Here is a 57671-nt window from a genome sequence, read left to right on the forward strand (position 1 = left end):
CACATATAAGTCATTCCGTTTGTCTTAATGAGGTGCGTATTATAGACGCTTTAATCAGTAAGTCAAGAGGTTATTTTATTTTATTTTATTTTAAATGAATCTAAAATTAGAAATAACTTACTTAAAGCTGGTTAGAATTATTTGAATGACAAGTCATTCTCAATCCGCCTTCCCTTCGACTGGGTGGCATTATACGCGGTTTGATGTGGGGGTCAAGGGGGTTTGGACGTTTAAATTAATATATATCCTAACCCCTTGATTGCTTACGATTTAACTTTGAGACTTTAGCTTTATTCTATAGTCTTATAAATCTAAGCTTGTAGTAATGCCAAAACATTATTAAGGATGTTTATGAAATTAGGCTTATTAATAGTTGGCTGGATCTCTCTTTTAGCAACTACTGCTGCGCTTGCTAATATTAGTTCTGATTATACCTCTCTTAAAGAGGAAGACTGCCAAACTTTGAATATGGTCGAAAATCTATATCAGGCAAATTGCCCTTCAAAACAGAACTATCTGTTGCATACATTCAGTCGTGATTTGAGATCTGGGGTAGATTTAATATATCACAATCGCAAGGTATCTTATCAGCCTATACTGCCTTTTCATGTGGGCGCGACTGTTGAGTGGAGATATGAGAAAGTTGGTAATGCAAAGAAGTGCCATGCTCTTATCTATCGTGTTTATATGGCTCAAATGGATCCCTTGGATAGTGATTCGTTTTATTTACCGAGGGAACAGGACAAGCAGCAATTGATTGTTATTCGTTTGAACAAGGAGAAGTTGTGTTTGCTGGGTGTTATTGAACCAAGTAAAAATATGAATACAGAAGCTCGAAAGCTTGCGGACAATAAATCTGCTAGATGTATTAAGTAGTTCAAACCTTTTCGTTACTGTCATGATGCATATTGATAGTACCCTTCTCTCTCTAGGTCCATAGCTATCTGTATATTTATCCTTCTTGATATTTATACAGATAGCACCTATATATAGAAGCTGACGTAACCCCTTGCTTGCTAGTGTTAATAGACGGTTTTTGCTATAATAGCTGCTTTTATGACATTACTGCATAGCATGTCTGCCTACCTTTATTAGAACGGTACTTATTTATCATCATACTAAGTTGATTACGGGTCATTAGATGACTTAATAATTTTCCTACTATATATATGATGCTATATAAGTTTAAGCGCAGTGCTTGTAGTTAATGCTCACTTCTTACAACATATCCAACATATCCAACATATCAAAGCGGTTAGATATAATTGACGCAGTCTTACGGTTATATGATTGATGGTTGCAATCATCACTGCCAACGGACGCAAAAAGGTGAATAGATTATGGTAGCGATTACTTTACCCGATGGTAGCGTAAAAAACTTTGAAGGCAATACAACGGTCATGGAAGTGGCGCAAAGTATTGGGGCAGGATTGGCGAAAGCGACGGTCGCTGGGCGCGTAGATGGTCAGTTAGTCGATGCGCACGACCCTATCGCCCATGATGCCAAAGTTGAAATCGTAACGCCAAAAGATGCTGATGGTGTCGATATCATTCGCCACTCGGCTGCCCACTTACTAGGTCATGCCGTTAAGCAGCTATATCCTGACGTAAAAATGGTGATTGGTCCTGTCATTGAAGATGGCTTTTATTACGACATCTATAGTGAGACGCCATTTACGCCTGAGCACATGGAAAAAATTGAAAAACGCATGATGGAGCTGATTAAGCAAGATTATGACGTTATCAAAAAAATAACGCCACGCGATGAAGTTATCAAGATATTTGAAGAGCGCGGCGAAGACTATAAGCTTAAGCTGATTAATGATATGCCGGGCGAAGAAGCTTTTGGTCTATATCATCATCAAGAATATGTCGATATGTGCCGTGGTCCACACGTACCAAACACTCGCTTCTTAAAAGTATTTAAACTGACTAAAATGTCAGGTGCTTATTGGCGCGGCGATGCCAAAAACGAACAGCTACAACGTATCTATGGTACGGCGTGGGCAGATAAAAAAGATTTAAAAGCATATATTCAACGTATTGAAGAGGCCGAAAAACGCGATCACCGTAAGATTGGTAAAGCGTTAAATCTGTTCCATATGCAAGAGCAAGCGCCGGGTATGGTGTTTTGGCATGCTAACGGTTGGACGATTTATCAGGTACTTGAGCAATATATGCGTAAAGTACAACATGATAATGGCTATGAAGAAATCAAAACGCCACAAATCGTCGATCGTAGCCTGTGGGAACGCTCAGGCCATTGGGGTAACTATGCCACCAACATGTTTACCACCTCGAGTGAAAACCGTGATTACGCGGTAAAACCAATGAACTGCCCGTGTCACGTGCAAGTCTTTAACCAAGGTTTAAAGTCTTACCGTGAATTACCGCTACGTATGGCAGAGTTTGGCTCGTGTCATCGTAATGAACCATCAGGTTCGCTACATGGTTTGATGCGCGTGCGTGGTTTTACCCAAGATGATGCGCATATCTTCTGTACCCAAGCGCAGATTCAGCAAGAAGTGGCGGACTTTATTAAGCTGACGCTTGCCGTTTATGAAGATTTTGGTTTTGATAATATTATTATGAAACTCTCGACCCGCCCTGAAAAACGGGTTGGTAGCGATGAATCTTGGGACTTTGCCGAAAAAGCCTTGGCAGATGCGTTAGATAGCTCAGGACTAGATTGGGCTTATTTGCCGGGCGAAGGCGCATTCTATGGTCCGAAGATTGAATTTAGTCTAAAAGACTCGCTAGGTCGCGTCTGGCAGTGCGGTACGATTCAGGTTGATCCCAATATGCCTGAGCGCCTCGATGCTGAATTTGTTAATGAGCAAAATGAGCGTGAAGTGCCTATAATGTTGCACCGTGCTATCTTGGGTTCATTTGAGCGCTTTATCGGTATCTTAATTGAAAACTACGCCGGTTGGATGCCAGTATGGTTGGCACCGCAGCAGGTTGCAGTGATGAATATCACTGATAAACAAGCTGATGCTTGCGAAAATGTGGTGCGTGAGCTGAAAAATGCAGGTCTGCGAGCCACTAGTGACTTGCGTAACGAAAAGATTGGATTTAAGATACGAGAGAAAACATTAGAACGCGTTCCCTATATGCTAGTATTGGGAGATAAAGAAGTCGAATCGGGCAGCGTCAACGTCCGAACTCGTGAAGGTGAAAACCTCGGCGTCATGAGTGTTGCAGAATTTATTACATTAGTACAGACCGCTGTTGGCAAAAAAGGCCGACAGACCCCAAAAACAGATGAGGAGTAATACCTATTAAACAGTCAAACCGTTTGAACATCAACGAAGATATCACAGCCAAAGAAGTCCGTCTCGTTAAAGAAGACGGCGAACAGATGGGCGTGGTAGATATCGATACCGCGATGAAAGCGGCACGTGAGGACAGTCTAGATTTGGTCGAATTGGTTCCAGATGCCAAGCCGCCAGTATGCAAAATCATGGATTATAAGCATTTCCTCTATGATCAAAAGCAAAAAGCGAAAGAAGCTAAAAAGAACCAAAAGCAAACTCAGCTGAAAGAGATGAAGCTGCGTCCTAGTACTGAAGAAGCCGATTATCAGGTCAAACTGAAAAAAATCGTCAGCTTCTTAGAAGACCAAGACAAAGTTAAAATCAGTATTCGTTTCCGTGGTCGTGAAATGGCGCACCAAGAGATTGGTCGTAAGCAACTAGATCGCATCATCGAAGACACTGCTGAGATTGCAAACGTCGAGCAATATCCAAAGATGGAAGGTCGTCAAATGGGTATGCTGTTAGGTCCTACCAAGAAAAAATAGTCTGTTCAACAGCTTGCGATTCGTCGTGGCTATCAGCAGCCTATATAGACATTTAAATAGCTATTTAAATTCAAGCCATCAATATGCTACGGGATATTGATGGTTTTTTAATATATAAACCAGCAAATCATTATTTTTTAATCTATGAAACTTGCGAAACCTAGTTTACAAAACCTATCTTCTCAACCTTTTCATTACCAGTTAATCTAAAGGTCTGTTCTATTACGCTTAAAAGCAATCCAAATAACAATAATCAATAACATAACAATTAAGAGCATAGCCATTAAGAGGACAGCCATAGTCGATACTAAGACTATTAATGTCTTTGATAACTACATTAGCTCTTTAAATATTATAGGAAATTCCATGCAAGAACTAACCCCACCCGAAAACGCCTCAACGCCAAGCATTACTTTAAGTGCACCTGAGCCGGTGAAAGAAATACAAAGAAGCGAAGCTGATCAAATGGTAAAGCTGGATGAAAGCCATATTCCAGAACTTGATGCCAAGGTCGATGCCTTTGTTGATCACGTGATTAACAACTCGGTACACAGCTCTGAGTTTCAACAAAACGTGCAATCTATTCATAATTTGGGCAATAAAGAAATCCGTGAATCGGCGCAAGTGTCGAACCGTATGCTTGATCTGCCAGCGAAAAGTCTCAATGAGAGCTTGTTTGACAATTCGCCTATTGCCAAGTCATTGACTGAGCTGCGCGGGATTGTCGAAGATTTAGACCCGAGCAAAAAAGAGCTAACTAGCTCACGTAAACTGTTTGGTCTTATTCCATTTGGCAATAAAGTACAAGATTATTTCCGGCAATACGAATCGGCGCAATCGCATATTAACGCGGTGGTGACCAGCCTTTATAATGGCAAAGACGAGCTGCTCAAAGACAATGCCATGATTGAGCAAGAAAAAGTCAATATGTGGGAATTGATGCAATCGATTCGCCAATATATCTATGTTGGTAAAAAAATCGATGAGCAGCTTGAGCAAAAGGTTTATGCTGTTGAAGCCACTGACCCTGAAAAAGCGCGTATTATTAAAGAAGAGATGCTGTTTTATGTGCGTCAAAAAAATACTGACTTTTTAACCCAATTAGCCGTAAACGTGCAAGGTTATTTAGCCCTTGATACTATTCGTAAAAATAACTTAGAGCTAATTAAAGGCGTAGACCGCGCGACCACGACGACTATCTCGGCACTACGTACAGCAGTGGTTGTCGCTCAAGCAATGACCAATCAAAAACTGGTACTTGACCAAATTACGGCGTTAAATAAAACCACCAGCAGCTTGATTGAATCGACATCGGCAATGCTCAAACGTCAGTCACTTCAGATTCACGAGCAGGCAACCAGTAGCACGATTGAGCTTGATAAACTGCAAAATGCCTTCAATAACGTCTATGATACAATGGATATGATTAGTAATTATAAAATTGAAGCGTTAGAAAATATGAAGCAGACGGTCAATACTTTGACAGCTGAAGTTGATAAAGCGCAGAAATATCTCGATAAATCTAATCAAACGACAGTACTAGAGGTGTCGAAAGAGTTAAATACTAAAAAGATAACCAATCAATCAAATACGGTTGATATCGATATTTAGTATTTGGTTTATCTCCCATGTTGAATACTGTTAGCTATTAACGCTAGCAGCGACTTGCTATCTGATGCACATAAGACAATTGACCTAAGATATTACGGCGTTGTTCGTGTTAAGATAGTACTTATTAATAATTTTAAAAATAGATACGGTAATTTATGAGTTGGAATGATCCAAACGCCTCGAATGAGGCACAAAAATACGTCAACCCTATTCCTAGTCGCGAACTGATACTCAGTACGATTAATGAATATGGCGAAGTCACGCATCAACAATTGGCAAAAGCCTTTAATATTGATGACCCTGACCAATTTGACGCTTTGGGCAATCGCCTAAAAGCAATGGCGCGCGATGGTCAAGTAAATCGAGACGGGCGTCCTTATCGATATCGCACCGTGACCGAGCATGATATCGTCACGGGCACAGTGTCAGCTCATCCTAAGGGTTTTGGCTTTGTTGTATTGAGCGATATGCCTGACCTGTTCTTGCATGAAAAGCAGATGCGCTGGGTATTTAATGGCGATACAGTACAAGCGGTTGGTACGTCTACGGATAACCGTGGTCGCACTGAAGGTCGTATTGTCGATGTCGTTGAACGTCGCCAAAACAACTTCATTGGTACATTGGCGCATGATGAAGATGGTTATTGCGTTGAGCTTGGTAGTCCAAACAACCATCAGCCCATTACCGTCACTGAAGAAAACGTACAGGCGTTCAATGCCAAGCAAGGTGCGCCAGTCAAAGTCGATATTATCGATTGGCCGAACCAGCATGAATTTGCCACTGGTAAAATCACTGAAGTATTATCTGATGACAATGACCGTGAATTAATTATTGAGACTACCCTACTTAACTACGATATTCCGTCAGACTTTAGCGAAGCTGCGCTACAACAGGCTAATGCGTATCAAGAGCCGACCGAAAAAGATTTGAAAGGTCGTACAGACCTGCGTGATTTACCCCTGATTACCATTGATGGTGAAGATGCGCGCGACTTTGATGATGCCGTATTTGCCGAAAAACGCTCAGGTGGTAACTATCGTGTGTTAGTGGCGATTGCCGATGTGAGTTATTACGTGACGCCAAATTCACCACTTGATAAAGAGGCTTTCGAGCGCGGAACGTCAGTCTACTTCCCGCATCGCGTCATTCCAATGTTGCCAGAAGTATTATCTAATGGTTTGTGTTCATTGAACCCTGAGCGTGACCGTCTCTGTATGGTTGCCGATATCAAAATATCTCGTGCCGGTAACGTTACTGGCTATGAGTTCTATCCTGGGGTTATGCATTCGCAAGCGCGTCTCACTTACAATCAAGTGAATGCTTACCTTGCTAATCCAAAAGATAACAGCGTACCTACATCATTAACCGGTAATAAAGACGTCAAAAAATCGGTCGATACCTTACATCAATTGTATGAGCTGCTGCTGAAAAAGCGTGAAGAGCGTCATGCAATGGAGTTTGAGACGGTTGAAACTTATATTAAGTTTAATGAAAAAGGTGGTATCGAAGCCATTTTACCACGCACGCGCGGCGATGCGCAAAAGCTTATCGAAGAGTGCATGTTGCTTGCCAATACCTGTGCGGCAAACTTTGCCCTGAGAAATGAGCTGCCTGTTTTATATCGTAACCATGATAAGCCTGATGGCGAAAAGTCGATGCGTATTCATGAATATGCAAAAAACTTTGGTCTAAGCTTCCCAGAAGAAAACCCAACGCAAGCGGATTATCAGCGGATTATCGAAGCGACTAAAGAGCGTCCTGACGCGATTAGTATCCATAGCATGCTACTGCGCTCGATGATGCAAGCGAACTATGCACCTGACAATATCGGTCACTTTGGTTTGGCTTATGACGAATATAGCCACTTTACCTCGCCGATTCGCCGCTATCCTGATTTAATGCTGCATCGTGCAATCAAAGCGAAAGTGACTAATAGTCAGCAGCCTGTGATGGACTTCTCGCTTGACGCTGCTGGCACGCAAACCTCAGATACTGAGCGCCGCGCTGAAAAAGCATCGCGCTATGTAGAATCTTGGCTCAAGTGTCATTATATGAAAGACCATGTCGGCGAAGAGTTCGATGGCGTCGTGACTACCGTGACGAGCTTCGGTCTATTTGTCACCTTGACTGACTTGTATATTGATGGTCTAGTGCACATTTCAAACGTTGGTGATGATTTCTTTGTCTATGATGAGCAGCAACAACAGCTTATTGGTAAAGACAGAGGCACTGTATTTGGTCTCGGTGATTTAATCAAAGTGAAAGTAGCGGGCGTCAATATGGATCTGCTACAAATCGACTTTGATCTAAAAGCTAAGCTACAAGCGAGCCAAATGAATCAAACCAAAAGAGATCAGCCAAAGAAAACTCCGGCTAGCAACACTTCGGCTAATACAACCTCTGCTAAAAGAAGCAGCAGTCGTGGTAAAGGTGCTAGTAAGAAAAGCTAAAGTAGTCTAAAACTTAAGATTAAAAAAAGACTAACGTTATCGTTAGTCTTTTTTTATGTGTTGATTAATTGGTAGTTCATTGAATGGCTGGATTAAGATGCGGGATATTTGAGGCCTAAAAACTCTAAGCACTAATAACTCTAAACATTAATTATTCTAAGCACTAAAACAATTATTGTGTGTCCATCATTTGCTCGCTACGTTGTTGGTTTACCTGCTCTGCTTGCTCTATCTGAGTGGTCGCCTTATCGATGATGGCTTTTGGCTGTTGCCCTAACGGCTTGCTTGCGATATCTGACGTATTGGTAGTGGGATTAACATTGCTGACATTAGCGTCATTGCTCTCAGCTGCATTAGTAGCAGTTTTTTCTACTTTATTACTAGCGGCTATTACTTCTCTATTTTTTTCACGTTGGCTGCCGCTAATCATATTAAACCCTAATAAAATAACCATACCTGCCAAAGCAAAAATAATCAGATGTTTCATTTGCATAAAAATGTCTCGTCTATTGCGATAAAATGTAGATAGATGTTTCGTTGCATTTTTTATGCCGACTTTTATCTTTAGTATTCATCTTTCTATAGGGAATATTCACCATTATCCTTGAGGGCTATTCTTGCGGGCTATTGTTACTTAATAAATCAGTTTCATCTGAATTTTCGACAATCTCTTGCTCAACTTTTTCCATCAGCTTTTCGTCAGGACGAGTATCAAGCACTTCGTCGGCATTTCGACCTTGCAGAATATGCTTTGCACGTGCCTTCGCTTGTTTTTTATCCTTATCCTCAACTGTAGTTTCGACAGCTTGAACTTTATTAGATGCTTTAGAAGCACTAGAGTCGTCGGGAACGTTAGAAGTATTGGATGTTAAGGTTACCTCAGCATGAGCGTTATCAATACATTGAGTGCTTTGACTACTTTGGAACTGCTCAAACGCTTTTTCTAACTTATGATTAAAGCGTAACTGATAAATCGGCTCGGGTAAGCTAAAGCCTTCATCTTCCAGAGCATGCTTGGTTTCGCGAATGGCAATACTGCGGGCTTTGGAAAAATCAGCTTCTAATTGATTGACCCATACTTGAAACTGCAAAATGATATTTGAGTCGCCAACTTCTTTGATAATCGCTGTGACCTTTGGCTTATCTAGAGCAAAACCCAACTTACATATGGCATCGATACCTACTTTGATAGCAGCGAGCGGATCATCATTTGCATCTACGCCTAGCTCAAAAGTAAAACGGCGCTCAGGGTTTTTGGTGTAATTTAAAATCGTCGCTTTAAAGACTTCCGCATTGGGAATACGTAACTGGTTACCATCTAAAGTCATCAAAATAGTCGCGCGTGAGGTTAGGCGTACGACAATACCTTCTTGTTTGTTAATCAAAATATGATCGCGGGCGCGAAACGGTTGGCGAATACTGAGCATGAGCGAGGCAATATAGTTCTCAATCGTGTCCTTGACGGCAAAACCAACGGCGATACCAATAACGCCTGCGCCGCCAAGTAGCGTGCCCAAGATAGTCTCAGCACCAATCAAGCTTAACGCCAAAATCAAACCAAAAATGATAAAGATGACTTTGACGGTTTGTGCCAGCAGCTCAGCGACAAAAGGATTGGGCGTAAAACGTTGCCACATTTTTTGCCGATTAGATAACCAACTACCAAACCAAGTGACCAAGGCAAATAAAAGAATCCCTACCAATAGTAGCGGCAAAGCTTTGACTAAGTTTTTGCTTTGCGCCTTGAGGCTTTGATAAACGGTCGAGACATTATCTTGCACATCAAGGGTACGATTGATTCTATCTTCTACCGTCACTACGTCCGTTAAGCGATTGGTTAAATTAATGGCTTGCTGGGCTTTTTTTTCATTGGGCGTCTCACCCGTTAAGGTAACAACCCCTTGGTTGACGCTTACATTGACCGCTTGTAAGCCGTCAATTTCGGAAAAAATGCCACTGATGCGTTGACGAATGTCATTGTCTTTTAATGGGGTTGGGGTGGTTTCGATTTGAGCATTATTAGTGCTTTCATCGCTGATAACCGGTGGTAGCTCAACTGGCGGCGTCGGCGGCACAGAGTCGGAAGTATTCGGAATCGCAGGCGTGATAGCTATAGTACTATTTAGACTGTTATTTGGCTCATTGATAGCTGGTGCGTTAATAGCTGGTGCGCTAACGGTAGTCGGCTGATTGCTTTGCTCATTATCAATTATACTATTATCAGCAACCTCATCAGTGACTACAACATTCTCACTGATGCTACTTTTTTCAGCCGCATAACTGGGCAGGTTTAAAAGGATGCTTAATAGCAATAACAGCTGAGTGCAAGCCTTTGTCGTTATGCGTGACTTGCCTAGCCTGCTGAATCTGCGCAGCCTACGTAATTCGGGCTGGTCAAAATACGCTGCCATAAGCATCCCTTTATTATTCTAGCTTTATGCTACATTGCCAATAACATTATCTAGATATGACCATTAAAAACTATTTACTATCTAGATAAAGCTGCGCCTCACCCAAATCTAGAGTACCTTCATAGATAGCGCGACCAGTGATAATACCTTCGATACAATCACCATAAGGTTTTAGCAATTCGATATCTTTCATATCGGTGACGCCACCTGAGGCAATCACCGGTAAACCGCCTTCACGCGCTAAGTTGACCGTCTGCTCGACGTTGACGCCTTGCATCATGCCATCACGGTTAATATCGGTATAAACGATTGACGATACGCCGACATCAGCGAAACGCTTGGCAAGCTCAGTGGCCTTGGTATCAGTGACGTTTGCCCAACCGTGCGTTGCAACCATACCGTCTTTGGCATCGATACCGACGATGATATGTCCGGCAAATTCGCGACAAGCTTCGGCCACAAAATCAGGCTCTTCAACGGCTTTGGTACCGATGATGATATAAGTCAGACCAGCAGTAATATACTGCTCGATAGTTTTCATATTACGTACACCGCCGCCCAATTGAATCGGCAGCTTAGGGAAGGCTTTGGCAATGTCATGGACCACTTGCTTATGGACTGGAATGCCGTCAAATGCGCCATTTAAATCGACCAAATGCAAGCGACGCGCGCCTTCGTTGACCCAACGCGCCGCCATAGCGACTGGATCATCAGAAAATACCGTGTCGTCTTCCATACGACCTTGTTTTAAGCGCACACATTTACCATCTTTTAAATCAATAGCAGGGATAATGACAGGGACAGCACACATATAACATTCCTTATAAAAACGATATGAACAATAAAAAATTCAAAAATAAAACAAGTATCAATAGCTACTTAATCAATAGACACTTAAAGAGCGAATAAATAACAGTCATTTAGCATAGCAAATTAAAAGTGGCTGTTAGGAGAAATTCGCTAACTATTGGAATGATAATAAAAAAACAAGAAAACTGTCTAAAATTTGGCTAAATAATGGCGAAAAACAGACAATCATAACTATAAGTTTTGGCACTTGGATTCACTGGTAACATTAGGTAAATTCACTTACCAACTGGCAATTTTAGGTCAGTTTAGCGTATAATCCTAGGTAAATTTGTATTTGTGCGATAAAACCTAATCGTCTGCTACCTATTGACGATTTTAATCAGCACAAGGTAAATACAAGCTTAGTATTAAGAACCAGATTAATGCTTACGCTTATAGATTGCGCTTATCAAGCAATTGAATTTACCCTGTAATCATAGGTCATTAAACAGCGCTTAGATAGTTTACTAAAAGATGGCTTGTATAAAGCATGAACAAGTCTCTTATTTCTCATTTATATTCACTCGAATGCATAGCGCTGCTTAAATCACAAAGATTCTATGATGTACAGATATTCTGATTTATAGATATTAGGATTTCTAATACTACAAATTTTAAGATTTTAATAAATCGTATGTTAAAACTGTCTTTTATCTAACGTCAGCCTAGTTAAGGGTAATATTAGATTGGAAGGTTTTAGTGTACACCTTGGTAGCCAGTCGTCACTTTGGTCATTCGAATAAGACATTAACGTGTTGTTAAGGAGTCTAAGGTCAGCGTTAATACTCTTACTTGTAGTTATGATGATGTGTTATGTCTAGAGCGCTTTTTCACGCCCTTTTTTGGGCTTGATAAGGGACTTTATTGATAACGCTGTTAGTCATGCTGCCGATATACCAAACAGGACGTCTGGTATCGTTTTAGACTATGGACTAAGTTTTCGCTTATGATTACCATCAAAAAAGGTTTGGATTTACCCATCACTGGTGAACCCTCCCGCGAGATATCTGAGCACAGACCCGCCTATGTAGCACTTGTTGGCTATGATTATGTGGGCATGAAGCCCACGATGAATGTCAAAGAAGGCGACATCGTAGCAAAAGGTCAGCCCGTTTTTGAAGATAAAAAACGAGTCGGCGTTATCTACACTGCCCCTGCTGCTGGTAAGGTCATCGCCGTGAATCGCGGTGAGCGTCGTGTGTTCGAAAGTCTTGTGATTGCGGTCGACCCAAACGGTGAAGAAGTAGAATTTCAGCGCTACGACTCCCAGCAACTTGCTGACCTAGATTCTGAAGTCGTTGAAACCCAACTGCTTGCCTCTGGTGAATGGACCGCGTTCCGTACGCGTCCCTATAGCCGCTCTCCTGAAATAGGTGCTCGTCCGCACGCTATCTTTGTCAACGCCATGGATACCAATCCATTAGCATTTGACCCGATGTTGCTGATTAATGAGCAATTGCAGGCGTTTAATGACGGACTTGCCGTATTATCAACCCTCAGCCCCAAGACCTTTGTCTGCCATCATGGCGATGCCCAGTTGACGCCAGTTGCCAAAACGGCGGCTAATAATGTCACTGAGTATCATAGCTTTGCCGGTAAACATCCAGCTGGTCTTGTTGGTACGCACATTCACTTTTTGCATCCCATCATGCGCGGCGTGACCGTTTGGACGGTTGGCTATCAAGACGTGATTGCCATTGGTAAATTGTTTACCACGGGGCGCTTATATACGCGCCGCATGCTTAGCCTTGCCGGTCCTGCGGTCAAAAACCCGCACTTAATCGTCACCGAACGTGGTGCTGATATCACGGCTTTGACCAAGGGTAAGCTTGAGGCTGGTGAGAACCGTATTATCTCAGGTTCTGTGCTATCAGGTCGTAAAGTGTTTGGCAATACTGCTTATCTTGGTCGCTTTGATAATCAAGTCAGTGTGCTATCTGAAGGTCGTGAGCGTCCAGCGTTCCATTTCTTAAGCGTCGGTAGCAACCGCTTTTCAAAATTGCCTATCTATATTTCTAAGTTTTTTGGCAATAAGAAATATAACTTCACAACTACCAGTAATGGCTCACCGCGTGCGATGGTGCCAATTGGGGTTTATGAAGAGGTGATGCCGCAAGACTACCTGCCAACGCAACTATTACGTGCTTTGATTGTCGAAGACATCATTACGGCAGTAGATTTGGGCGTACTTGAATTGGACGAAGAAGATTTGGCATTATGCACCTTCGTATCTCCTGGCAAATATGAATTCGGCGATATTTTGCGTGATAACTTAACGCGCATTGAGCTGGAGGGCTAACCACGATGAAATTTTTACACAATATGTTCGATCGTATGGAGCCGTCTTTCACCAAGGGTGGCAAACACGAAAAATACTATGCCATCTTTGAGATGTTTGATACGTTTTTGCGTCAACCAAGCTCAACGACATACGCATCATCACACGTACGCGACGGTATTGACCTCAAGCGTATTATGATTACCGTTTGGTTATGTACCTTCCCTGCTATGTTTTGGGGTATGTACAACATCGGTCATCAAGCATTAACGGCGATTGCAACGCTTGGCTTACAGCCTGAAGGTTGGCGCACTGTTATTACCAGTATGGCAGGCTATAACCCAGACAGTATCTGGGCAAGCTTTGTCTACGGTGCCATGCAATTCTTACCCATTTATCTTGTGACTTTTGGGGTCGGTATTCTCTGTGAGATTATCTTTGCCGTCGTGCGCGGGCATGAAGTCAACGAAGGTTTCTTTGTCACCTCGGTACTGTTTGCACTCTGTTTACCACCAGATATTCCTTTATGGCAAGTTGCCCTAGGTATTATCTTTGGTGTGGTCGTGGCAAAAGAAGTATTTGGCGGTACGGGTAAAAACTTCCTTAACCCTGCCCTATCAGGTCGTGCCTTCTTATACTTTGCTTATCCTGCTTATATGTCAGGCGACTCAGTATGGACAGCCGTTGATGGTTTCTCAGGTGCAACGCCCCTTGGTCTTGCCGCGCTTGGCGTCGTTCCACAAGATTTTGTCGATGTTTACGGCAATGCCATCACCTGGAGTGATGCATTCTTAGGCAACATGCAAGGCAGTATCGGTGAAGTATCGACGCTGGCTATCTTAATGGGTGCAGTGGTTCTACTGTGGACGCGCATTGCCTCATGGCGCATCATGGCAGGTTGTGTGGTTGGTCTCATAGCCACTTCACTGGTCTTTAACATGGTTGGTTCTGAAGACAATATGATGATGAAACTGCCGTTTTATTGGCACTTAGTTATCGGTGGCTTCGCCTTTGGTGCGGTATTTATGGCAACCGATCCTGTGTCAGCTGCGCATACCAATAAAGGCCGCTGGGCTTATGGTATCTTGATTGGTTTTATGACCGTATTGATTCGTGTCGTCAACCCAGCCTTCCCAGAAGGCATCATGCTTGCCATTTTATTCGCTAACTTATTTGCGCCACTATTTGACTATTTTGTGACGCAAGCAAATATCAAGCGTCAAACAGCACGGAGGGTTCGCTATGTCCAAGCCCAAAAGTAATAATGCAAAAACCATCAGCGTGGCGTTGACGCTATGCTTGGTGTGTTCTGTATTGGTCTCAGCCGCTGCTGTTGGTTTAAAACCAGCGCAAGTTGAAAACGCGCGCTTAGACCGTAACAAAAATATCTTAGTAGCAGCCGGTATGTTTGATCCGGCGTCCGATACCAATGAAGATGTGGCTGAGCGTTTTAAAGATTTTGAGGTAAAAATTGTTGACCTTGATAAAGGCAACTACCTCGATGACGACGCGCTAAAAACCGCTGGTATCCCTGATCGTAACGCTTACGATGCCAGTCAAGCGACCAAGAACAAAGCCTTAAGTGAAGACTTGGGCAGTAACGATCCTGCCGGTATCGGTCGTGTTCCTAAATACGCCAAAGTCTATGTCAAAAGTGATGACGCTGGAAAGCCTGAAATGGTGGTGTTGCCGATTCAAGGTTATGGACTATGGGGTACGATTTATGGTTTCTTAACGCTTGAAAGTGACATGAATACCATCAAAGGTATTAGTTTCTATGAGCACAAAGAAACCCCAGGTCTAGGCGCGCGTATTGAAGAACCAGAGTGGCGCGCTATGTGGAGCGGCATTCACTCTTATGACGAAAACGGCGCTGTTGCTACTGGCGTGACCAAAGCCGGTAATCCAAAAGAGAACTGGGTTGATGGTATCAGTGGCGCAACCTTAACTGGTCGCGGCGTCAGTAATATGATTCAGTTTTGGTTGGGTGAGCAAGGCTATAAGCCATACCTAGACCAACTGCGTAAAGAAAGCGGCAAAACACTGGCAGATAGTGAAGTAAAAGCCAGTCAAAGCCCGTATAAAAAGCTGGGTCAGAACTTACATCAACAGCAGACGCATCCCGTAACCGAACTGGTCGCAGTAGTACCAGCAGCACACGGCAAGGAGGCATAACATGGCTGATACAAAAAGTATTTTAACCTCGCCTATTTTTGATAATAACCCCATTGCGCTACAAATCTTAGGTATCTGTTCGGCATTGGCAGTGACCACGAGTGTGGCAAATGCGTTGGTAATGAGTGTGGCGTTGACCTTGGTCACCGCATTTTCAAGCTTTTTTATCTCTATTATCCGTAAGCAAATTCCAGCCAGTATTCGTATTATTGTGCAGATGACGATTATTGCGTCATTGGTTATCGTGGTCGATCAGATCTTAAAAGCGGTCGCTTATGACGTTAGTAAAGGCTTGTCAGTATTCGTTGGTTTGATTATCACCAACTGTATCGTCATGGGTCGTGCTGAAGCCTTTGCGATGAGCAATCCACCAGTACCGAGCTTTTTAGATGGTATTGGTAACGGTCTTGGGTATTCGGCGGTACTGCTATTTGTCGCCAGTATTCGTGAAATTTTAGGTGCAGGCAGTTGGTTTGGCATCACCCTTTTACAAACTGCGACCGATGGTGGCTGGTACGTACCAAATGGTCTACTGCTACTACCACCTTCAGCGTTCTTTATTATCGCCCTGTTTATCGTGATTATCCGTACATGGAAACCAGAACAGGTTGAAGAAGCTGAATTTGTAATGAAGCCGCAATCTAAAGGCATGGCACAAGGAGGCGGTCACTAATGGGACATTATGTCAGTTTATTTATAACCTCAGTCTTTATCGAGAATATGGCGCTGGCCTACTTCTTGGGCATGTGTACCTTTTTGGCAGTATCGAAAAAGGTCTCAACCGCTATCGGTCTTGGGGTAGCTGTGGTTGTCGTCATGGCGATTACCGTACCGCTAAACAACCTACTGTTTCAGTTCATCCTAAAAGATGGTGCGCTGGCATGGGCAGGTTTCCCTGATATCGACTTAAGCTTTTTGGGACTACTCAGTTATATCGGTTTGATTGCCGCTGTGGTACAGATTCTAGAGATGTTCTTAGATAAGTTCGTCCCAAGTCTGTATAACGCCTTAGGGATATTCTTACCACTCATTACCGTAAACTGTGCCATTTTAGGTGGCGTGCTATTTATGGTTGAGCGTGATTATAACTTTGGTGAATCGATGGTATACGGCGTTGGCGCAGGCTTCGGTTGGGCATTGGCGATTACCGCATTGGCGGGTATCCGTGAAAAGCTAAAGTACTCAGACATTCCAGCACCGCTGCGTGGTCTTGGTATTACCTTTATCACGGTCGGTCTGATGTCACTTGGCTTTATGTCTTTCGGCGGTATGTCAATTTAAACCGCTAAGCGTTAAAGCTTATTTAGCGATTTGACCTATTTAATTCATTTATTCGGTAGGGGTTCAGAAAACACGCAATGACGTCTTTTCGCACCCCTACTCCATAGATTAAGGATACCTACCATGGATTACGCTACGGCGATTGGTGGCGTTGCTATGTTTACCTTGATCATCATGGGCCTCGTTGCCATTATTTTGGCGGCGCGCTCAAGACTGGTCAGTTCAGGCGATGTTACTATCCATATCAATGATAATCCCGATAATGACGTCGTGACAGCTGCAGGCGGAAAACTGCTACAAACACTGGCGAGCGAAGGTATTTTCTTATCTTCAGCCTGTGGTGGTGGCGGTACGTGTGCGCAGTGTCGTTGCCGCGTTATTGAAGGGGGCGGATCTATCTTGCCCACCGAAACGGGTTACTTTACCCAAGGTGAAATCCGTAACCACATGCGCCTTGCCTGTCAGGTTGCGGTAAAGCAAGACATGAAAATCGAGATTGACCCTGAGTTTTTTGATGTACAAAAGTGGGAATGTGAAGTTATCTCTAACGATAACGTTGCCACTTTTATTAAAGAGTTGGTGCTTAAAATTCCAGAGGGCGAGGAAGTCAATTTCCGTGCCGGTGGCTATGTACAGTTAGAAGCGCCACCGCATGAAGTGCATTATAAAGACTTTGTGGTTGACGAAGAATACCGCGAAGACTGGGACAAATTTGGTATTTTCAACTATGTATCAAAAGTTGATGAGCCGGTTATCCGTGCGTATTCGATGGCCAATTACCCTGAAGAAAAAGGCCTTATCAAGTTTAATATTCGTATCGCCAGTCCACCGCCACGTGGTCCTGACGGTATTCCACCGGGCAAAATGTCCTCTTGGGTATTTAGCCTAGTACCTGGCGATAAAGTGACAGTTTCTGGTCCTTATGGTGAGTTCTTTGCCAAAAAGACTGACGCTGAAATGATTTTCGTCGGTGGTGGTGCGGGTATGGCGCCGATGCGCTCGCACATTTTTGATCAGCTTAAGCGCTTGAATACTGATCGTAAGATTAGCTTTTGGTATGGTGCACGCTCGATTCGTGAGATGTTCTATGTTGAAGATTATGATCAACTAGAAGAAGAGTTTGATAACTTTGAGTGGCATGTGGCCTTGTCTGATCCCTTACCAGAAGACAATTGGGAAGGTCCAACGGGCTTTATCCATAACGTGCTACTTGAGAATTATCTCAAAGACCATCCAAATCCAGAAGACTGTGAATACTACATGTGCGGGCCACCGATGATGAACGCGGCGGTCATCGACATGCTACACAGCTTAGGTGTGGAAGATGAAAACATCATGCTTGATGACTTCGGTGGTTAAACGGGTGGTTAAGCTGCTTGATTAAATGGGATGATAAAACCTGTTCATCAAGCAAACACGATTAGCTCGATAATATATGCTAAATTAAGAGTCTCAATGGAGGCTCTTTTTTTATGGGCTAAATAAATTAGATGATGTGACGAAAAACATCTTCGCAGCAGAAAGGATTCTTATGAAAAACAAAGTGAAAGATTTAACCATTTGGATAACTGGTGCTTCTAGCGGTATCGGTGAAGCATTATCTATCGCCTTTGCCAAACGCGGTGCCACTATTATTTTAAGTGGGCGTGATAAGGATAAATTAGAAGCGGTTAGAAATCGCTGCAAGAATAGCAAAAAACATATCGTTGTCCCGTTTGATATCGCCGATGCTAAGCAAGCAAAAGAAGCCTATGAAGCGGTCAAAGCTAAAACTGAAAAAGTAGATTGGCTGATTAACAATGCTGGTATCAGTCAACGCTCGCTTATCATGGAAACCACTGAAGAAGTTGAACGACAGTTGATGGAAGTAGATTACTTTGCGCAAACGCGTCTGACCAGACTGGTATTGCCAGATATGATCGCGCAAGGCGGTGGCAAAGTGATCATGGTATCAAGTGTGGCGGGTTTACTCGGTACGCAATATCGCGGCGCGTATGGTGCTGCCAAAGCGGCCATCCATATGTGGGCAAATAGTCTACGTGCTGAATTACATGGGCAAGGCATCGAGGTGGCGACGATATTTCCAGGATTTATTCAAACCAATGTTTCTATTAATGCCTTGACTGGTGACGGTAGCGCTCAAGGGACGATGGATGAGGCGACCAATAAAGGACTGACGGCGATGGCTTTTGCCAAACAGGTCATCAAAGCCCTTATTAGCGACGAAGAATATATTATCGTTGCCGGCAATAAAGAAAAACTCGCCACTAGGGTCAACCGTTTATCACCGCCAAAGCTTTATAAGCTTATCCGTGAATCAAAAGTAACATAAACATAGCAGGCTAAGCAGATATATCTTAGGTCGATGATTGGCGTTATGGGTGACAAGGGGTGTAAAATAGGCAACGCTTAGCTTGCTTAGTTATTGACTAATTGTTTTTGCTAGCTAATGCGCCCCACTCACCCCTTTGCTCTATCAAGCTGTGATGACTCCTATGACAAACTTAACCTCGCTTAGCGCTGCTAACCCATCAATGAAACCCGCCTTTCTGTCTGTGATTGCTATCGGCTCCGTACTTGCTCTTAGCGCTTGCCAGCAAAAGACTGATTATAACAATCTCAGCGGCGAGACCATGGGCACCAGCTACCATATCAGTTATCAATTGCCTAAAGGCGCTGATGAAGCTGCCATACAAGCCGCCATCGATAAGCGCCTGCAAGACATCAATGACAGCATGTCCACTTATCAAGCGGACTCTACCATTTCTAAATTCAACCAATTAGATAAAGATACCCCTATTGCTATCGACGCCGATTTCAGCCATGTCTTAGAAGCGTCTAGGCAAGTCTATGAGCTATCGGGCGGCGCGTTTGATCCTACGGTGATGCCATTGATTGAAACCTGGGGTTTTGGCAGTACCATGACGGTTGAGCGCTTACAAAGTCCACCGACGGCGCTTGAGATTGCACAAGCAAAAGCATTGGTCGACTTTAAAAGCGTGATACAAAAAGACCAAAGCATTTATAAAACCAAAGATGGCGTAGAGCTTGATTTTTCGGCGGTGGCTAAAGGCTATGGCGTTGACGTTATCGCCGATGTACTCAGAGATGACTATCAGATTCGCAATTATATGGTTGAGATTGGCGGTGAAGTCGCGACCTCTGGCGTCAGTGCTCAGCAGCAACCGTGGCAAATTGCGATTGACGCGCCCATCGAAGGCAGCACAGTAAGCGCACGCCAAACCATGGCAGTGATTCGTCAGCCTATTAATAATGGCACTACTATGTCGCTTGCAACCTCTGGCAATTATCGCAATTCCGTCGTTTTTGATGGTAAGCACTACAGTCATACTATCGACCCGACGACAGGCGAACCAATTGTGGGCGGTGCGCCCTCAGTAACCGTTGCTGCAGAAACAGTTGCGCTGGCTGATGCTTGGGCAACTGCCTTAACCGCCATGCCTTATGAAAAAGCGCTAGCAACCGCCAAAGAGCACAATATCTCTGCTTTATTTGTCATTTTGGCTAAAGCCGTTACAGCAGATACCGCTACCGACAGTATTGATGATTGGCAAGTGGTAGAAACTCCTGCGATGAAAACCCTGCGGGCTGATAAAAAGTCTTAATATCAAAAGCCTAGGCTTTAATGTACCTGCTAAGCACAAACGAGCAAGGCGAATTTTTGCTATACTATAAGCAAGTTATCGAATAGATGACTGTCCCATATTTTAAACGAGAGGTTCCCTCTATGCTTAACCAATTGCTTCCTATGCTTGCCATTACCTTTACCGTCTTCATGCTGTTTTTTATCTTCATGGGCATCGGTTATATGGTCAAGAAAAAGCCGCTTAGAGGCTCTTGCGGTGGTGTGGCGAAATTGATGGGCGACGAACACTGCTCATTTTGTGGTAATGACCCCAACAAGTGCGATTCACTGGTCGACCAACAGCAAGAAATCGCGCTTAAGGCGGCCCAACTAGGTAAGTCTGTCTAAACGCCTTATTTGTTACCATACGCTGGTAGCATTCACCTAACATCTGTTCCTATAATAGCGTCTAGTCCTTTGTAATTAATATTGCAAGCTAACAGTGACTGACGCTATTTTTTTATGCGCTTAACGTTTATAGCTTAGTATTGGTATAGAAGGCTTTTTATAAGCAAAAAATCAAAGCCATTATTCATATATTAAGTTTGCCCTGCTCGATAGAACAACCATTACATATGGCTTGCTTTCGGAAAGCGTTTTTATATTCTGAACTCTTACATTCTAATCTATTGTCTCAATCACCTTTTGGGTGACGTACTCTGGTGTTATTTTATAAGCTATGGTGCGCCTGCGCTTTTTAATGACGTGTCCTTTTTCTTATGCTGATAGTCGTGCTGCTATGTCTACCTCTCCTAATGTGCAAAATGATTTGCCGCTCCATTCTTCCGAGTCTCAGTCGGGTGCGCCGTCAAACTTTAAGCTGCCCTCTTCACGCTTTACGTTTTGGCTAGTGCTCTGTGCCATGATTTTATTGGCGACCAATATGCGCTCGCCAATTGTGGCGCTGGGTTCTATTGCGCCGGTAGTTCAAGGAGCGCTCAATATCTCCGAAACCCAAATCGGTTGGCTTGGCGCAGTGCCAATGCTGACTTTTGCCCTTGGGGCTTTTATTTCGCCAGCGATTGGTAAGCGTTTTGGGCTTGAAAACACTCTGATTGCGATGATTGCCCTCTTAACGACGGGCATGATTATTCGTAGCCTTATCCCCACTTGGATTGGCTTTTTAGGTGGCACATTACTGCTGACGTTGGCCATTGGTTTTGCCAATACCCTTGCTGCACCTGTGATTAAGCAGCGAACACCAAATCACATTCCTTTGATTACGGGATTATTCAGTCTGACTATGACCGTGTCGGCAGGGATTGTCGCAGGCGTGGTCTTGCCATTATCCGAACAAGTTGGCTGGCAATGGGCACTTGGTGGTTGGTCAATTTTAGGCGTGTTTGCCTTAATTATTTGGGTGCTGCTACGACTGCGTTTGGGCTCGTCAAATCATCAGCCAGTTGTACCGCTTGCTGAAGGCGTAAAAGCCCCGTCACCCATCTCCATGTGGCGCACGCCTTTTGCTTGGCAAATTGCGGTTTTCATGGGCTTACAGTCGCTGCTTTTTTATACCGTTGCCAGTTTTTTACCCTCGATTTGGCTCAGTAAAGGACTATCGGCGGTAAGCGCGGGGCAGATGAACTCGGTATTCCAGTTTATGGCACCGGTAGCGATTTTAAGCTTAACTTGGCTGGTCAATCGTGGACGCCCTATTCAGGCGTTGGCGGTATTTGCTGCCGTCTTAAACATGATTGGCATTTTAGGAGTCAGCTATTTATCAGCTGATTTGGCGTGGTTATGGTCGGCGCTGATGGGCATTGGTTGTTCAGCGATTTTTACCTTAAGTATGATGCTGTTTTCGATGCGGACTTATACTGCCAATCAATCAAGCGAGCTGTCGGGCATGGCGCAAGCAGTCGGTTATCTGATTGCGTTCTTTGGTCCGCTAGGTACCGGCTGGTTGCATGAAGCAACGGACAGCTGGGATTTGCCCTTATTCATCATGTTGGTTTTGATGGTGTTAAACGTGGGTTTTGCATGGATGGTCAGCCGTCCAGTAATGGTCGATGGTAAGAAGGTTTAATTTTTACCGTTAATGTCAACTGACAGACAGGCAATACCGTTAACTGTCGCGCCATATTGCTCATAAGCTTAGTTTGCTACACTGGTTTGATTGTAAATAGGACAGCAAAATTATGATAAATATCTCTTCTTATTTGACTAAACCTTTAATAATAGCGGCAGCATTAGCCGTTACCCTTGTGGTTAGCGGCTGTCAAAAAGAGCCTGATAGCAATACGGCTGATGATAGTACGCAAACTACCAGCACTCAAAGCACTAGCGCCCAAACTAATGAAACTCAGAAAATAACAGAGGCAACTGAGCAGCAGCAAGCGCCATTAACAATATTGGCATTGGGCGATTCATTAACCGAAGGGTTGGGCGTCGATAACGATGCCAATTATCCCGCGCAGCTAGAAGCACGTTTAAAAGAGCTTGGCTATAAAAATGTCAAAGTAGTCAATTCAGGCTTAAGCGGTGAAACCAGTACGGGCCTCGTCAATCGCTTAGATTGGGTTTTGCAAACCAAGCCTGATATTACGATTTTGACTGTTGGTGCCAATGACGCCATCCGCGGTATTGATGTAGCAACGGTCGAAGCCAATATTCGCACCGCTGTTAAACGCCTGCAGGATAATGGTAGCGAGGTTATCTTAGGTGGCATGCAGATTTATGACAACCTTGGCTCGGACTATGTAGAGTCGTTTGCCGCGATATACCCAAGAGTGGCTAAAGATATGAATGTGACGCTGATTCCTTTCTTTTTAGATGGTGTGGGCGGCGACCCTAAGCTCAACCAAGCCGATGCGATTCATCCAACCAAAGAAGGCTATACTATTATCGTTAATGATAATATTTTGCCAATTTTACAGCCTAAAATTGAAAAGTTAGAAGCTAATCACGCCAATACAGCAACGAAATCTAGCACACCTACTGAGACTACCCAATGACCGCTACACCCAATAACAAAGCACTACTTACCGCCTCCAAGCTGAATAAAACCGTGCAAGTCGGTGAGCAAAAGCTATCTATCATCAAAGACGTCGATATATATGTCAATGCGGGCGAGTTTGTGGTCATTATGGGTAAATCTGGCTCCGGTAAATCTACCTTGTTAGGTCTATTAGCGGCGTTAGATTATCCTGATAGTGGCTCGGTTGAGTTAGCGGGACAAACGTTAAGCAGCCTTGATGAAGATGCGCTGGCAGTCATTCGTCAACGCGATATGGGCTTTGTCTTTCAGTCGTTTCATCTATTACCGACATTGACGGTAGCAGAAAATATTGCTTTTCCGCTTGATATCGCCCGTCGTCCGAATAAAGCACGGGTAAATGAGCTGATTGAAGCGGTTGATTTGGGGCATAGGCGTGATAGCTTACCCAATCAATTATCAGGTGGTGAGCAGCAGCGTACTGCCGTTGCGCGCGCCTTGGTTTCGCAGCCAAAAATCGTCTTTGCCGATGAACCAACCGGTAACTTAGATGAGCAAAATGCCAATCAAGTGATGCAGCTACTATTAGATTTACGCCAGCAAGTTGGCTCGGCATTGGTTGTTGTGACCCATGATGCCGCGCTGGCGGAGATGGCAGATCGGGTTATTACTATGCACGACGGGCGGATTATTTCTTGATGAATAACTTAAAGAATAATAAGCAAACAGAGAAACATTCAGCCATCGATGCTACTGCTACGACTGATACTCACATGGCAAAAGAGTCAGATTATACTAGCGGTATCATGCGCCAGCTGTTTAGCAGTATTTTGAGTTTGCCAATATTGGGTTTACAAGGATTGGGCGCACAAGCCTTAAGTCGTAGCTGGTGGCAACGCTGGATTTATCCGCTATTATTTTTATTGACGCTAACGTTATCGCTTGCAACCTACTTGACCCTCGACTCCGTGCAGCAATCGGTTAATACTTATATCAATGATAATCAGCGCGCGCTCGTTGGCGGCGATTTAATATTAAACAGCAAGCAAGAGTGGCCAAGCGAAGTATTAACACAGGTAGAGACGGTTACTGATACACAAATAGTATATGACTATCAGTTTAGCGCGATGGTTGTGACCGATGAGCAAACCTTGCTTGCCAGCGTCAAAGCCGTCTCTCCGGCTTATCCGTTATATGGGGAAGCCAAGCTTGCTTCAGGGCAACCGTTATGGGAGCAATTAAGCGCTGATAATGTTGTCGTCGCACCAGAAGTCCTGAACAGCTTAAACGCCAGTGTCGGTGACCAAATCACCATTGGTGATGCTGAATTTACCATTAGCGACGTGCTGACCAAAGAGCCTGACCGTCCATTGACCGCATTTGGTTTTGGCGGGCGGGTTTTGATGCATCAAGATGCGCTCGCAGCGACCAATTTATTGGGACAGCGTAGCCGCATTAATTATCGTATTGAACTGGCTGGCGAGCCTGAATTAATGGCCGTGCAGCGTGATAAACTCACGCAAATACTAAGCAATTACCCTGATATCGAGCTCTCTGATGCAGAATCAGCAGATACCTCTGTCTCGCGTATTTCTGATAATGTATTGATGTTCTTAAAGCTGCTCGTCATTGCCGTGCTCTTGTTATCTGCGGTAGCGATGTATGGCGTCATTACGGCTTTTGTGACCAAGCAGCAGTCTAGTAACGCCATTCGCTTAGCATTGGGTGAACCGCTCAAGTCGCTGAAACGCAGCTACTATCAGCTTTTGATTGTTACCACTATCATCGCCTGTATTGCCGCAGTTATCGTCAGTTTTGGCTTACTTAAAGTCGGTCAGCCGTATCTGATTGCTATCTTGCCTGCTGATGTTGGTCTAGCTATCAATCCTATCAGTGCCATTAAAACCATTATTATCGCTTTAGTGCTGACCCTACTGATTGCTCAGCGTGGTTTAAGCACACTAAGTACGACCAAGCCTGCTACTTTACTCAATCAAGGAGCAAGCACAAACTCGCAAAATATGCCTTGGTATCAACGCTTGCCATTATTATGGTATGGGTTGATGCTAATCGGGCTTTATGCGTTTTTTGCTTATGAAGTCAATTCTCTGATACTAGGTGCGCAGCTCTTGATAGGCTTGACTGCCTTCGTAGCGATATTTTGGCTATTGGCGCGCGGTTGGTTATGGCTACTGACTAATTTTGCCAAACATTCTAATATCAGCTGGATGCAGCGTATTGCTATCCATAACCTTGCCCGTAAAGGCAATCAATCAGCATTATTTTTTGTCACTTTATCGCTGTCAGTGGCGGTCTTAACCTTGATTACTACGCTTAATCATAGTATCAATGCGCAGTTTATTAATGCGTATCCTGAAGATGCGCCCAATTTATTTTTGCTCGATATTCAAAGTGATCAGCATGATGAGATTAATAACATCATTGCTGCACCTGTGAGCTATTATCCTGTCATTCGTGCGCGCGTCGTCACTGCTAATGATGTGCCTGTGCAAGATATCGAACCTGCCGACGGCTTTGATGAACCGACGCGCGTCTTTAATTTAAGCTACGCCGATACGGTGATGGATACTGAATTCATTACTGATGCTGCAGAAGACAATAAACTTTATACCCCTATTAAGACTGCAGATAATGAGCCAGCGCAAACCGTTGCCCCATTATCGATTTTGGATACTGCTGCCAGCTTGCTAAACGTCGGCATGGGTGATCAAGTGCGCTTTAATATCCAAGGAATTGAGATCGTTGGGCAAATCACCAGTATTCGCTCGCGCTATGAGAAAGGACCCAGTCCCTACTTTTACTTCTTATTTGAGCCAGCAGTTCTCTCCGCCGCTCCGCAAATCCAATTTGCCACTGCCCACGTCGCAGCAGAGGATATTCCAAAGCTCCAAGGTCAGTTAGTACGCGAGTTTCCTGCGGTAACGACCATCGACGGTACGGCAATTGCGCAGCAAGTCCAAGAGTTGGTCGTGCAAATGAGCCGCTTGGTTTATGTCTTCACCTTACTGGCATTGCTGACGGGTATTATGGTTTTGATTAGCTCGCTACTCTCCACCTCACAAGATCGCATGGCGGATAGTGCTTCATTTAGGCTGCTCGGTATGCAAAAGCGCGACTTATATATGCTAAATATCTTAGAGCTTGGCATACTTGGCATTAGTGCCGCTTTATTTGCGGTAATTATCGCTAATATCGGGGCGTGGGCTGCTATTACCCAATGGTTTAATCTGCGCTTTAGTGTGCCATGGGTTAGCTTAGGCATCGGCGGTGTGGCGTTAATTGCGTTGTTGTTCGCTATCGCTATTATTTATGTGCGCTTAGTGATTGGGCGCGGGATTATGGCGAGGGTACGGGCGATGATATAACAGTTGATATTGTCAATGTCAGTCAGTCAGTCTTAATATTCCAGCTCGTTTAAAACTGACTATTTGCTATACTAATGCCCATCTCAATATTTATATACAGCTCTCATAAACCACTCATAAAAGTACGGTAACCTTATGAAATTCTCAAAGTTCGGTCAAAAATTTACCCAGCCAACTGGCATCTCACAACTGATGGATGATTTGGGCGATGCGCTAAAAAGCGATCAGCCTATCAATATGCTAGGCGGTGGTAACCCTGCCAAAATTGATGCCGTTAATGAGCTATTTTTAGAGACCTATAAAGCGCTTGGCAATGATAACGATGCCGGCGAGGCCAACAGTAGCGCTATCATTAGCATGGCAAATTATTCCAATCCGCAGGGTGATGCAGGCTTTATAGATGCTTTGGTTGGTTTCTTTAATCGTCACTATGATTGGAATTTGACCGCAGAAAATATCGCTCTGACCAATGGCTCACAGAATGCTTTTTTCTACTTGTTTAATTTATTTGGTGGGGCTTTCGTTGATGAAAACAGCCAAAATAACGAAAATCAATCTGTCGATAAATCAATTCTACTACCATTAACGCCTGAATATATTGGTTATAGTGACGTTCATGTCGAAGGTCAGCATTTTGCAGCCGTACTGCCACATATTGATGAAGTAACCCACAATGGCGAGGAAGGCTTTTTTAAGTATCGCGTAGATTTTGAAGCGTTAGAGAACTTGCCAGCGCTAAAAGAAGGTCGTATCGGCGCGATTTGCTGTTCGCGTCCGACCAATCCAACCGGTAATGTATTGACCGATGAGGAGATGGCGCATTTGGCCGAGATAGCCAAGCGTTATGACATACCGCTGATTATCGATAACGCCTACGGTATGCCCTTCCCTAACATCATCTATTCAGATGCGCATTTGAACTGGGATAATAATACGATTCTTTGCTTTAGCCTGTCTAAAATTGGCTTGCCCGGTATGCGTACCGGCATTATCGTGGCCGATGCGAAAGTCATCGAAGCGGTCAGCGCCATGAATGCGGTGGTCAATCTAGCACCGACGCGCTTTGGTGCAGCGATTGCGACGCCATTGGTGAACGATGACCGTATCAAGCAGTTAGCTGATAATGAGATTAAACCCTTTTATCAAAAGCAAGCCACATTAGCGGTAAAGCTTTTAAAAGAAGCGTTGGGTGATTATCCATTAATGATTCATAAGCCTGAAGGCGCGATTTTCTTATGGTTATGGTTTAAAGATTTGCCGATTAACACGCTTGAGCTATATGAGCACCTTAAAGAAAAAGGCACCATCATTGTACCGAGTGAATACTTTTTCCCCGGTGTCGATGTCAGCGATTACCAGCACGCGCATGAATGTATTCGTATGAGTATCGCCGCTGACGAACAGACCTTAATAGATGGTATTAAAGTCATTGGTGAAGTAGTGCGTGAGCTTTATGATGAGGCTAGCAGTCAGAACGACTAAGCCTTTTATTATACAAAGCGTTAAAGATAGAAATAAAAAACGGACTTATGAATAGTCCGTTTTTTTCTGTCGTTTAATCATAGGTTTGACGGTGTTGATTGACTGAAATGTCTTTGTCCATACGGTAAAGCCATAGATTATATAAGACAGCAGACAGGTATTAACAATATCATGGATACTGGCCTTTATTTCTGCAGCTTGTAACCCTGCTAGACCGAGCTCAGTAATCGTCTGGCGATTGTCTAGATATTCGCCCAGTAAGGCGATGGCGGTCACCATAATTAAAGCGATAAACGCCCTGACGCTGTATTTTTTGAAAATTGGACGTAGCAAGATTAAACTTAATAGGTAGACGCTGATGCCCACATAAATATGTAAGGCGTCTTTGTCTAATCCTGTGGCATCCACGACACCGTTTTTAAAGAGATAAAAATCCACGATTTTATTCCGCGTATAAGAGATAGAAAATAACTGAGTATAAATGAAAAACAACTAATTATATATTGAGAATAAAAAAGGTAGATTAAGCATTTGCTAACCTACCTTCCTGTTTAATCAAAACTGTCCAATCAAACATGTAATACATGCTTTTTAGATATTCCAATCTACAAAATTCTTTAGCAGCTGTAAGCCCGCGGTGTGGCTTTTTTCTGGATGGAATTGGGTCGCAAACAAATTATCTTGCAAAATACTGGCACAAAACGGCTGACCGTAGTCACAAACGGCAGCCACTTGCGAGCTATCGGCTGGCGCGCAGTAATAGCTATGGACAAAGTAAAAATGCGCATTATCTTCGATGCCATTCCACAACGGATGGGTAAAATCCATACCGTTAATGGTATTCCAGCCCATGTGCGGTACTTTAATGGTTGCACCTTGCTCATCTTTCCAAGTGGGGTCAAACGCTTCTACATTGCCATCTAAGATGCCCAAGCATGTTGTGCCACCATTCTCAGCGGATTGCTCAAATAACGCCTGCATGCCAACACAGATGGCCATGACGGGCTTATTAAATATCGCCTGACGTATGACCTCGTCAATCCCTGCCTCATGCATGCCAGCGATACAGTCGCGCATGGCACCGACACCCGGGAAGAAAATCTTATCAGCCGCCGCGACCACTTTTGGGTCATTGGTAATAACGACTTCCGCGCCTACCGCTGACAATGCCTTGCTGGCCGAGTGCAAATTACCCATGCCATAATCTAATAATGCAATCTTTGTGGTTCGGCTCATCTAAAAAGCCTCTTTGGTCGATGGCAAGGTATTCAGCGCACGCTCATCATATTCGCAAGCCATGCGTAGCGCACGGGCAAAGGCTTTAAAGGTAGATTCGATTTGGTGATGGCTGTTTTTGCCTTTAAGATTGTCTAAATGCACCGTCATCCATGAGTGATTGACGAAGCCGTAGAAGAATTCGCTGAACAAATCGACATCGAAATTACCGACGTGCGAGCGGGTAAAAGGAATGTCCATATGCAAACCAGGACGGCCTGATAAATCAACCACTGCACGCGTAAGCGCTTCATCGAGTGGCGCATAAAAATGCCCATAACGACGGATGCCTTTTTTATCGCCCAATGCTTTATTGAATGCTTGCCCAAGCGTGATACCCGTATCTTCAACACTGTGGTGATCATCGATAAAGGTGTCGCCGGTACATTTAATATCTAAGTCAAACAAACCGTGACGTTTGATTTGATCAATCATATGATCCAAAAACGGCACACCAGTATCGACAGTGCCTTGACCCGTTCCATCAAGATTAACGGTGCAAGTCACTTGCGTTTCAGCAGTATTACGCTCAACGGTGGCAGTACGAGCTGGGCGACCATGTAAATTTAGATTGGTAGATTGGTTTTGCTCAGTTGCATTGGCTGTATTGGTTGTCGTCGTAGAATTGGCAGTCATGGCTACTCTCTATAAATGAAAAGCGGTCAATAAAATAGGGCGAAAAAGCGCCCAAAGCATTCTTACTAGCATCTAAAATATAAAAAACTAAGCTAAAAGTGGGGTCAATGTTTATGCAAAAGGCTTATTCAAATTCTTACTAAAAACACATATTGAAAAAGCCGAAATATTAGGTTTTTTGCATATAAACCATTGTCTATCCTCATCATAGCAAACCCTAGCATTTACTGCCACGACCAAGCAGTAATCCATGCACAAAATCGCCCTATTCTGCTAAAATAGTGCGTTCAGTATTATCAATCATAAGCCGCGCCGACTCTACAATGCTACACTCGATGCCACGCTGTATCACCTTATAGCAACCGATTATTTATAGGAACTGATTATGCCTTTAGAAGCGATCGCCATCAACAGCTTAGATGCACCACTGATTAAAAAACCTGCGCGTGAAAACGAACTATCCGAGCGCTTGCATGCCTTATATGACAGCGATGACAACCAGCCAAGTGGTGCAGAAGTATTAAATCTCGTTGAGCAAGGTTTTAAGCGCGGTCAAACCCTGTATGTCGGCATGTTTAATGACAAGCCAATCGCAGCGGTTGCTTGCTTTGATGACGGACAAACGGATGCCAAACGCTTGCAATACCTCACTGTGCATACGCAAAATCGTGGTCGCGCTATCGATGCTAAGTTTATCAAACTGGTCTATGATGCCGAAGTGAAAAAAGGCGTGCGCGAGTTTGTCCCAGTCGATGCAGATATTCATCGTATCATGAGCGAGTATGAGCTACTGCGCGTTAAGGATTAGATACGAGTTTAAAACCTTGTATTTGGCTTATATTTGACTATTTATGCGATTTTTTCGCTTATTATGCAAAAAGCGCTTGACAGTAACGGCTATATTTAGTTTAATAGCGCCTCAACGAAGACGGCTCGATAGCTCAGTCGGTAGAGCAACGGATTGAAAATCCGTGTGTCGGCAGTTCGAACCTGCCTCGAGCCACCATTCGTTTAAGCATTCTAAAAAGCCCCAGACATTTATGTTTGGGGCTTTTTTTATGCTTAAAATTTAATAAAAATTATAGGGATAGCTACTAAGCGTGCTTTTACTTGCACTGATAGATAACACTTTTATGCTGTTTTTGAGGTATAAATTATCTCTATACTAAAGCGATTAATGCAACGCTAGAGGTAAAAACTATGAGAGAGTTTGATTATGATTTGGATTATAAAAACCTAGATTTGCGTGCGCAGCCCGAGCTGTACCGTGTCGGTCATGGTGAGCAAGGGGTATTATTGGTAGAGCCTTACAAGTCCGAAATATTGCCACATTGGCGCTTTGCTACGCCTGATATTGCGCTTGAGAGTAGCGAGATTATTTATCAGATGTTTTTAGATTATCTGGCTGCCGATGACTTTGTTGGTGCCGATATGGCGCGCAAATTTATTCAAATGGGCTATACCCGCGCCCGTCGCTATGCCAATCATAAAGGTGGTAAGAAATACAAAGGTGCGGTCCCTGATGATAAAAAAGGTCAGAGCGGTGCGCATGGGCGCGAAGAGCTACCGCGGCAAACTGAAGACCCTATTAAAGCAGAGTCGGCACGTATCTTTAAGCAAACTTGGGATAAATGCCGCGAAAACGCAGACTATTTAAAGATGAAAGACGAACATCGTCAACGCTATAAAGATATTGAATAATCGAGCAAAAATACGCTTTGAATGCCTATTGAATGCGTTTAGATAGCTTGTTGTGCTATGGTTAAAGCATAGATTTAACAAACAGACGTGATAACCCCTAAAGGCTAGTAATAATGGATAAGCAACTTTTAATTTTTGACTTCGACGGCACCTTAATTGATAGCGTACCAGATTTGGCTGATGCAACTAACGCGATGTTAACGACACTTGGCAAAACACCTTATCCAATTGAGACTATTCGTAACTGGGTCGGTAATGGCTCAAAGGTGCTGGTCGAGCGCGCATTGGTGGGTAAAATAGAGGTGTTAGAAGGTGAGTTGACGGTCGAGGAAGCCGATCATGCTGAACAAGTATTTTTTGATGCTTATAAGAATCTTAGCGGTAGCAAAACCGTCGCTTATCCCGATGTCGATAGTGGATTAAAAAAGCTAAAGTCAGCAGGGTTTACGCTAGCATTGGTGACCAATAAACCCATTCGTTTCGTACCGAAAATATTGCAATCTTTTGGCTGGCAGGACTTGTTTAGTGAAGTGCTAGGCGGTGATAGTCTAGCGCAAAAAAAACCAGACCCTACACCACTATTGCATGTCTGTGAAGCATTGAATGTTGCTTCAACGCAGGCGGTGATGATTGGCGATTCAAGAAACGATATCTTAGCCGGACAAAACGCCAATATGGATACGCTTGGGCTATCTTATGGTTATAACTATGGGCAAGATATTCGTGAGCTCAACCCTACTGCAGCATTTGATGATTTTGCGGCATTGGTTGACTATATTTTAAAAGATTAGAGCGTATTTATAATAGTTAAAAATAAGAAGAAAACCTTTTACCTTACACACTTGCAAACTATGATTAGCCTTTATTTAAGCTTAAGTAAGCCAATAAAACGTACGCTATTGGAAACAGAGAATGATTAAAAAAGACAATACCAAAAGGAAGTACTCCGCTATTTTGGTCGATGGCATTCAAAAAGCACCCGCGCGTTCTATGCTGCGCGCGGTTGGTTTTACCGATGAAGATTTTAAGCGCCCGCAAGTGGGAATTGCCTCGACTTGGAGCCAAGTGACGCCTTGTAATATTCATATTAACGGTTTAGCTGAGGAAGTGGCTAAAGGCGTTTATCTTGCCTATGCCAAACCTATTATTTTCAATACCATTACCATCTCCGACGGTATCGCTAACGGTTATCAAGGTATGAAGTACTCCTTGGTATCGCGTGAGGTGATTGCGGATTCTATTGAAACCGTCTCAGGCTGCCAAGGTCACGACGCGATCATTGCTATTGGTGGCTGCGATAAAAACATGCCGGGTTGCCTGATGGCCATGGCGCGCTTAAACCGTCCTTCGCTATTCATTTATGGCGGCACCATTCAGCCGGGTAAAAACCATACTGACATCGTTTCTGTATTCGAAGCCGTCGGTGCCAATGCCCGTGGTGATATGACCGAAGAAGAAGTGTTGGAGATTGAAAGAACGGCTATTCCTGGTCCGGGTTCTTGTGGTGGTATGTATACTGCCAACACCATGGCATCAGCGATTGAAGCCTTAGGCATGAGCTTACCGGGCAGCTCTGCTCAAGAAGCTATTTCTCCTGAAAAACGTGAAGACTGCCGACAAGCAGGTGAAGCGATCCAGTGGTTAATTGACAACGATATTAAGCCTAGCGACATTATGACGCGTAAAGCCTTTGAAAACGCTATTACAATGGTGATTGTTTTGGGCGGTTCTACCAACGCTGTACTACATTTACTGGCCATGGCCGATGCGATTGACGTAGAGCTAAATATTGATGACTTTACCGAAATAGGTAAGCGCGTGCCAGTACTCGCCGATTTACGCCCATCAGGGAAATACTTAATGTCAGAGCTCATCAAAATTGGTGGTATTGCGCCATTAATGAAGCGTTTGCTGGCAAAAGATTTACTACACGGCGACTGCTTAACCGTTAGCGGCAAAACCATTGCTGAAAATTTAGCTAACGTAAAAGACTACCCAGTAGACCAAGACATTATCAGGCCTTTTGATAAACCCATTAAAGCCGACAGCCACTTACGCATCTTACGTGGCAACATTGCACCGACTGGTTCGGTGGCAAAAATCAGTGGTCAAGAAGGTACTCTATTTACTGGCACAGCCCGTGTATTTAACTCCGAAGAAGACTCCATGAGCGCTATTTTAGATGGCACTGTGGTGGCGGGTGACGTAGTTGTGATTCGTTATGAAGGCCCTAAAGGTGGCCCCGGCATGCGTGAAATGCTGTCACCGACTTCTGCCATTATGGGTCGTGGTTTGGGTAATGACGTTGCATTAATTACCGATGGTCGCTTCTCTGGTGGTAGCCATGGCTTTGTCGTCGGCCACATCACCCCTGAAGCGATGGTTGGCGGCCCGATTGCTATTATTGAAAATGGCGACACCATTACCATTGATGCCGATAATAATGAAATAAACTTAAACATCAACGAAGAAGACATTCAAAAGCGTTTAAGTACATGGCAAGCGCCAGAACCAAATGTAAAACGTGGCGTACTGGCTAAATATGCCAAAACGGTTGGCAGTGCCTCGGAAGGTGCCATTACTGATAAGTTTTAATCGCTATTAAAAACACCTTGAGTAAAGGAATGTCTAAGGTGGTTTGTGGCATTATTATAAAAATGCTCGAACTACCTAATAGCCCTTTAGATAAATATAAAGGTTTAGAAGGTTTAAATGGCGTTAGTAATATTACAGGATTTTTCTAAGTTAATAATACATCACTTACTACGATAACTTAGCGCCTCTGACACATGGACGCTCGTGATATCAATACTATCAGCCAAATCAGCTATTGTCCGCGCGACTCGCAAGACACGATGATAGCCACGCGCGGATAAATTTAGCCGTTGCTGAGCAAGCTGTAAGAGTTGTTGTTCAGCTTCGCCTAGCTGAATGTATTTATCAATCTCACTGGGACTCAGCTCATTATTAACCTTTTTCTGCCGTATTAATTGACGCTTATGTGCTGCAGATACTCGAGTGCGGACTTGCTCGGAGGTTTCACCCGCTTGAGCGTTTTGCAAATCGGCAATCGGTAGCGCAGGCACGGTAATATGCAAGTCAATGCGATCAAGCAGCGGGCCTGATAGCTTGTCTTGATAACGTTTAATCTGCTCAGGCCTGCAGCGACAACGTCCTGAAGCATCGCCATCGTAGCCACACGGACAAGGATTCATCGCTGCGACCAGTTGAAAGTTTGCTGGAAAGGTCATTTGTGAGTTGGCACGGCTAATGGTGATTTGTTTGGCCTCTAACGGTTGGCGCAATACCTCTAGAACGCTGCGTTCAAATTCAGGCAGCTCGTCTAAAAATAAAACGCCCTTGTTGGCAAGCGTAATCTCGCCAGGTTTGGGACGAGAACCACCACCGACCAATGCCACCGCAGATATAGTATGATGTACTTGGCGAAATGGCCGCGTACCATAATCGTAGTCGCTGTCTGCCACTGAATAGGTACTGGCAACTTCTAATGCGTCTTCGTCACTCAAATCCGGCAAGATAGTTGGTAGCCGTGATGCCATCAAAGTCTTGCCGGAACCGGGTGGCCCGGTAAATAATAGCGAATGACCACCTGCAGCGGCTATCTCTAACGCCCGCCTCGCATGATGCTGACCCTTTACATCGGCTAAATCTACTTTATAGCCAGCATGCTGCTGCGCCGGACCGGGCGTGACTATTTCCAATCTCTCAGTGGTTACGCTTAGGTCTGCTAACGACTGCAGATGACCACAAACTGCTTTTAGGCTTTGAGCGCCTAATATCTCGACGCCATCGACACGGCTTGCCTCTGCTCCATTATCAATCGGTACTATTAATTGCCGTAATTGCCGTAACTGGTGCGGCGCTTGTTCATCAGCTGTTGCAGTCTTTACCACTATCGACTCTGCTTTTATTGCCCGCGTCACCGCCAAGCTACCACTCACCTGTCGCAGCTCACCATTGAGCGCAAGCTCTCCAATAAACTCAAACCCTGACAATACTTCTGGCTCAAGTTGCCCGCTAGCGGCTAAAATACCGATGGCAATAGGCAAATCTAATCTTGCGCCATCTTTTGGTAAGTCTGCTGGTGCTAGATTAATCGTCAAGCGCCGATTAGGGAACTGAAATCCTGAATTCAGAATGGCAGAGCGCACCCTATCTTTACTTTCGCGTACGGCAGCAGCAGGCAAGCCGACAATGGTGAGCGCTGGCAAGCCTTGCGATAAATGCACCTCAATAATAACTTGCGGTGCATGCAGCCCAACGACTGAGCGCGTATACACTTGGGCAAATGACATCGGCCTTTCCTAGTATAGTGATGAATCGATAATAAAGCATTATTAATAAGTGCGCAAATGTCGTGTTTTAATTTTTATTAATTCGTTTAAACAGTATTGTTCCTAGCCTATTATTTAGCTATATAAAACGAATTCATTGCTATTTTTAAACCACATATCAGCCATTAATTCCCTTGGTTTATTCGCTAGCATAGAGGTTTAAAATTATTATATGATTGATAAATGCTTTTTAATTTATCTTATATATCAAAAAATATAAGACCTAAAAAAAGTATGGCAATAAAAGGAATTTATTGACACTTAAAGCTTGATGGTGGGTTTTTGCCAGCGCTTTATATAATCGTAATTAACCATGGATGGGTAAGATTATGAGCATCAACGTGCTTAATCGGCGTGTACACACACTCACGCTATTGACGATGGCAGTCTCGTTGGGACTGTTTGGTTGTTCGGATAACGATAATTTTAATGGCAATATAGATAGCGACACTAGCGATAGTACCTATGCGGCTGATATTCAGCGCACTGAGTTTGGGATACCGCACATCACCGCTAAGAACTATAAAGGCTTGGGTTACGGCGTCGGCTATGCCTTTGCCGAAGATAATATCTGCTCACTGGCACGCGAAATCGTGATAGCGAAAGGTCAGAGTATGCGTTATTTGGGTGATAAAGGGGATGTTGATAGTGATGTCTTTTATACTTGGTATAATTCAGACGCTAAGCGTCAGCAATTTTTAGACGCGCAAGAGCCTGAGATTTTGGATGCGGTAGCAGGTTATGCCGCGGGTTATAGCCGCTATTTACGTGATAAAGGCGTCGACAATATCGATCCTGACTGTGTTGGCGCTGAATGGGTTCGCGAAATCACTACCGATGATTTGCTAGCGCTTTACGGTAAGGCTAATTTGCGCGGTGGTCTATCAAATTTTATTACGCCTATCGCCACTGCGACGCCGACTGTAGCAAACGGCATCATGGGCAGCTCTCGAATGCGTACGCTTTCTATAGAACCAGAGAACGATTTATCGTCAGAGTCTGCCGCTGATTTGGCCTCAGGTTTTGATTTTGATATGAAAACTATCAATGTGACTGATGGCGGCAGCAACGCCTATGCCTTTGGTAGCGAAGTCACTGGCACTAAGAGTGGTATCCTTTATGGCAATCCTCATGAGCCATGGGATGGTTTACAACGCTTTTATGAATTTCATGTGACGATGCCAGGCGAGCTTGACGTCATGGGAGCAGGACAGCAAGGACAGCCTTTCCCCAACATTGGCTTTAATAAAGACGTCGCTTGGAGTCATACGGTTTCTACCGCCAAACGTTTTACCCTTTATCAGCTCAGCCTAGTAGACGGCGACCCAATGAAGTACAACTATACCAATAGTGAAGGTGTGGTTGAGCAACGTGATATTAAAAAGGATGACGTCACCATCCAACTGCCCAATAATAAGACGCTAGTAAGATCGGTTTATTCTTCACATTTTGGTCCTATGATAGCCGTCAATCAAGTCAATGGCTTATTGCCAGCTTGGGGCGCGAACAATATCGCCTTTACCATCCGTGATGCTGCGGCCGAAAATGCCCGCTCACTGAACCAGTGGCGCAGCATGAATAAAGCCACCAGTGTCGAGGACTTAGTTGATAGAATGCAAGATCAGGTTGGACTAGGATTTGTTAATACCATTGCCACCGACCGCTATGGTAAAGCGCTTTATGCTGACATCTCGACCGTGCCACATGTCACCGCTCAAAAACTCACAAGTTGTACTGCTGGCAAGCCTTATTTACAAGCCATCGTAAGTTTTGGTCTACCAGCATTAGATGGTAGCAAAGCGGATTGTGAATGGGGTAATGATGCCGATTCGCCGCAAGCAGGTATTTTTGGACGCTCAAATCTGCCTTTCTTAATTCGTGATGACTATGTGCTTAACTCAAACGATACTTATTGGTTGAGTAATTTAGATGAGCCATTAACAGGATTTTCACCGCTGCTACGTCGTCGTTTAACGCTATTCCCTAGTGCAACTAGCCCAGAGGGCGTGCCACTTTCTTTGCGCACACGTATGGCATTTCAGCAGGTTTTAGACCGTCTTGATAACTCAGATAGCTTGGGTGGCAATACCTTTACCTTAGACAATATGCAAGACGTCGTTTATGGCAATCGTAGCGATGCTGCCGAGTTGGTTCTTGATGATGTTTTAGCAGATTGTAACGCAAACTCTATGTTGCCTCTGACAGGTGGCGGAACTATCGATGGCAAACAAGCCTGTAGCATCTTGAGTAATTGGGATCGTCGCAACAACATCGATAGCCGAGGCGCGCATGTGTTTAGAGAGTTTTGGGGCAAAGCTGGTTTTACCGAATATACAAATGATTCGTTTAAAGTACCCTTTAACGAGGCAGACCCTGTCAATACGCCGCGCGAGCTAAAAATAACCGCACAGACTCGCCAAGCCTTGGGCGATGCGATTGCCTATTTCCAAAATAAGGGCATTGCACTTGATGCAAGCTTGGGTGAACTACAATATGTACTAGATGCTGGCAAGAACAATCAGCGCATTCCTATGCATGGTGGTTATGGTAGCGAAGGTATCTTTAACGTTGCACGAGGTGCAGGAGTTAATGAGGCTGGAAACTATATTATTAATAATGGGCCAACTTATATGCAAACGGTGACTTTTGATGACAAAGGTCCTATCGTAGAGGCGCTGCTTGCCTATTCACAATCAGGAGATACTACGCGCCCTTACCATCGAGATCAGACTCGTCGTTACTCGAAAAAAGAGTGGATTCGCGTGCCTTTTAGCACTAGTGAAATTGCTGCGCAAGCCGTTGGTAATAAGCTTCAACTAAGGGAATAAAATTAGAGTCATTTTTGATATTAATAAAAAAGACTTTAGGTTAATCCTGGAGTCTTTTTTTATTCCAGATAACAATACAACTTTATGGGTATATACGAAAACTTGCCGTCCATGCCACTATAACCAATGATTTGTTATACTGCTTATCACCTATTTAGCGTTACTACTTAGCGTTAATATTTAGCATCGATATTTAACAGGACCATTTAGCTTACTTAATGAGCCATATAGCTTGTCTTAACGCAACTCAGAGCAACCTAATTTCTAGCAAAAATGTATTTAGAAAATCCCACTTAGCAAAGCAATTATCCGAATAAAAAAGCCATGCGCTCATCGCGTAAATAATGGCGATTTATACCGTCAAACCGAGGAATCTTGCATGTCAGAACCATCCGATCTCAATAGCGCCCAAAACCCTTCTTCGCTTACCAACGAGCAGCCTACAACAGCACGCCCTGTAGTTGAGACGCCCAATCCATATGCCAGTACCCGTGGTAGCATTACTAGTAAGCAGCTACCCGCATTCGACGAAGAGATTATTAATAAATACAATCGTTCAGGGCCACGCTATACCTCCTACCCGACCGCTTTAGAATTCTCACCGATGCCAGCAGGTCTTGAGACCAAAATTCTACAAGAGCGCGAAGCCCATGCACCTCTATCGCTCTATTTTCATATACCGTTTTGTCGCCACCTTTGCTATTACTGTGCTTGTAATAAAATTATTACCAAAAAAAATAGCGATGCCGGCGATTATCTAGAATATTTGATGGCGGAAATTAAGCACAAACGTAGCTTATTAAAAACACCAGCAGACGGTAAAAAACCACTGGTCAAACAGCTACATTTTGGTGGTGGTACGCCAACCTTTCTACAAGATAATGAGTTGATACAACTTTGGGAATTTTTACAGACCCAGTTTGAATTTCTGCCAGAAGACCAAGGCGATTACTCTATTGAAATCGACCCGCGCGAGCTGGGCCACGAGACATTAACAGTACTGCGCAACTTGGGTTTTAACCGCGTCAGTTTGGGCGTGCAAGACTTAGATGACAAAGTACAAATCGCGGTCAACCGCATAAATTCTGCCGAGCTCATTGAGAATGTGCTTTCTGAAGCGCGTAGATTGGGCTTCCATTCTACTAACGTTGATCTGATTTACGGCTTACCACATCAAACGCCAACGACCTTAGATAAAACAGTACGCCGCATTATCGAGATGGCACCCGACCGCTTATCGGTCTTTAATTATGCCCATCTGCCTGAGCGCTTTAAATCTCAACGCCAAATCAAAGAGGCAGATTTACCGACACCAGCTGCCAAACTTACGATGCTCGGTAATACCATCAATACCTTGAGCGAAGCTGGTTATCAATATATTGGTATCGACCATTTTGCCAAACCTGATGATGAGCTTGCTATCGCCCAGCGCGAAGGTAAGTTGCATCGTAATTTTCAGGGTTATACCATCATGGGCGATTGCGATTTATTAGGCTTTGGGGTGTCGTCAATCAGCCAAATCTCTAATGCCAATAGCAGCTATATCCTACAAAATCATACGGATTTGCAGGTATATAAAGAAAATGTTGATGCGGCTCGCGATAATCCAACCATCATGCCCGCGGTCAATGTCATTAAGACCTCGATTAAAGATCGTCTGCGTGAATACGTGATTATGAATTTATTGTGTCACGACTATATCGATTTCAGAGACGTCAATCAGAAGTTCGGTATCGATGCCATTACCTACTTTATTGAGGAAATTCAGCAACTGGGTCAAATGCAAGACGACCGCCTGATTGATATGGATGCTGCTGGTATTCGCGTCCTGCCAAAAGGTCGACTATTAGGTCGTAATGTCGCCATGGTGTTTGATGAGTATCTTGAGAAAAAACATAAAAATCGCTTTTCTAAAGTTATTTAAAGTGTATTGATTAAGCCATAGAAAATAAAAAAAGACCTCACGCGCGAGGTCTTTTTTATGGTTTGCAATCAATGGGACTTTTTTATAGTAAATGAATTTATGTTAAATCAGGCCGCTTTACTCTGTCGGCATCACAATATATAGTCGATTGGCATCTATTATCGTTTTTTCTTTATCGAGATATTTTTGTTCAACGCTACTTTTTGGATTGATTATATCTGTATCTGTCATCGCAAAATCATCATCGTTGAGCAAACCTAATGAGCCATCTTGCCGTAGCCACAAGCCTTCAAGTTTATCATGCGGATACTCTAAGCTCGCTAAGACATCGACGACCAAGGTTTTTTTAACGGGCGTGATGTTTATGTTTTCAAGCATTTGCCAGTTTTCTTCGTCAGTGGCAATCAACTGCTCAAGTGTTTGGCTATTAGTGGTCAAACCAAGCGTATCGTCCTGTTTAACACTTTCATCATTTAAAATAGTTTCAATATCTGTTGCTTGCGCGATATCTACTTTATAAATGAGTTTTTGTGCCGATTCATCTTGTAGCGGAAACTTACGATCATGTTCTATCAAATAAAACTTATGGTCACTAAGCGCCACGATGCCAGAAGTGACGTGCTGTGAATTATCCAATCGATATAAATACTGCGCTATTTGCCCCGAAAATAAATTAATCGTGACCATACGTACCAAACTAGAGATACGCCCTGACTTATCGGGATTGTCCATGGATGACTCCATGATACCGACCAGCGTGCTTTGGTCGGGCGTAATCGTTAACGCCTCCATACCGCGATTGGCACGGCGTTTGGTAAACTCTGTCGGTAACAAAAGTGTCTTACCATCAACCATCACATTATTACGCTCATCACTGGCAAAAGCATTGATACGCCCAATTTCTAACCCATTGGCATCATAATGCACAAGGTGCGGACCATATTCATCACTGATCCAAAAACTGCCATCTTTGAGCGCTGCCAACCCTTCAGGATCCAAACCATTAATATCGGTTTTGATAGGATTGTTCACTGCATCAAAAGGCAGGCTTGGATTGACCGTCATCGGCTGACCATTAACATCATAAGGTACTTCATTAGTGCCGCCAAAAGCCTTTGGGTTTGGTAAGCCGGAGATAGGATTGCCACTGCTATCTTTTAGAATTATTTCTTTTACTTTGATAATTTTGCCATCAGCTTGTAATTCAAACAGTCCAATAGATGGCGTATAGTTTGGTACGAGAAACTGCTTACCTTTACCATCAATCCCGTCAAAGTCGGCATTAGGACCACGATCGGTAAGGGCATAAAATTGATTAGCATTGGTTGGATGTGCCGCAGCATCTGAACCGTAGCCACCACCACGAATTTCTAACCTGCGCTCAGGATAAGCGGCATTGATATGCGTCGCATCAAGCACGGTATAAGGTAAGGGGCTACCTTGAGGAAATTCATTCATAGCAATAATTGCAGCATTTATATCTTGCGTGGTCATTATTATTTTCCTCATTTATTTATTTATTTTGATAGGCGTATTTTTATTATTAAATAAAAAAAATATCGCAGGCTAAAAAACTACTGAGATGATTATGTATAAATTAAAGTTAAAAAAATAGTCAGCACGTAAAACGCTCACTGACTATTTTTATAACAGATTTAAATACGCTTAAAACATGCTTAGTTAAACTTTAAGCTTATCACCTACCATGCCTTTGATTGTACTTAGAATGTCAGCGGGTAGTACCACCATTTTCGCGTTATCGGACTCCGCCAACTGGCGAATCGATTTGATATATTGCTCACCCAATAAGTAGACGATTGGCATCTCTTCCGTGCCCATTGCCGCTGTAATCAGACGAATAGACTCCTCTGAACCTTTCGCCAACACCACTTGCGCTTCAGCATCACGGCGTGACGCTTCTAAGCGACCATCGGCTTCTAAGATAGCGGCTTGCTTTTGCCCATCAGCACGGGTGACGGTGGCACGGCGTAGACGCTCTGCTGCTGCCTGCTCTTCCATCGACGCTTGCATGGTCTGCGAAGGGTTAATATCTTGGATTTCTACCGTTTTTAGGGTAATCCCCCAATCAGCGATATCCTCTGAGATGGCATATTTCAATTTGGTTTTGATTTCATCACGGCTCGACAAAGCGCTGTCTAAATCCATCTCACCAATGATTGAACGCAAAGATGTCTGTACCAAATTTCGAATACCGTACTCATAATCTTCGATACCATAAACCGCTTTATCAGGACGGACGATATTAATATAAGCAACGGCGTTGGCGATAATCACCACGTTGTCTCGCGTAATAACTTCTTGCGAGGGAATATCAAGCACGATATCTTTAGTCGTGACTTTATAAGCCACATTGTCGACATAAGGGATGATAAGGTTTAATCCAGGCTCTAGGGTTTGGCTATATTTACCGAGTCTCTGAACCACCCATTTATAGCCTTGTGGGACAATCCGTACGCCTTTAAATACTGTAAGTACGACCAGTATAACTAGAACCATCATAACAATACTAAAACTTCCCATATTCCACCCCTATTATTATATTTGACTGTTTTTATTCATCATTGCTTGTGACGTCATCGTACTGACAATCAGCTCATTGCCCACGATATCTGTTACCATCACTCTATCACCGACTGCCACTTGCTCTCCGCGCGTACGGCACATCCATTCGGCGGCACCAACAATAGGCACACTAAAGCGCACCATACCTGCTCTATCTGGCTGTGGTGCTAAGATAATCATACCGGTCTCACCGATAATCACACTACCTCCCAATCCTGCTTTAGTACGATCAACAGAAAGTGGCTTGATAAATTTGAACCATGCCAATAAAAATATAGCTGAAAGTATCAACCAAATAATGATTTGTACGGATACAGAGATAGGTATCAACCATGAGAGGGCGGCAATAATAATAGCCGCGGCCCCAAACCAAAGGCTGGCAAACGTCGGCACAAACATCTCGACGATTAGCAACAAAAAGCCTAATACCAGCCAGTGCCAAGGTTCAAGCATCCAAAGCATCTCCATTATTGTTATATTCCCTATTCTTGCCAAACTAGCTTTCAATGTAGCACATTTTGTTATCAAACAACGCCTTAAAAGTTATACGCATAAAAAAACGGCCACCGAAGTGATCGTTTTATTTATTCAACTGATTTAACTTTGCAAATAGTAAAGCTAAAAACCTAGACTTATACTAGAATTTGTAATGTGCACCAACAGTTAATAGCGCAATATCTTCAGCAACATAATCATATTCAGCTTCAATGCTCATGTTAGGATTAAAGTTATAACCTAGACCGATACCACCAGCAAGACCGCTATCGCTATCACTATCGCTAATAGAGCCTCCTAAAACGTTGCTTGCAGAAACATCAAGCTCAGCTTTAGCAAACCCTATTTTACCTTTGGCATATAGACCGGTATTAGGGAATTGATAACGGTAAGTACCGTAGGCGCCATAAGTTTTAAGATTATATTCAGCATTAACGCCTATAACACCCGTATCAACATCAGTGTCACTAGAGCCTACATACTCAATTTCAGCACCAAAGTTAGGATCAAAGTTATAACCCGCATAGATACCGTAAGCAGTAGGATCATCTAGACCATCAGTATCTACCAGAAACTTACCAGCTTTAACACCAACATAAGGCTGACCTGCATAATTAACTGCTGCTTGTGCACTTACAGTCAGTAAAGAACCAACTACTAGTGCGCTCAAAGCTTTTTGTAAAGTATTCATATATTTCCCCGTTAAATAAAACTAAAATCCAATTTGGATGAATATTATAAACCATACAAATTAGTTCAACTATTGTTGGACGCGAAATATTAACAGAATAACTTTCGTAATACTTATTTTTTAATGACGCTTAAATCACTTTTTCTTTTGCCATAAAAAAACGACCACCGACGTGATCGTTTTTTATTTTAATTAGTATCTAAGTCTTTAGTGACTAAGTTTCTACTAATTATAGAACTTAAACTTAAATTTCAATTAATTAGAATTTAAGTTGTGCACCAACGGTCATAAGGTCAGCATCACTACCTAATTTGTCATATTCAGCTTCAACGCTGAAGTTAGGGTTTACTGAATATCCAAGACCTATACCACCAGCTAGACTAGTATCACTCTGAGAGATTGACTTTCTCTCAGCATCTTTAACTAGATAGTTACCTTCAATTTCAGTTTTCGCCACACCTAACTTACCTTTGGCATATAGACCAGTGTTAGGGAACTGATAGCGATAAGTACCGTATGCGCCATAAGATTTAGCGTCGATGTCACCGTTATAGTAATCAGCGTCATCTGAACCTACGTATTCAGCTTCGATACCGAAGTTAGGATCAAAGTTGTAACCACCGTATACGCCATAAGCAGTTGGCTTATCAGCACCGTCTACGTCTAAGTCAAACTGGCCAACTTTTACGCCGACGTATGGTTGTCCAGTATAGCCGTTACCATAAGATACGGCTGCTTGTGCACCCATGCTTAGTAAAGAACCAGCTGCTAGTGCAAGTAGTGTTTTTTGTAGTGTTTTCATGTGTAGCTCCTTAAAAATTAATTGGTACAAACAAGTTATTTATTTATGTGGGCTTTTCGCCATATCGCCTTGTTTGCTAACGATGTATACATAGTAACAAACTATGTCAAAAACTCTGTCAGTGTTTAATGGTAAGAAAGTTAACTTTTGCAAGTGTTTGTCAGCCTTCGGGTTACAAAGGGCACTATATGAAATCTTTTGTTACAACCACCGGTTTTGAGTAATACTTCCTACTCATTAGCTTTAACAGACTTTGTAAAATAAAAGAACGCATCTCGAAAGATGCGTTCTTTATTATAAAATCAACTATCAAATAAACATTGATTTAAGCAATCATATTACTTTTTATCTTCGTCAACTTCAGTGAACTCAGCATCAACCACATCGTCGTCTGCTTGATTGCTTTCGCTTGCATTATCCGCACCTTGTTGGAACTGGTTTGGATCCATACCTTCAGCGCTAGCGCCTGCATCCGCATAAATCTTCTGGCTAACTGGCAAGAAGGCATTGTCTAATGCTTCAAGCTTGGCTTTGATGTCGTCGTGGTCGTCTTCTTTAGCAGCTGCTTCAAGCTCAGAGATAGCCGTCTCTACTGATGATTTTTCATCGTCAGATACTTTATCTGCGGCTTCTTTTAACGCTTTTTGTACCGCATGGATACGACCATCTGCTTCGTTACGCACTTGCGCAAGGTTAGCAAACTTTTCATCTTCAGCGGCATTGGCCTCAGCATCACGTACCATTTGTTCAACTTCTTCGTCCGACAAACCAGAATCCGCTTTAATCTGGATACTTTGTGCTTTACCTGTACCTTTGTCAGTCGCTGAAATATTCATGATACCGTCAGCGTTGATGTCAAAGGTAACTTCGATTTGTGGCAGACCACGTGGTGCTGGTGGAATATCCGTCAAATCAAAACGACCAAGCTGTTTATTTTGGTTAGCGATTTTACGCTCACCTTGATAAACCTGAATCGTTACGGCTGGCTGGTTGTCTTCTGCCGTTGAGAATACCTGTGATTTCTTGGTAGGAATCATGGTGTTTTTCTCAATAACTGGCGTCATAACACCACCCATTGTTTCGATACCTAGCGTCAATGGCGTCACATCAAGCAATAGCACGTCGGTTTTGTCACCAGATAATACTGCACCTTGAATCGCAGCACCAGCGGCAACCGCTTCATCAGGGTTGACATCTTTACGTGGCTCTTGACCAAAGAACTCTTGTACTTTTTGCTGTACTAGAGGCATACGAGTCTGACCACCAACTAAAATGACATCATCGATATCGCCGATTTTTAGACCAGCATCTTCGAGAGCAATCTTACAAGGACCCATTGTACGTTGTACTAACTCTTCGGTTAAGCTTTCAAGTTTTGAGCGACTAATAGTCACTACTAAATGCTTAGGACCACTGCTATCAGCAGTAATATACGGCAAGTTTACTTCAGTGCTTTGGGCGCTTGATAGCTCAATTTTTGCTTTCTCTGCAGCTTCTTTTAGACGCTGCATCGCAAGAGAGTCACCTTTTAAGTTAACGTCTTGGTCTTTTTTGAATTCGCTTACTAAAAAGTCAATCAACGCTGAGTCAAAATCTTCACCACCAAGGAATGTATCACCATTGGTCGCAAGTACTTCAAACTGCTGCTCGCCATCAACGTCAGCGATTTCGATGATTGATACGTCAAAAGTACCACCACCCAGGTCATAAACAGCAACAGTGCTATCGCCTTGCTTTTTATCCATACCATAAGCAAGTGCTGCAGCGGTTGGCTCGTTAATAATACGTTTTACATCAAGACCGGCAATTTTACCCGCATCTTTCGTTGCTTGACGCTGTGAGTCATTAAAGTAAGCAGGTACGGTTACGACTGCTTCAGTCACCGCTTCACCAAGATAGTCTTCTGCTGTTTTTTTCATTTTTTTCAAGATTTCAGCAGAAACTTGTGGTGGCGCTAATTTCTTACCGTTGATTTCTACCCATGCATCACCGTTATCGGCTTTGGCGATTTTATAAGGCACCATGCCGATGTCTTTTTGTACGACTTTGTCATCAAAACGACGACCAATCAAACGTTTAATAGCAAATAGCGTGTTGTTTGGGTTGGTTACCGCTTGACGCTTCGCTGACTGACCAACAAGGATCTCGTCATCTTTATAAGCGACAATCGATGGCGTGGTACGAGTACCTTCAGCGTTTTCGATGATTTTAACTTTGTCACCTTCCATCACTGCCACACATGAGTTCGTTGTACCTAAATCAATACCAATTACTTTACCCATAATTAATTACTCCTAATGTATTTTTAAATAAAAATATCTATATCATCAGACCCTAGACTATGAAAACTATCGACATCTAGTCGGTCACTTGTTGCTTTATATCGGTTTGAGGCTTCGTTTTTTCAAGTCAATCCACAGCTAAATATTGCCTTTTGTGTGATTTTTTGTGTAAAACCTTATTAATAACAAGGTTTAGCACAGTTAAAGACTTATTTTTTAAATACTAACCTCGTCAATTTTAGACTTTGAATACTATTGTCCAACGCGTACCATTGCAGGGCGCAATAGACGACCATTTAAGCTATAGCCTTTTTGCAACACTGTACCGACAGTATCAGCTGGTGCTTCGGCATCGATACCGACCGCTTCATGTAAATCAGCGTTGAATTTCTCGCCTTGTGGGTCAACCATTTCGACACCGTTCTTATTTAATACGTCCAATAACGCTTTGTGCGTCAATCTTACCCCTTCGGTGACAGGGTCATCGGCATGGGCACTTTCGATAGCGCGTTCTAAATTATCGAGCACTTCTAACAGCTCTTTGGCAAATTTCTGTAAGGCAAAACGCTTACTCTTATCCGCTTCTTGTTCCATACGTTTTTGCGCGTTGTAAGTTTCGGCATTGGCACGCGCGGTATGCTCTTTAGCTTGTTTCACTTCACCTTCTAATTCGGCGATACGAGCTTTAAACGCGTCTAAATCAATATCGTTTTCAATCGTGCTCTCTGCGCCTGAGTTATTTTTTGGATCAAACTCCTGCAACGTTTCATTCAAAATACTGTCATCGTGTTCCACATTATCGTGTGAGACATTGTCATGTTGCATATTTTTCTCATTAGATTCGTGGTTATTATTCTGCTCGCTCATGATAGCTCCTTAATAGGGATATAATTATTAATGGGGTTGTTAACTTAATAATGCTGGATTAAAAAACACAATAAACCGGCTAATGGCTAGCCAAACTGTGTTTTTCTCCATTGCTTACTTAATAGATTTATCGGCTTTTAATAATCATCTGGCCGTTATCACTCACTTTTTTATAAATCACGGATTTTTAGCAATCGCTTTCTTAACCTCTTCTGATAGCTGCTTGATAAAGGTGATGGGGGCAAATTTCAAGCCTAAACTGAGGAATTTTTCTTGATATTGATGAATATCAGCATAATAGCAGGCTACATTTCTCAAAATAGCATTATTAAGTTTACGCAGGTTGTCAATAAGTAGTTAATTTAACTAACAAAACCTACAAAAAAGTGGCAGTTATTCCAAATAACTTACTATTAACGTTCAAACTATTACCAAATAACACTCAACTTTATTTCTGCATATTTTATGATTACTATAAATATTATTTAGCGTTTATAGGAGGTGTTATGCCTTATCCAAATACATTATCAGTCAACACCTTACTTAATAAAGCAGTGAGAACACTGAACTTACCTACTGTTGTGGGCCAAGAAAAGCTTGCAAGTTTGGGGCAAGAAAAGTCCGTAAGCTCATTTGATGACGTGTCAAATAACGCGGCAAACCATAATGAATTAAATAATTTACAAACGGAAACTGCAGCCAGTGCTGAATCTAAGCCATTACCTATTAGAGACAAAATCCTTCATCACAACTTAATGACGACGTATCAGCCGCATCTATTGCATTATGCGATGAAAGGTATCGGCTGCTTACCAGAGGCAGTATTAGAAAGCCTAGTCGGTTATTTACATGGATCGACCGCCAAGCAATATGAGCATGTCGATGCGCATCTGCGCTTAATACTTGCGGTTAATAGCAAGCTGAAAACTCCGTTACAACTTGCAGAAATGGTCGAGCTGCGTAAACGATTTGCTGCTGACGCCGTTGCGATGCAAGCGCCAAAAGCATGGCAACAAGCGAGCTCTACTCTATTTAGCAGTATAAAACCCTTTGCTACAAAGGATGTAAATTCTGTCAATTGGCAAGACAAAACTATTACTAATGCCGATGATGACGATATGACTATTCGTTGCTATCAAAAGCAAGCAAGCGCCTCGGGCTTTAGTTTTAAGAAGAAAGCCAAACGCAATCCTGACCAAACCGTGATGTTGTTTTTTCATGGCGGTGGATTTTGTATCGGTGATGTCGACACTCATCATGAATTTTGCCATACCGTCTGTGAGCAAACAGGCTGGCCGGTCGTCAGTGTTGATTATCGTTTGGCACCTGAATTTCCTGCACCGACAGCGTTAAGAGATTGCATTGCCGCTTATGGATGGTTGGCTGAAAACTGTCAAACGCTTGGCGCCTTGCCTTCGCGTATCTTATTGGCAGGTGATAGTGCGGGCGGCGGATTATCGACCATGGTTGCCCAACAAGTCATCAGCCCGACTGCAGAAGCGTGGCATGACTTGGGTGCTGATGGTCAAAAAACTTTTGAGCTATTGCAGCGCCTGCCAAATCCAATGGCGCAAATGCCTTTATACCCTGTGACCGATATCGAAAATGACTATCCAAGTTGGGAGTTATATGGCGAAGGTTTATTATTAGACCACGCCGATGTGGCAGTATTCGATGCTGCGTGTTTGGAAAACAGTCCGCTACCACGCCAGCATATCCTGACTTCACCTATGCTCGGTGACAATAGCCAAGTCTGCCCTACCTATGTCGTTGCGGCAGAATTAGACGTCTTGCGTGATGAAGCTTTTGCCTATGCTAAGCAGTTAGAGAGCTATGGTGTCGCTGTTCAAACTTATACAGTCTATGGCGCGCCGCATGGTTTTATCCACTTTATGAGTGTGCATCAAAGGCTTGGAGAAGAAGTTCATTATATTATCGATGATTTTGCCAGCTTTGTACGTGAGGTTATCAGCACACAAGCATTATTAGCAGCATGATTAACTAAATAATAGCCATGAGTGATTGCTAAACATGGTTTAAAGTTAAGTTTGGTGGGCAGTTGAACAGGATAGAAAATAGAAAAATCAATTATGAATGGGCTGATTGCTATCAAACTGACTATTATGAGTCAGCTTTACCGATCAAAGTAATTAGCCAAATCTCAGAACGTGACCCTAAACGAAACGGTATACCCCAAAACCCATAACCTGAAGACACTACAAAGTGGCCTGTACCGATTTCTTCATAGCCATAACCTAAACGATTAATAGCATTGACGATAAAATTGGCCGGAAAAATTTGACCATTATGGGTATGTCCAGAAACCTGTAAGTCTATTGGTAACTGGCTATGTGCCATAATATCGCTCGGTCTGTGGTCTAACAGAATGACTGGCTCAGTCGTATTAACTTGAGCTAGCAGCTCGGTTGTCGCTACACGCTGGCGTTTATGATTATCAAAACGTCCTAGCAGCCAAATAGATTGGCCTTGATGCGACAGGCAAGTCACATCATCGTTGAGCAACTGCACGCCAGCATCTTGTAAAGCCTGACTAATCGGCTGCTCGTAACCGTATAAATCATGATTGCCTAATGTCGCATAGATGCCGTACGGTAAGCTGTTGATCAGTTTTGCTAAATTCTCTGCCATATTATAATCAGTGAATGCTTGCGTGTTGTCATCCATAATATCACCCGGCATCAGTAATATATTGGCTTGATGACGATTGATAAGAGCGTGCAATCTTGCAATAGCTTTATTGCCAAATAAGCGCCCCAAATGCAAATCACTGGCTACCGCAATACGCAGCGGATGGTTAAGTGGTTTATTAATCTTAATAGATAGCTTGCGCACCACTGGCACATAAGCGCTATATAAACTATAAATAAATAGCCCTATAAAAAATAGCAGCGCAAAAATTCGTAAACCAATAGCGAAGATTTCTGAATCATAAACTACATTGCTAGATACTTCACTTAAAAGCCAGAGCCCTGCATACAACAGACTGGTTGATAGAGCAGTCAGTATCATAAAATGCATCACCAACATCCAAGCGCTTATCCAGCGATAACTATTAGCAAATAACTTTATGACGGTAAGCAGCAACAGGATATTGGTAATCGCAAAAACTATTATCCATGGAACGGTGTGTAATGCAGGATGGCTCCAAGGCTGTAGCCACCATTCTAAACTCAGTGCCGCACCGAAACTAAATAGTTGTAGCAGCACAATAATGGTAATAATAAATGCATAGCGCATAACCAATCCTAGCAGTGCTATATGATGTTAATTAGTGATAGATAGCGCTTGTACTTTTAAATTAGCACTCTCTTAGTAGCTTTTTTTCTAATTACTGTGCTGCTTATTTTGCCGCCTATTTTGTAGACTGTAAGGTAATCATCCATATCTCAGAACGCGTACCCAATCTAAAAGGCACCGCACCAATACCATAACCTGAAGTCACCAAAAACTGCGTACCTTCTAGTTTCTTGGCACCATAAACCAGTGGCGTAAACCATTTTAGCAATATTGTTAAAGGAAATATCTGCCCGCCATGCGTATGCCCTGATAAATGTAAATCAATAGGCAAGCCTTTTATTTGTGCTAAATCGGCAGGGCTATGCTCTAAAAATATCACCGGTTTATCAGCCCTCACTTCACCAAGTAAATCTGTCGCGGCAGGGCGTGCAGGATCTGTTTCATCCGAACGACCGATTAATAACACCGAACTATCCAACCAGACACTTTTATTATCAATCAACTGAATACCGGCTCGTTCAACGGCTTTGGCAATGGCGACTTCATTACCAGAATAATCATGATTGCCCAAAGTGGCATAAACACCTAGCGGCGCTGTTAATTTTGATAAATGCTCATGCATATTGGTATCGTCATAAGCATCAGTGGAATCATTCATGACATCGCCTGCAATCACCACTACATCTGGACTTTGGGCATCAATTAACTTGACCATCTTATCTATCTGCCGATTGCCAAACCATCTGCCTAAATGCGTGTCAGATACCAAAGCAATTTGCAGCGGTTGCTTAAGCGGTTTATCTGTCGTTACTTGCAGTCGATGCACAACAGGTGAATAGGCATTAAATACTGCTACACCCACAATACCAACATAAACCACAGCAGTAACGGTTCTAATGAGCATTGGATGATATTTTTGCTTAAGGATATAAACATAAACCAAGGTAATGGCAGCGGTTATTAAAACTGCATAGAACATAAAACCTTGCAAAATGCTGACAACTAAATAGACATGAAAACGCTCGTGCCAAAACTCACTCAATCCGTAGAGCAGAAAAGCATTATTGATAATAAAAACGCTTAAGACTAAGCCGAATTTGACCAAGCGCCGTTTTGGTTTGATAAACCAGTACAATATCACGCTACTCACCATCGCGAGCAGCTGGGTAATTATAATAAAAGTCCACATAATAAAATAGAATCAACCAAAGACGGGCTTATAGTACGTCAATATTCTTACCTGTTGTAGACAGCATAATTATTTATTGAAACTTGATAAAAGCTATAAAAGAATATGGTCAAATTTTTTTCGTTTTAGGAAGTGGATTGTTTCATGTGAAACAATCGATTAGATAAGTTTATACTTGCTGCTCTAACGCTTGCTTAAGGGTTGGCTGTTTAAACTCAAAGCCCGCATCTAGTAATGCTTGTGGCAACACCTTTTGCCCATCAATCAGCAAGGTCGACATCTCGCCAAACATCAGCTTTAATAAAAATGTTGGTAAAGTAAAAAACGTCGGACGATGTAACCAAGCGCCAAGCGTCTTAGTAAAAGTATGATTGGGCACAGAATTAGGCGCGGTTAAATTATAAACCACGGCTGGTGTATCATTTGCTGTTTTCAAAATATTGCCAGTATTATTTAAATGAGCTTGCTGCTGACCAGTAAGATGCTGCTCGATAATAAATATCGCGGCCCTTACCCAATCTTCACGACTAATCCAACTCATAATTTGCTTGCCATCAGCCAATTGACCGCCAACACCCATCTTAAACGGTGTTAATAATTTGCTAACCATCCCGCCTTCAGGATGGATAACGACACCGGTACGTACGATGGCCACAGGAACGCCATAATCGGTGGCTTTCAATGCCAACTGTTCCCAAGCATCACATAATTTATGCGAAAAATCAGTGTTAAAATCACTGCTCTCAGTTAAAGGTTTATCGCCTTGTACGCCATACCAACCAATTGCTGAACCGCTAACCAGCAGTTTAGGCTTAGTGCTACTACGTGCCATAAAAGCAAGTAGCGCCTCAGTAGGCTTTACACGGCTGGCAAGCAGTTGCTCTTTACGCTCATCACTCCAACGCTTATCCGCAATGCCAGCGCCTGCTAGATTCAAAATAACATCAAAACTCTGATTCGATTTCGCTAGCTCATCATAAGTTATCATCTTAATATCGACAGGGTGCGCTTGGCTACTATCACGCGTCAGCCACGTAACCTGCACCTCTTTATGATCTTTTTGATAACGCTTGATAAGTGCTTCACTAAACGCGCTACCTAAAAATCCTGAGCCGCCACTGATTAGAATATTCATTATTATTTATCCTTATATATTCATCTTAAATTTTTATCAGTGTGACAAAAAACCTCCTACAAAAACAAGAGGTTAATTGTAGGTCTAAGGCTTAAAGCAGGAATAAGTATAAATATAAAGATTTAATGATATCAGCGGTTTAAGTAGTCAGTGATAAATAGGCAAAAAATAAGGTAACTTACCAATAGTTAGCGACTATTATAAAAAATCGTTAAGTTTTGAATGGCTGCTAACGAATCACGTGACCTGTTAAGGCATCGCTGATTTGGCTAGGCAATAGATAGCCAAGCGTCTCGCCTTTTAAATAGCCGACTTGTTCGTTTCTACTCATATTAGCTGAGGGTTTGAAATCGATTTTTTGATGAGGATTGATACTATTATCAGCGCTTAGAAAATAAGCCTGCGCTTCTGCTAATGACAAAGCAGGCGGCTGACCAGAAGGGTTACAGCTGGTCGAGACGACAAAACCATAAGGGTTGCGGACAGAAACCACTTGTTGACACAACTTCTGTACCAAAGGATGGTCGATAACTCGCACCGCCACACTATTATGAGCGCCGGTTATCCATGCGGGAATAGCAACAGGCAAGTTTGGCGCTAAAGGCAACAACCAAGTATGCGCCTGCTTAGTACTATCATTAGCATTAGAGTCGTTATGCCAGCTGTCTAATACTAACTGGCGTTGCTCATCACTTAGATAATCTAGCAATGATGTCAGTCGGCTGGCGCTATCGGTGACCACTATCATGCCCTTCTCTAGCGGTCGTTGCTTGATTGTCAAAAGCTGCTGTACCGCTTGTTTATTAAATGGATCACAGCCGATACCCCAGACGCTTTCGGTTGGATAAGCAAGCAGATGTCTGCCTTGAAGCCAAAGCGCAGCTTCAATGACAGAATCGGTAATGAGTGGTTTAGATGTAGACATAGCTGAAGGAGGAGAAAAGGGTGAGAGGATATAATACAACTTTAATGATAGGCAAAATAGTATGTTTAAAAATTTCTCAAAATCGCGTTAAGCTTAAAAAAGTTACACGCGCAAATAACGCCCACCTTGCATACTGATAACCCCTAACAATTCAAGCTCCATAAGCTGCCCAATCAGTTGCGGTGGCGTCAGGTTAGTAGTGCCTAATAATGCATCCAAATCTTGCCCCTGCCAGTCAAGCTGCTCATAAACCTGCGTTAAATGCTCAGGGATAACGATAGCATTGGAAGAAGATTTAATATTAGACTGCGGCGACTGACCAATAGTTGCGATAGAATTTCTGTCTTTATTTAGAGTATGAGAGATTTGGCTAATATTTTTTTGAGTACTATTTTCTTGAGGGCTACTAGCTTCTGCATTGTCCGATGACTTGTAGCCATGGCTTTGATAGCCCAATTGACTATTGATATCTTCGAGGACTTGCTGCGGATGATAAATCAAAGTTGCGCCCTCACGTATCAAGTGATGACAGCCTTCGGCATTACTATTATCGATATGACTTGGAATTGCAAAGACTTGCTTACCTTGCTCAGAGGTTAGGCGCGCAGTAATAAGCGAGCCACTTTGGATAGTCGCTTCGGTGACAATGGTCGCTAGACTGAGTCCTGCAACTAGGCGATTACGGCGCGGAAAGGTATGCTTATGTGGCAGTGTATGTGGTAACAACTCGCTAATAATACAGCCACCTTGCTCAATAATTTGACTAAATAATTTATCATGATGATTAGGGTAATTGACATCAATTCCTGTACCCATCACACCAACTGTACGACCTTGATACTCCGCATCAACTTGGGCCAAAGCGCCTAGGTGTGCGCGCTTATCGACACCCATAGCAAGGCCGCTAGTGATAATATAACCAGCTTGCGCTAAATATTGCGCCATATCAAAGGTGATTTTTTGTGCGTGGGCAGTAGGTTTACGGCTACCAACGATGGCGATTTGCGCTTGCTGCAAACGCGCTTTATCGCCGCGATAAAATAATAAGGGCGGTGGGTCATAGATTTGCGAGAGTTGCGCAGGATAATCGGGCTGATTTGCAAATAGCAGACCGTATTTGTTATCTAGCAATGCCTGTTGGATACTATCTATAGTGGCTTGCGTTTGCTCTGGATTTTCATGACGTTTGATATGCGTACTATGAATACCAAGCTGCCGCCACGCTTCTACTTTCGCACCCCAAGCAAGCTCTGCATTACCAAAAGAGGTGATAAGCTTATGATACGCCGATAATGACGCATTCACTTCAGTCCACAGCGCTAATACTGCTCGCTGCTCAGCGGATAAAAGAGAAGTGACTGCAGTCATAATCATCTAGCTCATCTAGTCTAAATTAGAGTGTGCATCTCAAAAATAAGCATTGCACTCATTATAGGTACGGTGGTGGTAATAACTGATCACCTACGTTAAGTGGTAGCTCAGAATCAAGCACATAAGCATAGCTGATATTGTCAAAGGTATTAAACACCATCACCATACCAGTTGGCTCGCTTGGCAAACGTACTGGCGTATCGTTATCCTTGATATCACGTATGACTGCGCCTTTTTGATAAACGGTCAATACATCACCAGGTTTAGCTCCATGTGTGCTACCTAAATTGATAGCAACCACACTACCTTTAGCGGCTGAACTGATAGAATCCATGACGCGGACAATCATACCGCCACGGTTGACGACAGCAGGCGCTGGATAAAATACTGGCGGGATAGAATTGTTTAATTCTACAAAAACGCGGTCACCTTCACGGACTTCTTTGCCATAACTGTCAATAAGCTGCAAGCTCGTGACACCGTTGGTTTCTGTAGAGGTGACCAAACCAGTAGCAACTTGGGTGACTTCTAGACCAATGATGTTTTGTGTTTTAGGGTCAACATACCTCTCGCCTTCACGGTAAACACCATAGCGCTGTCCAACGATAAGTGGTACGCCTTTGGCATAGACTTTATCGCCGCTCGCGGTAATTAGATTGCCTTTTTTCGAGGCTAAGATATATGGAGTGGTATTAAAATCTGCTGGATTAACAATGATGGTCTTATCGAGCCAATGCTGAATCGCAGACCATGGAATAGGTGGAATGCTATTAGCGGTCGACGTGACTGAAAGTGTGCTAGACACTACATTACCCGTTAACTGTTTCTCAACGCCCGCACAACCCTCACCTGTATCAACACCAATCAAAGTTTTACCTTTAATCACGCATAAGATAAGAATGTCGTTAGGGTAAATAAGGTTAGGGTTTTTGATTTGCTTATTGGTCGCCCAAATCTCTTTCCAGCGCCATGGGCTGTCTAAGTAACGCCCTGAGATATCCCATAAAGTATCGCCTTTTTTGACGATATAGCGATTGGGCGCATCCGC

General features: G+C 43.1%; 46 protein-coding genes and 1 tRNA gene (1 of these 47 running past the window's edge). 27 read left to right on the plus strand and 20 right to left on the minus strand.

Annotation, left to right across the window (positions count from 1 at the left end):
* The first annotated feature begins 351 nt into the window (after positions 1 to 351).
* From JMX13_RS08390 to rnr, 5 genes are all read left to right on the plus strand, one after another.
* Entirely contained in the window at positions 352 to 876 is a 525-nt protein-coding gene (locus JMX13_RS08390) for a hypothetical protein (RefSeq protein ID WP_201612078.1), read from the plus strand.
* 464 nt (positions 877 to 1340) lie between these two features.
* Positions 1341 to 3275, plus strand: a complete 1935-nt coding sequence (thrS, locus tag JMX13_RS08395; protein ID WP_201612079.1) for a threonine--tRNA ligase — start codon at positions 1341 to 1343, stop codon at positions 3273 to 3275.
* A 23-nt stretch (positions 3276 to 3298) separates the two neighbouring features.
* On the plus strand, positions 3299 to 3802 hold the full coding sequence (infC, locus tag JMX13_RS08400; protein ID WP_201545000.1) for a translation initiation factor IF-3: 504 nt from the start codon (positions 3299 to 3301) through the stop codon (positions 3800 to 3802).
* A gap of 366 nt (positions 3803 to 4168) precedes the next feature.
* On the plus strand, positions 4169 to 5413 hold the full coding sequence (locus JMX13_RS08405) for a toxic anion resistance protein (RefSeq protein WP_201612080.1): 1245 nt from the start codon (positions 4169 to 4171) through the stop codon (positions 5411 to 5413).
* A gap of 155 nt (positions 5414 to 5568) precedes the next feature.
* Positions 5569 to 7863: a ribonuclease R gene (rnr, locus tag JMX13_RS08410; RefSeq protein WP_201612081.1), complete on the plus strand. Its 2295-nt coding sequence runs from the start codon at positions 5569 to 5571 to the stop codon at positions 7861 to 7863.
* Between the two features lie 172 nt (positions 7864 to 8035).
* Here the strand turns inward: rnr and JMX13_RS08415 are convergent, their stop codons facing one another.
* The 3 genes from JMX13_RS08415 to hisA form a co-directional block, all read right to left on the minus strand.
* Positions 8036 to 8356, minus strand: coding sequence for a hypothetical protein (locus tag JMX13_RS08415; protein ID WP_201612082.1), 321 nt, complete (start codon positions 8354 to 8356; stop codon positions 8036 to 8038).
* Positions 8357 to 8474: 118 nt separating this feature from the next.
* Positions 8475 to 10274 carry a mechanosensitive ion channel family protein gene (locus JMX13_RS08420; RefSeq protein ID WP_227686265.1) on the minus strand — a complete coding sequence of 600 codons (1800 nt, stop codon included), beginning with the start codon at positions 10272 to 10274 and terminating at the stop codon, positions 8475 to 8477.
* Positions 10275 to 10344: 70 nt separating this feature from the next.
* Positions 10345 to 11085 carry a 1-(5-phosphoribosyl)-5-[(5-phosphoribosylamino)methylideneamino]imidazole-4-carboxamide isomerase gene (gene hisA, locus JMX13_RS08425; RefSeq protein ID WP_201612083.1) on the minus strand — a complete coding sequence of 247 codons (741 nt, stop codon included), beginning with the start codon at positions 11083 to 11085 and terminating at the stop codon, positions 10345 to 10347.
* A gap of 984 nt (positions 11086 to 12069) precedes the next feature.
* On the opposite strand from hisA, the gene JMX13_RS08430 reads away from it, so the two are divergent.
* The 14 genes from JMX13_RS08430 to JMX13_RS08495 all read left to right on the plus strand — a co-directional run bounded on the left by JMX13_RS08430 (position 12070) and on the right by JMX13_RS08495 (position 28306).
* Positions 12070 to 13422 (plus strand): Na(+)-translocating NADH-quinone reductase subunit A, encoded by a 1353-nt coding sequence (locus tag JMX13_RS08430; protein ID WP_201612084.1) that lies wholly within the window; start codon positions 12070 to 12072, stop codon positions 13420 to 13422.
* A 5-nt stretch (positions 13423 to 13427) separates the two neighbouring features.
* On the plus strand, positions 13428 to 14663 hold the full coding sequence (locus JMX13_RS08435; RefSeq protein ID WP_201612085.1) for an NADH:ubiquinone reductase (Na(+)-transporting) subunit B: 1236 nt from the start codon (positions 13428 to 13430) through the stop codon (positions 14661 to 14663).
* Positions 14644 to 15576, plus strand: a complete 933-nt coding sequence (locus JMX13_RS08440) for a Na(+)-translocating NADH-quinone reductase subunit C (protein WP_201612086.1) — start codon at positions 14644 to 14646, stop codon at positions 15574 to 15576. Before JMX13_RS08435 ends, JMX13_RS08440 begins: the two co-directional genes overlap by 20 nt.
* A 1-nt stretch (position 15577) precedes the next feature.
* Positions 15578 to 16249: an NADH:ubiquinone reductase (Na(+)-transporting) subunit D gene (locus JMX13_RS08445; protein ID WP_149490232.1), complete on the plus strand. Its 672-nt coding sequence runs from the start codon at positions 15578 to 15580 to the stop codon at positions 16247 to 16249.
* Complete coding sequence (gene nqrE / locus JMX13_RS08450) at positions 16249 to 16857, plus strand: NADH:ubiquinone reductase (Na(+)-transporting) subunit E (protein WP_149490233.1); 609 nt, start codon at positions 16249 to 16251, stop codon at positions 16855 to 16857. Before JMX13_RS08445 ends, nqrE begins: the two co-directional genes overlap by 1 nt.
* A gap of 123 nt (positions 16858 to 16980) precedes the next feature.
* Positions 16981 to 18216: an NADH:ubiquinone reductase (Na(+)-transporting) subunit F gene (gene nqrF, locus JMX13_RS08455; RefSeq protein ID WP_201612087.1), complete on the plus strand. Its 1236-nt coding sequence runs from the start codon at positions 16981 to 16983 to the stop codon at positions 18214 to 18216.
* A gap of 172 nt (positions 18217 to 18388) precedes the next feature.
* Entirely contained in the window at positions 18389 to 19189 is an 801-nt protein-coding gene (locus JMX13_RS08460; RefSeq protein WP_201612088.1) for an SDR family NAD(P)-dependent oxidoreductase, read from the plus strand.
* Positions 19190 to 19391: 202 nt separating this feature from the next.
* Entirely contained in the window at positions 19392 to 20483 is a 1092-nt protein-coding gene (locus JMX13_RS08465; RefSeq protein ID WP_413786313.1) for an FAD:protein FMN transferase, read from the plus strand.
* Between the two features lie 122 nt (positions 20484 to 20605).
* Complete coding sequence (nqrM, locus tag JMX13_RS08470; RefSeq protein WP_201612138.1) at positions 20606 to 20851, plus strand: (Na+)-NQR maturation NqrM; 246 nt, start codon at positions 20606 to 20608, stop codon at positions 20849 to 20851.
* Positions 20852 to 21203: 352 nt separating this feature from the next.
* Positions 21204 to 22529: a CynX/NimT family MFS transporter gene (locus JMX13_RS08475; RefSeq protein WP_201612090.1), complete on the plus strand. Its 1326-nt coding sequence runs from the start codon at positions 21204 to 21206 to the stop codon at positions 22527 to 22529.
* Between the two features lie 112 nt (positions 22530 to 22641).
* Positions 22642 to 23457 (plus strand): arylesterase, encoded by an 816-nt coding sequence (locus tag JMX13_RS08480; RefSeq protein WP_201612091.1) that lies wholly within the window; start codon positions 22642 to 22644, stop codon positions 23455 to 23457.
* Positions 23454 to 24137, plus strand: coding sequence for an ABC transporter ATP-binding protein (locus JMX13_RS08485; RefSeq protein WP_201612092.1), 684 nt, complete (start codon positions 23454 to 23456; stop codon positions 24135 to 24137). Before JMX13_RS08480 ends, JMX13_RS08485 begins: the two co-directional genes overlap by 4 nt.
* Positions 24137 to 26824: an ABC transporter permease gene (locus JMX13_RS08490; RefSeq protein WP_413786312.1), complete on the plus strand. Its 2688-nt coding sequence runs from the start codon at positions 24137 to 24139 to the stop codon at positions 26822 to 26824. The genes JMX13_RS08485 and JMX13_RS08490 overlap by 1 nt, the downstream gene beginning before the upstream one ends.
* Positions 26825 to 26959: 135 nt before the next feature.
* Complete coding sequence (locus JMX13_RS08495) at positions 26960 to 28306, plus strand: valine--pyruvate transaminase (protein WP_201612093.1); 1347 nt, start codon at positions 26960 to 26962, stop codon at positions 28304 to 28306.
* A 45-nt stretch (positions 28307 to 28351) separates the two neighbouring features.
* Here JMX13_RS08495 and JMX13_RS08500 read toward each other — a convergent pair whose 3' ends face one another.
* The 3 genes from JMX13_RS08500 to hisB all read right to left on the minus strand — a co-directional run bounded on the left by JMX13_RS08500 (position 28352) and on the right by hisB (position 30217).
* Positions 28352 to 28744: a hypothetical protein gene (locus JMX13_RS08500; RefSeq protein ID WP_201612094.1), complete on the minus strand. Its 393-nt coding sequence runs from the start codon at positions 28742 to 28744 to the stop codon at positions 28352 to 28354.
* Positions 28745 to 28897: 153 nt separating this feature from the next.
* Positions 28898 to 29542, minus strand: coding sequence for an imidazole glycerol phosphate synthase subunit HisH (gene hisH, locus JMX13_RS08505; RefSeq protein WP_201612095.1), 645 nt, complete (start codon positions 29540 to 29542; stop codon positions 28898 to 28900).
* Complete coding sequence (gene hisB, locus JMX13_RS08510; RefSeq protein ID WP_149490244.1) at positions 29543 to 30217, minus strand: imidazoleglycerol-phosphate dehydratase HisB; 675 nt, start codon at positions 30215 to 30217, stop codon at positions 29543 to 29545.
* Between the two features lie 385 nt (positions 30218 to 30602).
* On the opposite strand from hisB, the gene JMX13_RS08515 reads away from it, so the two are divergent.
* The 5 genes from JMX13_RS08515 to ilvD all read left to right on the plus strand — a co-directional run bounded on the left by JMX13_RS08515 (position 30603) and on the right by ilvD (position 34513).
* A complete protein-coding gene (locus JMX13_RS08515) occupies positions 30603 to 31025 on the plus strand; it encodes a hypothetical protein (RefSeq protein ID WP_201612096.1) in 423 nt (140 codons plus the stop codon).
* 122 nt (positions 31026 to 31147) lie between these two features.
* Positions 31148 to 31223, plus strand: a tRNA-Phe gene (locus tag JMX13_RS08520).
* Between the two features lie 194 nt (positions 31224 to 31417).
* The gene (locus JMX13_RS08525; protein WP_201612097.1) at positions 31418 to 31918 is read left to right on the plus strand and encodes a DUF4385 domain-containing protein; all 501 of its coding nucleotides are present in this window, start codon (positions 31418 to 31420) and stop codon (positions 31916 to 31918) included.
* A gap of 113 nt (positions 31919 to 32031) precedes the next feature.
* Positions 32032 to 32709, plus strand: a complete 678-nt coding sequence (locus JMX13_RS08530) for a phosphoglycolate phosphatase (protein ID WP_201612098.1) — start codon at positions 32032 to 32034, stop codon at positions 32707 to 32709.
* Positions 32710 to 32833: 124 nt separating this feature from the next.
* On the plus strand, positions 32834 to 34513 hold the full coding sequence (gene ilvD / locus JMX13_RS08535) for a dihydroxy-acid dehydratase (RefSeq protein WP_265088404.1): 1680 nt from the start codon (positions 32834 to 32836) through the stop codon (positions 34511 to 34513).
* 161 nt (positions 34514 to 34674) lie between these two features.
* On the opposite strand, the gene JMX13_RS08540 is transcribed toward ilvD, so the two are convergent.
* The gene (locus JMX13_RS08540; protein WP_201612100.1) at positions 34675 to 36234 is read right to left on the minus strand and encodes a YifB family Mg chelatase-like AAA ATPase; all 1560 of its coding nucleotides are present in this window, start codon (positions 36232 to 36234) and stop codon (positions 34675 to 34677) included.
* A gap of 368 nt (positions 36235 to 36602) precedes the next feature.
* On the opposite strand from JMX13_RS08540, the gene JMX13_RS08545 reads away from it, so the two are divergent.
* A complete protein-coding gene (locus tag JMX13_RS08545; protein WP_201612101.1) occupies positions 36603 to 39101 on the plus strand; it encodes a penicillin acylase family protein in 2499 nt (832 codons plus the stop codon).
* Positions 39102 to 39480: 379 nt separating this feature from the next.
* On the plus strand, positions 39481 to 41025 hold the full coding sequence (hemN, locus tag JMX13_RS08550; RefSeq protein WP_201612102.1) for an oxygen-independent coproporphyrinogen III oxidase: 1545 nt from the start codon (positions 39481 to 39483) through the stop codon (positions 41023 to 41025).
* Positions 41026 to 41142: 117 nt separating this feature from the next.
* Here the strand turns inward: hemN and JMX13_RS08555 are convergent, their stop codons facing one another.
* The 7 genes from JMX13_RS08555 to grpE all read right to left on the minus strand — a co-directional run bounded on the left by JMX13_RS08555 (position 41143) and on the right by grpE (position 48745).
* A complete protein-coding gene (locus tag JMX13_RS08555) occupies positions 41143 to 42519 on the minus strand; it encodes an esterase-like activity of phytase family protein (protein WP_201612103.1) in 1377 nt (458 codons plus the stop codon).
* Between the two features lie 186 nt (positions 42520 to 42705).
* On the minus strand, positions 42706 to 43566 hold the full coding sequence (locus tag JMX13_RS08560; RefSeq protein ID WP_201612104.1) for an SPFH domain-containing protein: 861 nt from the start codon (positions 43564 to 43566) through the stop codon (positions 42706 to 42708).
* Between the two features lie 15 nt (positions 43567 to 43581).
* Entirely contained in the window at positions 43582 to 44061 is a 480-nt protein-coding gene (locus JMX13_RS08565) for an NfeD family protein (RefSeq protein WP_201612105.1), read from the minus strand.
* A 184-nt stretch (positions 44062 to 44245) separates the two neighbouring features.
* Positions 44246 to 44794 (minus strand): porin family protein, encoded by a 549-nt coding sequence (locus JMX13_RS08570; RefSeq protein ID WP_201612106.1) that lies wholly within the window; start codon positions 44792 to 44794, stop codon positions 44246 to 44248.
* A gap of 259 nt (positions 44795 to 45053) precedes the next feature.
* The gene (locus tag JMX13_RS08575) at positions 45054 to 45596 is read right to left on the minus strand and encodes a porin family protein (RefSeq protein WP_201545041.1); all 543 of its coding nucleotides are present in this window, start codon (positions 45594 to 45596) and stop codon (positions 45054 to 45056) included.
* 338 nt (positions 45597 to 45934) lie between these two features.
* Complete coding sequence (gene dnaK / locus JMX13_RS08580) at positions 45935 to 47878, minus strand: molecular chaperone DnaK (RefSeq protein WP_201545044.1); 1944 nt, start codon at positions 47876 to 47878, stop codon at positions 45935 to 45937.
* Between the two features lie 252 nt (positions 47879 to 48130).
* Positions 48131 to 48745: a nucleotide exchange factor GrpE gene (gene grpE, locus JMX13_RS08585; RefSeq protein WP_201612107.1), complete on the minus strand. Its 615-nt coding sequence runs from the start codon at positions 48743 to 48745 to the stop codon at positions 48131 to 48133.
* A gap of 506 nt (positions 48746 to 49251) precedes the next feature.
* Between grpE and JMX13_RS08590 the strand changes: the two genes are divergently transcribed.
* Complete coding sequence (locus JMX13_RS08590; protein WP_201612108.1) at positions 49252 to 50742, plus strand: alpha/beta hydrolase; 1491 nt, start codon at positions 49252 to 49254, stop codon at positions 50740 to 50742.
* Between the two features lie 124 nt (positions 50743 to 50866).
* Here the strand turns inward: JMX13_RS08590 and JMX13_RS08595 are convergent, their stop codons facing one another.
* The 6 genes from JMX13_RS08595 to JMX13_RS08620 form a co-directional block, all read right to left on the minus strand.
* Positions 50867 to 52003, minus strand: a complete 1137-nt coding sequence (locus JMX13_RS08595) for a metallophosphoesterase (RefSeq protein WP_201612109.1) — start codon at positions 52001 to 52003, stop codon at positions 50867 to 50869.
* A gap of 115 nt (positions 52004 to 52118) precedes the next feature.
* A complete protein-coding gene (locus JMX13_RS08600) occupies positions 52119 to 53192 on the minus strand; it encodes a metallophosphoesterase (protein WP_201612110.1) in 1074 nt (357 codons plus the stop codon).
* A gap of 169 nt (positions 53193 to 53361) precedes the next feature.
* Positions 53362 to 54327: an epimerase gene (locus tag JMX13_RS08605; RefSeq protein ID WP_201612111.1), complete on the minus strand. Its 966-nt coding sequence runs from the start codon at positions 54325 to 54327 to the stop codon at positions 53362 to 53364.
* A gap of 229 nt (positions 54328 to 54556) precedes the next feature.
* Positions 54557 to 55252, minus strand: coding sequence for an L-threonylcarbamoyladenylate synthase (locus JMX13_RS08610; protein ID WP_201612112.1), 696 nt, complete (start codon positions 55250 to 55252; stop codon positions 54557 to 54559).
* A gap of 102 nt (positions 55253 to 55354) precedes the next feature.
* Entirely contained in the window at positions 55355 to 56620 is a 1266-nt protein-coding gene (gene dprA, locus JMX13_RS08615) for a DNA-processing protein DprA (RefSeq protein ID WP_201612113.1), read from the minus strand.
* 61 nt (positions 56621 to 56681) lie between these two features.
* Positions 56682 to 57671 carry the 3' portion of a LysM peptidoglycan-binding domain-containing protein gene (locus tag JMX13_RS08620; protein ID WP_227686267.1) on the minus strand. 108 nt of this gene lie beyond the right edge of the window, so only the last 990 of its 1098 coding nucleotides appear in the window; its start codon lies off the right edge, out of view; its stop codon occupies positions 56682 to 56684.

This window comes from Psychrobacter immobilis, from assembly GCF_904846285.1.
GTDB lineage: Bacteria > Pseudomonadota > Gammaproteobacteria > Pseudomonadales > Moraxellaceae > Psychrobacter > Psychrobacter immobilis_D.

What these genes read in the sequence shown, in the direction of transcription:
- hisA (WP_201612083.1), bottom strand. Translation starts at nt 11,085, where the DNA reads ATGTGTGCTGTCCCTGTCATTATCCCTGCTATTGATTTAAAAGATGGT.
- grpE (WP_201612107.1), bottom strand. Translation starts at nt 48,745, where the DNA reads ATGAGCGAGCAGAATAATAACCACGAATCTAATGAGAAAAATATGCAA.
- JMX13_RS08420 (WP_227686265.1), bottom strand. Translation starts at nt 10,274, where the DNA reads ATGGCAGCGTATTTTGACCAGCCCGAATTACGTAGGCTGCGCAGATTC.
- JMX13_RS08605 (WP_201612111.1), bottom strand. Translation starts at nt 54,327, where the DNA reads ATGAATATTCTAATCAGTGGCGGCTCAGGATTTTTAGGTAGCGCGTTT.
- JMX13_RS08515 (WP_201612096.1), top strand. Translation starts at nt 30,603, where the DNA reads ATGCCTTTAGAAGCGATCGCCATCAACAGCTTAGATGCACCACTGATT.
- JMX13_RS08430 (WP_201612084.1), top strand. Translation starts at nt 12,070, where the DNA reads ATGATTACCATCAAAAAAGGTTTGGATTTACCCATCACTGGTGAACCC.
- nqrE (WP_149490233.1), top strand. Translation starts at nt 16,249, where the DNA reads ATGGGACATTATGTCAGTTTATTTATAACCTCAGTCTTTATCGAGAAT.
- JMX13_RS08590 (WP_201612108.1), top strand. Translation starts at nt 49,252, where the DNA reads ATGCCTTATCCAAATACATTATCAGTCAACACCTTACTTAATAAAGCA.
- JMX13_RS08460 (WP_201612088.1), top strand. Translation starts at nt 18,389, where the DNA reads ATGAAAAACAAAGTGAAAGATTTAACCATTTGGATAACTGGTGCTTCT.
- JMX13_RS08540 (WP_201612100.1), bottom strand. Translation starts at nt 36,234, where the DNA reads ATGTCATTTGCCCAAGTGTATACGCGCTCAGTCGTTGGGCTGCATGCA.
- JMX13_RS08405 (WP_201612080.1), top strand. Translation starts at nt 4,169, where the DNA reads ATGCAAGAACTAACCCCACCCGAAAACGCCTCAACGCCAAGCATTACT.
- JMX13_RS08415 (WP_201612082.1), bottom strand. Translation starts at nt 8,356, where the DNA reads ATGCAAATGAAACATCTGATTATTTTTGCTTTGGCAGGTATGGTTATT.
- rnr (WP_201612081.1), top strand. Translation starts at nt 5,569, where the DNA reads ATGAGTTGGAATGATCCAAACGCCTCGAATGAGGCACAAAAATACGTC.
- JMX13_RS08445 (WP_149490232.1), top strand. Translation starts at nt 15,578, where the DNA reads ATGGCTGATACAAAAAGTATTTTAACCTCGCCTATTTTTGATAATAAC.
- JMX13_RS08595 (WP_201612109.1), bottom strand. Translation starts at nt 52,003, where the DNA reads ATGCGCTATGCATTTATTATTACCATTATTGTGCTGCTACAACTATTT.
- JMX13_RS08565 (WP_201612105.1), bottom strand. Translation starts at nt 44,061, where the DNA reads ATGCTTGAACCTTGGCACTGGCTGGTATTAGGCTTTTTGTTGCTAATC.
- JMX13_RS08610 (WP_201612112.1), bottom strand. Translation starts at nt 55,252, where the DNA reads ATGTCTACATCTAAACCACTCATTACCGATTCTGTCATTGAAGCTGCG.
- JMX13_RS08465 (WP_413786313.1), top strand. Translation starts at nt 19,392, where the DNA reads ATGAAACCCGCCTTTCTGTCTGTGATTGCTATCGGCTCCGTACTTGCT.
- JMX13_RS08545 (WP_201612101.1), top strand. Translation starts at nt 36,603, where the DNA reads ATGAGCATCAACGTGCTTAATCGGCGTGTACACACACTCACGCTATTG.
- JMX13_RS08440 (WP_201612086.1), top strand. Translation starts at nt 14,644, where the DNA reads ATGTCCAAGCCCAAAAGTAATAATGCAAAAACCATCAGCGTGGCGTTG.
- JMX13_RS08570 (WP_201612106.1), bottom strand. Translation starts at nt 44,794, where the DNA reads ATGAATACTTTACAAAAAGCTTTGAGCGCACTAGTAGTTGGTTCTTTA.
- nqrF (WP_201612087.1), top strand. Translation starts at nt 16,981, where the DNA reads ATGGATTACGCTACGGCGATTGGTGGCGTTGCTATGTTTACCTTGATC.
- JMX13_RS08485 (WP_201612092.1), top strand. Translation starts at nt 23,454, where the DNA reads ATGACCGCTACACCCAATAACAAAGCACTACTTACCGCCTCCAAGCTG.
- dprA (WP_201612113.1), bottom strand. Translation starts at nt 56,620, where the DNA reads ATGACTGCAGTCACTTCTCTTTTATCCGCTGAGCAGCGAGCAGTATTA.
- JMX13_RS08560 (WP_201612104.1), bottom strand. Translation starts at nt 43,566, where the DNA reads ATGGGAAGTTTTAGTATTGTTATGATGGTTCTAGTTATACTGGTCGTA.
- hisH (WP_201612095.1), bottom strand. Translation starts at nt 29,542, where the DNA reads ATGAGCCGAACCACAAAGATTGCATTATTAGATTATGGCATGGGTAAT.
- JMX13_RS08530 (WP_201612098.1), top strand. Translation starts at nt 32,032, where the DNA reads ATGGATAAGCAACTTTTAATTTTTGACTTCGACGGCACCTTAATTGAT.
- JMX13_RS08555 (WP_201612103.1), bottom strand. Translation starts at nt 42,519, where the DNA reads ATGACCACGCAAGATATAAATGCTGCAATTATTGCTATGAATGAATTT.
- JMX13_RS08600 (WP_201612110.1), bottom strand. Translation starts at nt 53,192, where the DNA reads ATGTGGACTTTTATTATAATTACCCAGCTGCTCGCGATGGTGAGTAGC.
- JMX13_RS08495 (WP_201612093.1), top strand. Translation starts at nt 26,960, where the DNA reads ATGAAATTCTCAAAGTTCGGTCAAAAATTTACCCAGCCAACTGGCATC.
- hisB (WP_149490244.1), bottom strand. Translation starts at nt 30,217, where the DNA reads ATGACTGCCAATTCTACGACGACAACCAATACAGCCAATGCAACTGAG.
- thrS (WP_201612079.1), top strand. Translation starts at nt 1,341, where the DNA reads ATGGTAGCGATTACTTTACCCGATGGTAGCGTAAAAAACTTTGAAGGC.
- nqrM (WP_201612138.1), top strand. Translation starts at nt 20,606, where the DNA reads ATGCTTAACCAATTGCTTCCTATGCTTGCCATTACCTTTACCGTCTTC.
- JMX13_RS08525 (WP_201612097.1), top strand. Translation starts at nt 31,418, where the DNA reads ATGAGAGAGTTTGATTATGATTTGGATTATAAAAACCTAGATTTGCGT.
- JMX13_RS08390 (WP_201612078.1), top strand. Translation starts at nt 352, where the DNA reads ATGAAATTAGGCTTATTAATAGTTGGCTGGATCTCTCTTTTAGCAACT.
- JMX13_RS08435 (WP_201612085.1), top strand. Translation starts at nt 13,428, where the DNA reads ATGAAATTTTTACACAATATGTTCGATCGTATGGAGCCGTCTTTCACC.
- JMX13_RS08575 (WP_201545041.1), bottom strand. Translation starts at nt 45,596, where the DNA reads ATGAAAACACTACAAAAAACACTACTTGCACTAGCAGCTGGTTCTTTA.
- JMX13_RS08480 (WP_201612091.1), top strand. Translation starts at nt 22,642, where the DNA reads ATGATAAATATCTCTTCTTATTTGACTAAACCTTTAATAATAGCGGCA.
- JMX13_RS08490 (WP_413786312.1), top strand. Translation starts at nt 24,137, where the DNA reads ATGAATAACTTAAAGAATAATAAGCAAACAGAGAAACATTCAGCCATC.
- dnaK (WP_201545044.1), bottom strand. Translation starts at nt 47,878, where the DNA reads ATGGGTAAAGTAATTGGTATTGATTTAGGTACAACGAACTCATGTGTG.
- hemN (WP_201612102.1), top strand. Translation starts at nt 39,481, where the DNA reads ATGTCAGAACCATCCGATCTCAATAGCGCCCAAAACCCTTCTTCGCTT.
- JMX13_RS08475 (WP_201612090.1), top strand. Translation starts at nt 21,204, where the DNA reads ATGACGTGTCCTTTTTCTTATGCTGATAGTCGTGCTGCTATGTCTACC.